50 protein-coding genes, 4 pseudogenes and 2 riboswitches (2 of these 56 running past the window's edge) are annotated in these 57,671 nt (G+C 38.4%); of the genes and pseudogenes, 46 read left to right on the forward strand and 8 right to left on the reverse strand.

What is annotated here, in order from left to right; genetic code table 11:
- Together O2S85_RS03425 and O2S85_RS03430 are read left to right on the forward strand one after the other, a co-directional pair.
- A protein-coding gene (locus O2S85_RS03425; protein WP_269411332.1) for an ABC transporter ATP-binding protein crosses the window boundary here: on the forward strand, positions 1-398 show its 3' portion. Its footprint begins 334 nt before the window's first position; 398 of the gene's 732 nt are visible here — the last part of the coding sequence; its start codon lies beyond the left edge, outside the window; the stop codon is at positions 396-398.
- Positions 395-1,162, forward strand: coding sequence for an ABC transporter permease (locus O2S85_RS03430; protein ID WP_269411333.1), 768 nt, complete (start codon positions 395-397; stop codon positions 1,160-1,162). The genes O2S85_RS03425 and O2S85_RS03430 overlap by 4 nt, the downstream gene beginning before the upstream one ends.
- 213 nt (positions 1,163-1,375) lie before the next feature.
- Here the strand turns inward: O2S85_RS03430 and O2S85_RS03435 are convergent, their stop codons facing one another.
- The 3 genes from O2S85_RS03435 to O2S85_RS03445 all read right to left on the reverse strand — a co-directional run bounded on the left by O2S85_RS03435 (position 1,376) and on the right by O2S85_RS03445 (position 3,774).
- The gene (locus O2S85_RS03435; protein ID WP_269411334.1) at positions 1,376-2,677 is read right to left on the reverse strand and encodes a nucleobase:cation symporter-2 family protein; all 1,302 of its coding nucleotides are present in this window, start codon (positions 2,675-2,677) and stop codon (positions 1,376-1,378) included.
- Positions 2,677-3,261, reverse strand: coding sequence for a xanthine phosphoribosyltransferase (locus O2S85_RS03440; RefSeq protein WP_269411335.1), 585 nt, complete (start codon positions 3,259-3,261; stop codon positions 2,677-2,679). The genes O2S85_RS03435 and O2S85_RS03440 overlap by 1 nt, the downstream gene beginning before the upstream one ends.
- A gap of 136 nt (positions 3,262-3,397) precedes the next feature.
- Positions 3,398-3,499: riboswitch (purine riboswitch) on the reverse strand.
- A 65-nt stretch (positions 3,500-3,564) separates the two neighbouring features.
- Positions 3,565-3,774, reverse strand: a complete 210-nt coding sequence (locus O2S85_RS03445) for an H-type small acid-soluble spore protein (RefSeq protein WP_269411336.1) — start codon at positions 3,772-3,774, stop codon at positions 3,565-3,567.
- 15 nt (positions 3,775-3,789) lie between these two features.
- Between O2S85_RS03445 and O2S85_RS03450 the strand changes: the two genes are divergently transcribed.
- Positions 3,790-4,002, forward strand: a complete 213-nt coding sequence (locus O2S85_RS03450) for a hypothetical protein (RefSeq protein ID WP_269411337.1) — start codon at positions 3,790-3,792, stop codon at positions 4,000-4,002.
- A gap of 56 nt (positions 4,003-4,058) precedes the next feature.
- Here the strand turns inward: O2S85_RS03450 and O2S85_RS03455 are convergent, their stop codons facing one another.
- Together O2S85_RS03455 and O2S85_RS03460 are read right to left on the reverse strand one after the other, a co-directional pair.
- Positions 4,059-4,544 carry a hypothetical protein gene (locus tag O2S85_RS03455; RefSeq protein WP_269411338.1) on the reverse strand — a complete coding sequence of 162 codons (486 nt, stop codon included), beginning with the start codon at positions 4,542-4,544 and terminating at the stop codon, positions 4,059-4,061.
- A gap of 9 nt (positions 4,545-4,553) precedes the next feature.
- Positions 4,554-5,606 carry a DUF3231 family protein gene (locus tag O2S85_RS03460; protein ID WP_269411339.1) on the reverse strand — a complete coding sequence of 351 codons (1,053 nt, stop codon included), beginning with the start codon at positions 5,604-5,606 and terminating at the stop codon, positions 4,554-4,556.
- A 235-nt stretch (positions 5,607-5,841) separates the two neighbouring features.
- On the opposite strand from O2S85_RS03460, the gene O2S85_RS03465 reads away from it, so the two are divergent.
- The 4 genes from O2S85_RS03465 to O2S85_RS03480 are packed head-to-tail and all read left to right on the forward strand — an operon-like array spanning position 5,842 to position 9,882.
- Entirely contained in the window at positions 5,842-7,437 is a 1,596-nt protein-coding gene (locus O2S85_RS03465; protein ID WP_269411340.1) for a spore germination protein, read from the forward strand.
- The gene (locus tag O2S85_RS03470; protein ID WP_269411341.1) at positions 7,434-8,540 is read left to right on the forward strand and encodes a GerAB/ArcD/ProY family transporter; all 1,107 of its coding nucleotides are present in this window, start codon (positions 7,434-7,436) and stop codon (positions 8,538-8,540) included. Before O2S85_RS03465 ends, O2S85_RS03470 begins: the two co-directional genes overlap by 4 nt.
- Positions 8,537-9,703: a Ger(x)C family spore germination protein gene (locus O2S85_RS03475; RefSeq protein ID WP_269411342.1), complete on the forward strand. Its 1,167-nt coding sequence runs from the start codon at positions 8,537-8,539 to the stop codon at positions 9,701-9,703. The genes O2S85_RS03470 and O2S85_RS03475 overlap by 4 nt, the downstream gene beginning before the upstream one ends.
- A gap of 14 nt (positions 9,704-9,717) precedes the next feature.
- Positions 9,718-9,882, forward strand: a complete 165-nt coding sequence (locus O2S85_RS03480; RefSeq protein WP_269411343.1) for a hypothetical protein — start codon at positions 9,718-9,720, stop codon at positions 9,880-9,882.
- Positions 9,883-10,232: 350 nt separating this feature from the next.
- On the opposite strand, the gene O2S85_RS03485 is transcribed toward O2S85_RS03480, so the two are convergent.
- Positions 10,233-10,619 carry a DUF2255 family protein gene (locus O2S85_RS03485; protein ID WP_269411344.1) on the reverse strand — a complete coding sequence of 129 codons (387 nt, stop codon included), beginning with the start codon at positions 10,617-10,619 and terminating at the stop codon, positions 10,233-10,235.
- Positions 10,620-10,737: 118 nt separating this feature from the next.
- Positions 10,738-11,634, reverse strand: coding sequence for a LysR family transcriptional regulator (locus O2S85_RS03490; RefSeq protein ID WP_269412459.1), 897 nt, complete (start codon positions 11,632-11,634; stop codon positions 10,738-10,740).
- A gap of 129 nt (positions 11,635-11,763) precedes the next feature.
- Here O2S85_RS03490 and O2S85_RS03495 point away from each other — a divergent pair.
- The 14 genes and pseudogenes from O2S85_RS03495 (at position 11,764) to O2S85_RS03560 (ending at position 30,541) form a co-directional block, all read left to right on the forward strand.
- Positions 11,764-12,921 (forward strand): annotated as a pseudogene (locus O2S85_RS03495) (MFS transporter).
- A gap of 404 nt (positions 12,922-13,325) precedes the next feature.
- Complete coding sequence (locus O2S85_RS03500) at positions 13,326-14,072, forward strand: SDR family oxidoreductase (RefSeq protein ID WP_269411345.1); 747 nt, start codon at positions 13,326-13,328, stop codon at positions 14,070-14,072.
- 103 nt (positions 14,073-14,175) lie between these two features.
- On the forward strand, positions 14,176-15,024 hold the full coding sequence (locus tag O2S85_RS03505) for an aldo/keto reductase (protein ID WP_269411346.1): 849 nt from the start codon (positions 14,176-14,178) through the stop codon (positions 15,022-15,024).
- 167 nt (positions 15,025-15,191) lie between these two features.
- Positions 15,192-15,758, forward strand: a complete 567-nt coding sequence (locus O2S85_RS03510; RefSeq protein WP_269411347.1) for a CvpA family protein — start codon at positions 15,192-15,194, stop codon at positions 15,756-15,758.
- Positions 15,759-15,956: 198 nt separating this feature from the next.
- Complete coding sequence (locus tag O2S85_RS03515; protein WP_269411348.1) at positions 15,957-17,093, forward strand: CAP domain-containing protein; 1,137 nt, start codon at positions 15,957-15,959, stop codon at positions 17,091-17,093.
- A 283-nt stretch (positions 17,094-17,376) separates the two neighbouring features.
- Complete coding sequence (locus tag O2S85_RS03520) at positions 17,377-17,976, forward strand: M15 family metallopeptidase (RefSeq protein ID WP_269411349.1); 600 nt, start codon at positions 17,377-17,379, stop codon at positions 17,974-17,976.
- A gap of 218 nt (positions 17,977-18,194) precedes the next feature.
- The gene (locus O2S85_RS03525; RefSeq protein ID WP_269411350.1) at positions 18,195-19,160 is read left to right on the forward strand and encodes an AAA family ATPase; all 966 of its coding nucleotides are present in this window, start codon (positions 18,195-18,197) and stop codon (positions 19,158-19,160) included.
- Positions 19,157-20,422: a DUF58 domain-containing protein gene (locus O2S85_RS03530; RefSeq protein ID WP_269411351.1), complete on the forward strand. Its 1,266-nt coding sequence runs from the start codon at positions 19,157-19,159 to the stop codon at positions 20,420-20,422. The genes O2S85_RS03525 and O2S85_RS03530 overlap by 4 nt, the downstream gene beginning before the upstream one ends.
- Positions 20,419-22,635 (forward strand): DUF4129 domain-containing transglutaminase family protein, encoded by a 2,217-nt coding sequence (locus O2S85_RS03535; RefSeq protein ID WP_269411352.1) that lies wholly within the window; start codon positions 20,419-20,421, stop codon positions 22,633-22,635. The genes O2S85_RS03530 and O2S85_RS03535 overlap by 4 nt, the downstream gene beginning before the upstream one ends.
- 44 nt (positions 22,636-22,679) lie before the next feature.
- Positions 22,680-22,781: riboswitch (purine riboswitch) on the forward strand.
- Between the two features lie 122 nt (positions 22,782-22,903).
- Positions 22,904-24,439 (forward strand): glutamine-hydrolyzing GMP synthase, encoded by a 1,536-nt coding sequence (gene guaA / locus O2S85_RS03540; RefSeq protein ID WP_269411353.1) that lies wholly within the window; start codon positions 22,904-22,906, stop codon positions 24,437-24,439.
- A 680-nt stretch (positions 24,440-25,119) separates the two neighbouring features.
- On the forward strand, positions 25,120-26,394 hold the full coding sequence (gene ltrA, locus O2S85_RS03545) for a group II intron reverse transcriptase/maturase (RefSeq protein WP_269411354.1): 1,275 nt from the start codon (positions 25,120-25,122) through the stop codon (positions 26,392-26,394).
- Positions 26,395-26,992: 598 nt separating this feature from the next.
- On the forward strand, positions 26,993-27,361 hold the full coding sequence (locus tag O2S85_RS03550) for an ArsR/SmtB family transcription factor (protein ID WP_269412460.1): 369 nt from the start codon (positions 26,993-26,995) through the stop codon (positions 27,359-27,361).
- Positions 27,354-29,477, forward strand: a complete 2,124-nt coding sequence (locus tag O2S85_RS03555; RefSeq protein WP_269411355.1) for a heavy metal translocating P-type ATPase — start codon at positions 27,354-27,356, stop codon at positions 29,475-29,477. The genes O2S85_RS03550 and O2S85_RS03555 overlap by 8 nt, the downstream gene beginning before the upstream one ends.
- On the forward strand, positions 29,474-30,541 hold the full coding sequence (locus O2S85_RS03560; protein ID WP_269411356.1) for a flavin-containing monooxygenase: 1,068 nt from the start codon (positions 29,474-29,476) through the stop codon (positions 30,539-30,541). Before O2S85_RS03555 ends, O2S85_RS03560 begins: the two co-directional genes overlap by 4 nt.
- 279 nt (positions 30,542-30,820) lie before the next feature.
- On the opposite strand, the gene O2S85_RS03565 is transcribed toward O2S85_RS03560, so the two are convergent.
- Positions 30,821-31,774 carry an arsenic resistance protein gene (locus O2S85_RS03565; protein ID WP_269411357.1) on the reverse strand — a complete coding sequence of 318 codons (954 nt, stop codon included), beginning with the start codon at positions 31,772-31,774 and terminating at the stop codon, positions 30,821-30,823.
- A 123-nt stretch (positions 31,775-31,897) separates the two neighbouring features.
- On the opposite strand from O2S85_RS03565, the gene O2S85_RS03570 reads away from it, so the two are divergent.
- The 25 genes and pseudogenes from O2S85_RS03570 to O2S85_RS03690 all read left to right on the forward strand — a co-directional run.
- Positions 31,898-32,455: an Ada metal-binding domain-containing protein gene (locus O2S85_RS03570; RefSeq protein WP_269411358.1), complete on the forward strand. Its 558-nt coding sequence runs from the start codon at positions 31,898-31,900 to the stop codon at positions 32,453-32,455.
- A gap of 169 nt (positions 32,456-32,624) precedes the next feature.
- Positions 32,625-32,828, forward strand: a complete 204-nt coding sequence (locus O2S85_RS03575) for a hypothetical protein (RefSeq protein WP_269411359.1) — start codon at positions 32,625-32,627, stop codon at positions 32,826-32,828.
- 107 nt (positions 32,829-32,935) lie between these two features.
- The gene (locus tag O2S85_RS03580; protein ID WP_269411360.1) at positions 32,936-33,250 is read left to right on the forward strand and encodes a YdcP family protein; all 315 of its coding nucleotides are present in this window, start codon (positions 32,936-32,938) and stop codon (positions 33,248-33,250) included.
- 13 nt (positions 33,251-33,263) lie between these two features.
- Positions 33,264-33,644, forward strand: coding sequence for a YdcP family protein (locus O2S85_RS03585; RefSeq protein ID WP_269411361.1), 381 nt, complete (start codon positions 33,264-33,266; stop codon positions 33,642-33,644).
- 2 nt (positions 33,645-33,646) lie between these two features.
- Positions 33,647-34,987 (forward strand): FtsK/SpoIIIE domain-containing protein, encoded by a 1,341-nt coding sequence (locus tag O2S85_RS03590; RefSeq protein WP_269411362.1) that lies wholly within the window; start codon positions 33,647-33,649, stop codon positions 34,985-34,987.
- A 227-nt stretch (positions 34,988-35,214) separates the two neighbouring features.
- Positions 35,215-36,417, forward strand: a complete 1,203-nt coding sequence (gene mobT, locus O2S85_RS03595) for a MobT family relaxase (protein WP_269411363.1) — start codon at positions 35,215-35,217, stop codon at positions 36,415-36,417.
- 22 nt (positions 36,418-36,439) lie between these two features.
- On the forward strand, positions 36,440-36,661 hold the full coding sequence (locus O2S85_RS03600; RefSeq protein WP_077604243.1) for a hypothetical protein: 222 nt from the start codon (positions 36,440-36,442) through the stop codon (positions 36,659-36,661).
- A 151-nt stretch (positions 36,662-36,812) separates the two neighbouring features.
- On the forward strand, positions 36,813-37,076 hold the full coding sequence (locus tag O2S85_RS03605) for a hypothetical protein (protein WP_269411364.1): 264 nt from the start codon (positions 36,813-36,815) through the stop codon (positions 37,074-37,076).
- Positions 37,077-37,177: 101 nt separating this feature from the next.
- Positions 37,178-37,677, forward strand: a pseudogene (locus tag O2S85_RS03610) (antirestriction protein ArdA).
- 63 nt (positions 37,678-37,740) lie between these two features.
- Positions 37,741-38,133, forward strand: a complete 393-nt coding sequence (locus O2S85_RS03615; protein WP_269411365.1) for a conjugal transfer protein — start codon at positions 37,741-37,743, stop codon at positions 38,131-38,133.
- A pseudogene (gene tcpF, locus O2S85_RS18885) lies at positions 38,117-40,228 on the forward strand (conjugal transfer ATPase TcpF); the annotation flags it as partial. The gene O2S85_RS03615 and the pseudogene tcpF, both read left to right, overlap by 17 nt.
- A 688-nt stretch (positions 40,229-40,916) precedes the next feature.
- Positions 40,917-42,854: a group II intron reverse transcriptase/maturase gene (gene ltrA, locus O2S85_RS03625; protein ID WP_269411366.1), complete on the forward strand. Its 1,938-nt coding sequence runs from the start codon at positions 40,917-40,919 to the stop codon at positions 42,852-42,854.
- A gap of 126 nt (positions 42,855-42,980) precedes the next feature.
- Positions 42,981-43,346: pseudogene (locus O2S85_RS03630) on the forward strand (ATP-binding protein); the annotation flags it as partial.
- Positions 43,346-45,526 carry a CD3337/EF1877 family mobilome membrane protein gene (locus O2S85_RS03635; RefSeq protein ID WP_439649449.1) on the forward strand — a complete coding sequence of 727 codons (2,181 nt, stop codon included), beginning with the start codon at positions 43,346-43,348 and terminating at the stop codon, positions 45,524-45,526. The pseudogene O2S85_RS03630 and the gene O2S85_RS03635, both read left to right, overlap by 1 nt.
- On the forward strand, positions 45,523-46,563 hold the full coding sequence (locus O2S85_RS03640) for a bifunctional lytic transglycosylase/C40 family peptidase (RefSeq protein WP_439649427.1): 1,041 nt from the start codon (positions 45,523-45,525) through the stop codon (positions 46,561-46,563). The genes O2S85_RS03635 and O2S85_RS03640 overlap by 4 nt, the downstream gene beginning before the upstream one ends.
- Before the next feature lie 16 nt (positions 46,564-46,579).
- Positions 46,580-47,491 (forward strand): conjugal transfer protein, encoded by a 912-nt coding sequence (locus O2S85_RS03645; RefSeq protein WP_269411367.1) that lies wholly within the window; start codon positions 46,580-46,582, stop codon positions 47,489-47,491.
- Between the two features lie 349 nt (positions 47,492-47,840).
- Positions 47,841-49,064 carry an ABC-three component system protein gene (locus tag O2S85_RS03650; RefSeq protein ID WP_269411368.1) on the forward strand — a complete coding sequence of 408 codons (1,224 nt, stop codon included), beginning with the start codon at positions 47,841-47,843 and terminating at the stop codon, positions 49,062-49,064.
- Complete coding sequence (locus O2S85_RS03655) at positions 49,061-49,549, forward strand: three component ABC system middle component (RefSeq protein WP_269411369.1); 489 nt, start codon at positions 49,061-49,063, stop codon at positions 49,547-49,549. Before O2S85_RS03650 ends, O2S85_RS03655 begins: the two co-directional genes overlap by 4 nt.
- The gene (locus O2S85_RS03660; protein ID WP_269411370.1) at positions 49,546-51,507 is read left to right on the forward strand and encodes a DUF3732 domain-containing protein; all 1,962 of its coding nucleotides are present in this window, start codon (positions 49,546-49,548) and stop codon (positions 51,505-51,507) included. Before O2S85_RS03655 ends, O2S85_RS03660 begins: the two co-directional genes overlap by 4 nt.
- Positions 51,508-51,781: 274 nt before the next feature.
- Positions 51,782-52,138: an IS66 family insertion sequence element accessory protein TnpB gene (gene tnpB, locus O2S85_RS03665; RefSeq protein ID WP_042528993.1), complete on the forward strand. Its 357-nt coding sequence runs from the start codon at positions 51,782-51,784 to the stop codon at positions 52,136-52,138.
- Positions 52,139-52,235: 97 nt separating this feature from the next.
- Complete coding sequence (gene tnpC, locus O2S85_RS03670) at positions 52,236-53,792, forward strand: IS66 family transposase (protein WP_080872501.1); 1,557 nt, start codon at positions 52,236-52,238, stop codon at positions 53,790-53,792.
- 54 nt (positions 53,793-53,846) lie between these two features.
- Entirely contained in the window at positions 53,847-55,145 is a 1,299-nt protein-coding gene (locus O2S85_RS03675; RefSeq protein WP_269411371.1) for a hypothetical protein, read from the forward strand.
- Positions 55,114-55,818 (forward strand): hypothetical protein, encoded by a 705-nt coding sequence (locus O2S85_RS03680; RefSeq protein ID WP_269411372.1) that lies wholly within the window; start codon positions 55,114-55,116, stop codon positions 55,816-55,818. Before O2S85_RS03675 ends, O2S85_RS03680 begins: the two co-directional genes overlap by 32 nt.
- A gap of 80 nt (positions 55,819-55,898) precedes the next feature.
- Complete coding sequence (locus tag O2S85_RS03685; RefSeq protein ID WP_269411063.1) at positions 55,899-57,068, forward strand: IS256 family transposase; 1,170 nt, start codon at positions 55,899-55,901, stop codon at positions 57,066-57,068.
- Between the two features lie 174 nt (positions 57,069-57,242).
- A protein-coding gene (locus O2S85_RS03690; RefSeq protein WP_269412464.1) for an SIR2 family NAD-dependent protein deacylase crosses the window boundary here: on the forward strand, positions 57,243-57,671 show its 5' portion. Its footprint extends 51 nt past the window's final position; only the first 429 of its 480 coding nucleotides appear in the window; the start codon lies at positions 57,243-57,245; the stop codon falls past the right edge of the window.

Consider the following 57,671-nt stretch of genomic DNA (forward strand, 5'->3'; position numbering starts at 1 on the left):
ATTTGACTGATGAAGAAGCCGAAAAAATGCTTCACACAGTCGGATTAGACGAGAGCCTTTTATCACGAAATATAAAAGATCTCTCAGGTGGCCAGCGGCAAAAACTATCCGTTGCCCGTACACTGGTCAATCAGCCTGACATTTTATTACTGGATGAAATTACATCCTCCCTGGATCGCGTTTCCAAGGAGGCAATGGAGGAACTGATTGTGAAAATTAATCGTGAACATGGGACAACCATTATTTGGATCAGTCATAACCTGGAGCAAGCAGAAACTATCGGTGATTATTCATGGGTTATGATGGATGGTGAAGTATTGGAAACAGGAGAGAGCGGTTTTCTTCACAATCCCCAAAATGAGCGGGTGGAAGATTTCGTGAAGGGGGTAAACAGATGAGCTATTTGACATTATCCATGGCTCTTATTTTTGTTTTCATCCCCATCGTATTATCCAAAGTATTTAAATTGGGGCTGGAAAAAGATACAGTAATTGCTACCGTCCGATCCATTATTCAATTACTTATTGTTGGCTATCTCCTGCAGTTTGTTTTTGATTCAGAGCATCGCATTTATATTATTTTGATGATTATTCTCATGATTGTCGCTGCAACGCAAAATGCACGCAAAAAAGGAACATTTATTAAAGGGATTACCTGGAAGTTAGTTGTTACGTTTACCGCTGTGGAAATATTGACCCAGGCCATTTTACTTGGGTTTCAGATTACACCAGCAACTGCCCAGTATATCATTCCAATTAGCGGGATGATGATCGGCAATTCTATGGTACTCTCCATTCTCTTTCTTAATCGGTTCATCTCTGAAGTTGATGCGAACTACGATCAGACAGAATTGATTCTATCGCTTGGCGGAACACCGAAACAGGCCATTCACAGACAACTCGTCGCTGCCATTAGAGCGAGCACGATTCCAACCATTGAAAGCCAGAAAACGATTGGCCTCGTTCAATTGCCAGGAATGATGAGTGGTCAAATTATTGCTGGTGCTGATCCAGTACAAGCGGTGCAATTTCAACTGCTGGTCCTTTTCTTACTTTTGACGGCTGCGGTTGTATCCAGTATTATGCTGGGTTATTTATCGTATCCAGCGTTGTTTAACCAGCGGATGCAATTGATTCTGAAGCCACAAGAACAAACAGAATAGCAAGTTGGTTTTTAGGCCAGGGTGAGATCGGCATCGCTGATATAATGTCCAAAATCGCTGATAGGAGGGCCGGAATCGCTGATAATGTCCAAAACCGCTGATAGGAGGGCTGGAATCGCTGATATAATGTCCAAAACCGCTGATAGGAGAGCTGGAATCGCTGATATAATGCCAAAAACCGCTACAACATCACGTAGCGGTTTTTCCCATATTTTAAGCTTCCTGTTCATACAATACAGGAGTTTCTGCTTTTTTGTTTTGTGACCGGGATGGAAGCATGTTGAATACGATATTCAGAATGATTGCTGTGAAACTGCCGGCAACAATGCCATTGCTTGTTAAAATTTGTACGCTTGCTGGCAAGTGGGCAAATAAATCAGGTGCTACTGTTACCCCAAGGCCCATTCCGACCGAACATGCAATAATCATCGGGTTTCCTTGTGATTGTGAGATGGTGTCGCCAAGCATTTTAATCCCTTGGGAAACAATCATTCCAAACATGGCAATCATCGCCCCGCCTAGAACCGGGTCAGGAATAATGGTTGCCAGCGCTGCAACTTTTGGCAGAAAACCGAGCGCCACCAGCATTAATCCAGTAAGCACAATAACACGGCGTGAACGCACACCTGACATTTGCATTAAGCCAACGTTTTGGGAAAAAGTAGTATAAGGAAAGGCATTGAAGATTCCGCCAATCACCGATGCAAGTCCTTCTGCCCGGTATCCTTTTGCCAAATCTTTTTCCTGCAAATCTTTTTCACAAATATCACTTAAGGCAAAATAGACACCGGTGGATTCAACAAGCGAAACAATTGCAACCAGCGTCATCGTAAGGATAGCGGGCCATTCAAATGTTGGCAAGCCAAAATGAAACGGTTCTACCATACGAAAAACCGAAGCATCTGCCACTGCAGAAAAATCGACCTTTCCCATGATCATTGCAACGATTGTGCCGGCAATTAAACCAAGCAAAATGGAAATAGAACGAATAAAACCAGTCGAAAAACGATAGATAAGAACGATCAAAAGAAGTGTTCCAAAAGCAAGCCCAATATTGGATAAGGAACCAAAGTCACTCGCTCCGTCACCGCCACCCATATTGGTTACCGCAACAGGGATGAGCGTAATACCGATGACGGTTACCACCGAACCAGTGACAACCGGTGGAAAAAAGCGGACAAGTTTGCCGAAGAATCCGCTGATTAGTATAATGATAAGACCTGAAGCGATTACGGATCCATATACAGCTGCTACGCCAAACTCACCACCAATGGCAATGATGGGACCGACTGCGGTAAATGTACAGCCGAGCACGACAGGCAGCCCAATTCCGGTAAACCGATTGCTAAAAATCTGCAGGAAGGTGGCAACTCCACACATTAAAATATCAATAGAAACGAGGTACGTTAAGTCTTCTCCCTGAAATCCGAGGGCACCGCCAATGACTAGTGGTACAACAACAGCACCAGCGTACATCGCTAATAAGTGTTGAATCCCCAACATCGTATTTTTCATTACGCACGAACCCCCTCGAAAAATTCGACATGACCATTTTTCAGGGAGGAGATGTTGGCTAATGATTCGACACGAACACCACGATCGCGCAGCAATTTGCCACCTGACTGAAAACCTTTTTCGATAACAATACCAATTCCGGCAAGTGATGCGCCAGTTTGTTCCACGAGATCTATTAACCCGAGAGCAGCTTGACCATTCGCCAGGAAATCATCAATAATCAGCACGATATCGTTGTTATGAATAAATTCTTTTGAAATGGAAATATCATTTGTTTCGTTCTTTGTGTATGAGTATACCTTTGCTGTGTATAGGTTATCGGATAAGGTAAGTGATTTTCGTTTTCGGGCAAAAATGACAGGTGCATCCAACACGAGACCAGCCATCGTTGCCGGGGCTATACCTGATGATTCAATGGAAAGAATTTTGGTAATTCCCGTATCATGGAACCGTTTAGCAAATTCCTCCCCGATTTCCTTCATCAGCTGTGGGTCGATTTGGTGGTTTAAAAATGAATCAACCTTTAACACATCATCCGATAGCACTTTTCCTTCCTGACGTATTTTATCCTTCAGTCTTTGCATTATTTGCTCTCCCTTCCAAATCATCTTTAATGGTCCCCGGACAAACAAAAAAGCCCAAACGACCGTGCATCCATTCATTATGAGTGGAGCAAAGTCCTTTGAGCTGTAACATCGAAAGGAAAAGAAAGGAAATAACACCTTTCCCATTGCTACTCATAGTCAGTTTGTTATCGGCAAACTGGTAGAAACTTACAGGCCATATTCCTGAGATTATATGAGTGAATGCGTCTTATAAGAATGTCCTCATTATAACATGGAAATGGCAAAATTCAATGGTTTTTTGTCGAAAACCGATTATTTCACCTATAAAGAGCCGGGTTGTTCGTTTCCAAGTTGAACCTCTGTTAAGCCGCTTAATTCAACAGGCTGAGAATGGTGCATTTCATCAAGCGGGAAAACGGTTGCTGTTTCATTGTTTGGGTCAAGTGCTTGTATATAAACGGGAATGCCATGGTAATGAACATTGATCATCGGTAATGATTCCACAATTTCCTGTGCTCGCTGTATATCCATAATGCTCTCCTTTAGATGGCTTATCTCTATTTTTGGCGGAATAGGGATAACTATGTCAGGGAGAACCAGCCATTTTTGTACGCTTTTGCTTATGAATATCAACCAAACCTGCTCCATATCGGCCAAATAATCTCGTATATCAACCAGAATTACAGGATATCGGCCGGAAAAGAAGAATATCAACCAAAAGCACGGAATATCAACCCGGAGCACGCTGATATCGACTGAATCCGTGCATATATCAACCGCAGTCGTGTGGATATCGACCGAAAGCCAGGCAACCGCTACCTTTTGTCTATCTTTCCTCTAAGCAAAATAAATTGAATCAAAAAGCCAACTGCAAGACCAAGCGGGAGAAATAGTATCGGCAGCCACATCGGTCCCGGCAGTATACCAAATAGTCGGAGTCCGGGAGAGAAAATTAAACCTAATGTAACAAAATAAGCGGAAAATACAAAAGGCATAAAGGAATAGGATCTTTTTCCCCCGCCGGCATCACGAAATGCATCCCACATCGCAAAGAAATAAAGACAAGGATAAAACATGAGCCACAGGTAGTTTGTTTGCTCGACTGCCTCCAGTGTTTTCCCATTAAAACTTAGAACAATAATCGTGTTAAAATTTCCATTGACGTTAATGATAAACTCCAAAATGACAAAAAATATACCTTTGATGTAGTGTTTATTCAATAATTGGCCAAATCCGGGTAAAGCGATACTCCATAGCAGCATTTCTAATTTTTTATTTCGGGACTCATGGCTCGTTTGCATAGCCAAGGCCTATTGTGCCAAATCTTTGCGATCTGCTGCCATCGGTGGTTGTTCCATCCAGCCATGTTCGATCAGGATATTGGCCCCTTTGTTGGAGTACTTGCCGACTTCAGCCATATGTTGTGCATACATTGCACCTAGATCATGCCTTGGGCTAAGTGACATCGATGTACCGTATTGTCCCAGACCGGAGGCAATTAATGTTGTTATCAAACACATCATCAACTTGTCGGAAAAAGGGGCAACCGTTGAATTGGTTACTTCGGAAGTTAAGATGCATGCACCATCGGGAATATAATCTTTATTTAAAATTTTAGTGAACGCCTTGAGCTGTTTCGCGGCAATATCACGTCCTTTTTCAAAATACTGACGAACCTCTTTAGACTTGGCTACTTGCGCAAATCCGGCAATAAGTGCCTGTCCAAGCGCATTACGTCGTGTATTTAATACCAGTGCGGTAATTTCGACACCTAATAATGGCCGTTTTTCACCAAACCAGCCGGTCAAAAAGCTATCATTCGTAACAAATTCAACTTCTCTTGCTTTAGGAATTTTGGGGTAACTAATGTAGAATCCTTTTTCTTTTGTCAGGTTTATTGTTTTTTTAAACAAATGCTTTGCTGTATCAACACAGGTTGCATAAAAATGAATGATATCATCACGTTCTGACTGGGTCATAGCCAATCCCATAATGGCGATGTCAAAGTTGCCAATATTTAACATCAGGTCCAGGTAAATCCGGTCAGAAAATAGCCGTGGTGCATCCAAATAAACATCGTTTTCCGTAAAACCTTGTGGAATCGGGTAATCTTCCGCATTGAGGATGTTGGTCACCGTTGTTTGAATTTCCTCTGAAAACGCCAAAAAATCCTCAAGAACATTACGAATGTCCGCATCATCGACATGTTCCAAAAAATAACGCAATCCGCAAATCATCATTGTACTATTTTGATAGGATGTCCAAAGACTGGAAATTTCCGCTGCTGTTAATTCTTCATTTTGTTCATCTGCGTTTGCCATTGTTTCCATTCCCTCACTTCTATTTATCTGAATTGTATGCATGTCAGGCACTCCCCTAATTCTGAATAATGTGTATACCGTGCTTATTGGGTCACCCTGCATCTGTGTTAGCTTCGGGCGCACTGTCTTTGCTCATGCTAGTTCATTTTCTTCGTTTGGTTAGTTTGGCAAATATCGCCGGTTATATACTCGTCTATTTCGCATAAAAACATGAAAAATGGGAAACCAAAGGAGAGTGGTATCTCAAGGGGACTGTCCCCAAAAGGGAGAGATTGCGATGGGTTTTTTCAAACGTAAAAAGCAAGAAAAAAAGAAACAAAAGGATGGCAGCAGGTACGGTGTCGAGTTGGTCAAACAGCTTGATAAGAATACGGAAATCATCAAAACCATGCTGGATCAGCCGAATGACTTGATCGTTCGTACATTCTCCGTTCGAAATACGGAGCATAAATGCGCTGTCATTTGTATCGATGGGCTGGTAAATACTGCTGAAGTACATAACAGTATTATTTTAAGAATTCAGGGTGTAACAGAAAGAAAAGAACTCCCAAGTAATACGAAGGCTCTGTTTGACACCATTTTTCAGGAAATGATCGTATCAAGTGATATGGAAAAAGGACATTCGATGGATGATGTGATTGATGCGATTCTTTATGGGGGTACCGTGTTTTTCCTGGATGGAATCGATGAAGTTCTTATCATGGATACGAAAGGTTGGGAAACCCGATCCATTGAGGAGCCGCAAACAGAACCAGTTATTCGCGGTCCAAGAGAGGGCTTTGTAGAAAATATTCGTACTAATATGGTATTGATCAGGAGATATATTCGCGATCCAAATTTGCGCTTTAAAACGGAAAAGATTGGGAAACGCTCCAAAAAGAATCTGGTCGTCACGTATATTGAGGGTGTGACTCATCCGGATTTGATTAAAGAAGTCAATCGCCGCCTAAAGACCATTGATATGGATGATGCTCCCGAATCTGGGTTTATTGAACAATGGATTGAAGATAGCTATTTATCTCCGTTTCCGCAAATCACTAATACGGAACGACCAGATAAAGTTGCGATCGCATTATTACAAGGGAAAATTGCTATTCTGCTGGATGGAACCCCGCTCGTACTAGTGATGCCGTTTAATATTGGTGATGCCCTGCAGAACCCTGAGGACTATTATGAGCGCTGGGCAGTGGGGACGTTAATTAGGGCACTAAGGTATCTGGCCGCTTTTATTGCAATGTTTGCCCCGGCACTGTATGTTGCGCTTATTTCGTTTCATCAGGGCATGCTTCCATCAAAGCTCGCCTTTTCGATTGCCGCATCAAGGGAAGGGGTACCATTTCCTGCTATTGTAGAGGCATTATTAATGGCAATCACGATGGAGCTATTGCGGGAAGCGGGTGCCCGGTTACCAAAGACCATCGGGGACACGATTGGTATTGTCGGTGGGTTGGTTATTGGTGAAGCCGCGGTACAGGCAGGTATTGTCAGTCCGGTTATGGTTATCGTGGTGGCATTGACGGCAATTGCTTCGTTTTCCATGCCGGAGTATAGTGTGTCGATTGCTTTTCGGATGATTCGCTTTGGATTTATGATTGCGGCAGCGTTTTTTGGCCTGTATGGAATTATTCTTGCGTACATTATGCTCAACATTCATATTGTTAATTTGAAAAGTGTTGGTGTGCCTTTTTCGACTCCTTTTGCACCAAGTTTTCTGTCTGATTGGAAGGATCTTGTATTTCGTGCACCGGTTCAGGTATTAACGAAACGTCCACAATATTTGGACACAAGGAACGTGAAATCCGGCGATAACCATTATAAAGGCGACAAAACGAATAAGAAAGACAAAGGAAATAAAGGAGACAACGGATCATGAAATGGTTTGAATATGGCGATGAAAAAATTAGCCATCGGGAAATCTTGATTGCGATACCATCCATTATGATCGGTGTTGGTGTCTTGTCATTACCGAGAGATTTGGCTGGTGAAACAATTGGCGTAGATGGCTGGATATCGCTATTGATTAGTGGTGGGTTTATTATTCTTATTACCTGGTTAGCTGCCAGGTTAGCCATCCGTTTTCCACATCAATCGTTTGTTTCCTATTCAGCCAAACTTCTTTCCAAACCAGTAGCAGTTGTTGTAACGTTTATTTTTATTGTCATTGCCCTATGGTTGGCCGCTTTGGAGGTACGGGAAATATCGGATATTGCCAAACAGTATCTATTTGACCGTACACCACTTGAGATCCTGTCGCTTACATTTTTGCTTGTAGTCATTTACGCGGTTTCCGGTTCACGGGCAGGAATCTTTCGTCTAAATTTGATGTTCCTGCCGATCATTATTTTTATTGCCTTGGCGGTTATTGTATTGAATATTGGCTGGTTTCGGCTGGATCATTTACTGCCAGTTTTTGAAACAAGCTTTACAGGTTATCGTAAGGGGATTGGTAGCAGCCTGTCCCCTTTAATGGGATTTGGGATGATCCTGTTGTTTTATACGTCACTTGTCGACAGGCCGAAGAAGGTACCACGATCTGCTGTAATTGGGACATGTATCCCTATTGTATTATATATCTTCCTGTACATAACCAGTATTGGTGTGTTTGGCAACTCGGTAACGTCCAATCTGATTTTTCCTGTGATTGAATTGGCCAAAGTAGTAGATATACCGGGTGGGTTCTTTGAACGATTTGAATCGATATTTTTCGTAATTTGGATCATGGCGATTTTTAATACAACGGTAATGGCATTGGATATTGCCGTATTGGCACTTGGCAACATGTTTAAAAATAAATCAAAAATCACCATGGTTTGCATCCTGTCACCAATCGTGTATGTAGTCGCCATGTATCCGGAAGATTTAGTTGGTGTTGCATCCATGGGGAAATATTTAGGCTATGTCTCCATCGGTTTTACAACGTTCATTACGATCTTGCTGACCATTATTGCCAAGCTAAGGAAGGTGAGACAAAAATGAGACGACCTGTAATGGTACTTCCCTTATTTATTGCGTTGACATTGATGCTGGCAGGCTGTTGGGATACCACTGATATTGAAGATCGTGGTTTTATTGTTGGTTCCGGTATTGATTTAGGAGGAACGGAGAACGGCGGAGATGGGATCACCTTGACCCACCAATTTGTGGTACCAGCCGGGATCGGTACACCAACAGATGGCGGGGGTGACACGCAGGCATTTGATAATCTCACATCGTCTGGGGAAAGTATGTTTGATATCTCCCGCCAAATGACCGAAAAAACAAGTAAGAATCCCTTTTACGAACATGAGAAGGTCATTGTTATTTCGGATAAGGTAGCAGAGCAGCCATATTTGTTTGGAAAAGTAATGGATATGTTCCTGCGCAATTCGGAAATGCGCAGAAACATTAAAGTTGTTATCGCCAATGGACAGGCAAGCAAGGTCCTGGACACCAAACCGCAAAGTGAAAAAATACCGATCATTTACCTGGACGACATTCTGGAAAACAGTGTTGCCAATATCACGGAAATCCAGCCTATTGTAAATGGCGATGTGCAGGATAAATTATTAAATAAACTAAGCTATATACTTCCCCTTGTGACCCCCAAAAAGAAAAGTATCGAATCGATGGGTGCTGCTGTTTTTAACGGATACAATAATCAAATGATTGGCGTACTTAACGGTTTGGAGACAGAGGGATTAAACCTGATTACCGGAAATGGGAAGGAAGGGAACATTAAAATTGCGATTCACCAAAAGAACATTGCGTACGAGCTAAAAGATGTCAAAAGCAAGATCAAACTGAATGTTGATGATATAAAACATATGCATGTGCAGGTGAATATCGATACCAGCGGGGACATTTCGGAAACGTTTGGTACACAGAACCTGTTTCAAGGTGGATCATTAAGTGAAATCGAAAAACAGGTATCCCGCGAAATTAAAAGAATTGCCGAACAAACGATTAATACAGCACAAATGGATTTAAAAACAGATGTATTTGATATTGGCAAAATGTTAAAAGAACATCATTATAACCTGTGGCAACAAATCAAAGATGACTGGGATCATGGAGAGAATTACTTCTCGGATGTCACATTCGATGTAAATGTTACGTCAAGAATCAACGCAACAGGTAATGTTAATAAGACGAAGAAATAGGGAGCTGGCATTTCATGTGGACACGTATATTAGAATTATTGCCGGAACCGATTGTGATCTTTTATACCATTGTGGCATTCCTGGTGCCGCTTGTAATTTATAAAATCAATCGAAAACTGCATCGATTTGGTGATCCGCCATGGAAGGAAGATGAAAAAGGGGTGGACGAGGATGCGTAAAGCGGAGGGATAGTTTAATGTCCCTTCGCTTAATAAATAAGACTTGGATTGGGAGAGATTCGCTTTAACTCGGGAGACGGTTTGGCCAGGCCAGGAGGGAATCGCATCAACTCGGGAGACAGCCCGCTTTGGTCGGTAGAGAATCGTAGTAACCTGGGAGACAGCCTCCCCAGGCCGGTAGAGAACTGCACCAACTCGGGAGGCAGCCTGCTCTGGCCAGGAGGAAATCGCATCAACCCGGGAGACAACGCGCCCGGTCGGGGGAAGAGGAAGTAATAAGGTAATAGAAATCGAACCTCTATTATAAAACCACCTAATCAAACTTGGATTAGGTGGTTTTATAAACTGTTTTATTCATTTCGCGGTAAAATTTTTACGGTCGCACTTACGGGTCCTTTTCCCAACATAGGTGAAAGATACATACTGTTACTGTATTTTTCTTTATAGGCCTCGTCTATCTTTGCTGTTAATTCAGGATCGGTATCTACTGGTTGAAAAGTAACATTGTATTCTTCCCCTGCTAATTTTATTTTTCCGGCTTTTTGTTGAACAGCAGATTGATACCATCTGGAATGTTGACCATTATAAGCTCTGACATATAGATTGTTATCTGCAACAACGGACCAAATCCAAGTTGGTGTTCCAGGGGTTTTGCCATCACTGTAAAATGGCGATATATACATATCATCAGCTTGGGAAAAAGCAGCAAGTTGCTCTTGACTCCAGTTGGCTTGCATGTCGTTCACCTCCTTGTGTTTTATGATAATGCTAATACCTAGAGTCCACTCTAAGTCAAGAATAATGATCAAAATTGACTATACTGGATGTTATAAATAAATGTTAGAATTTGAGGGTTTATCCATTTTGATTATATTTTTCAATATTATTTCGAATTTGCTCTAAAAATTTACCCGCTGCATTGGAGAATACTTGATGTTTTTTCCAGATAATATTCAAACCAGCCTCTAATTTGGGATTCAATGGTTTAAAGCAAAGGTTGCTGTTGCCTGATGTATTAATCAGTTTGTCTATGCATAAGGCGTATCCAAGATCTTCTTCCACCATACGTGCGGCGTTATATAGCAAGTTATACGTTCCAGTAATATTTAAATCTTTAACATTTTGTCCAAACCATCCGGATAGCTCATTATCGACAGTTGTTTGACGAGAGATTATTAAAGGCTTATCCATTAGATCCGCTGGTTGAATCGATGGTTTATCCGCCAAAGGACTATCTTTACGCATTAAAACGCCCCAAACATCGGTAGCGGGTAATTGTATGTAATCATATTTTTGTTTATCCATTGGTTCAATAACAATACCAAAATCTAATAACCCACTATCTAACTTGCTGGTAATATCATCTGCATTTCCACTGTACAAATGAAATTGAATACTAGGATAACACGCAAGTAATGCTTTTAATGTTTTGGCAATAAAGTGCATCGCCTCTGTTTCGCCACCACCAATGTATATTTCGCCGCTGATAATTTCTTCGGGCTGGTTAAAATTAGCTTCCGTTTTATCCACTAATTCAACAATTTCTTTCGCTTTTTTTAATAAGAACACACCTTCATTTGTCAAGGTGATTTTTCTGTTTCCTCTGATAAATAAAGGAGTGCCCAATTCCTTTTCAAACTCACTTAATTGTCTAGATAATGATGGCTGTGATACATGGAGATATTTCGCTGCACCCGAGATACTCTGCTGGTTCGCTACCGCAATAAAATAGCGTAACAATCGGATTTCCATCATGAGCTTCCTCTCCTATGCTTAATAGTTATACCAATCTATTTGATATAGGTATTTGTTATCTGGATTGTATCATTTTAGAATGTTATTGAAAAGATAAGCACTTACGAGGAGGTGGAACTATATTTTATGAAAAACTCTAAAGGTTTGCTTATATTTATCCTGGCAGTTGGTGTTTTTGGTATCATCAATACCGAAATGGGTGTCATTGGCATACTCCCTGATTTGGCAAGTCATTTTAATGTCAGTGTCTCGTCAGCTGGTTTATTAGTTAGTCTTTTTGCCCTGGGCATTGCCATTGCTGGACCAACGATGCCATGAGTATTTTCTAGTATCAATCGAAAAAAAGTCATGTTACTGGTACTGGTTATTTTCATTATTAGTAACATTATTTCCGTCTTTACGACCAATTTTACGGTTGCATTAATAGCGCGTGTGATTCCAGCATTCTTCCATCCTGTCTATGTCTCGATGGCTTTATCCGTTGCAGGTGCTTCTGTTAGCGAAAAGGAAGCACCAAAAGCTATCTCCAAAGTATTTATAGGGGTTTCGGCAGGTATGGTTTTAGGTGTTCCAGTCGCAAGCTTCATTGCCGATACAATTTCCCTTCAAGTGGCGATGTCCTTTTTTGCTATCGTCAATATTTTTACATTTATTGCGACTATACTATTTATACCTTCCATGCCGGTGCAGGAAAGACTTTCTTACGGTTCGCAGTTAAAGATTTTAACGCATGGAATGATGTGGCTTTCTATTTTGGCAGTTCTCTTTTTAAATGCAGCCATTTTCGGCGTATATAGTTATCTTGCTGAATATTTGGATGTAGTAACAAATATGTCGGCAAATATAATTAGTGCTATGTTGCTTGTTTATGGTCTGGCCAATATTGTCGGGAATGTGATAGCTGGCAGACTGCTTACAGACCACCCTATCCATTCGGTAACCGTCTTCCCAATTGCGTTAACTGCTGTTTATCTGATCTTTTTCTTCGTGGCAGAACTGACGGTGCCTACTGCGATTATTATTTTGGTTTGGGGGATACTGGCGGGGATTGGTGCAAATATCAATCAATATTGGGTGATGTCCGCCGCTCCTAAGGCACCCGATTTTTCAAATGGGTTATTCCTGACTTCTGTTAACTTGGGTACCACGATTGGATCAGGTGTAGCTGGAGTTATCATCGCGCAATTTGGAACGAAATACATTTTATTCGTAGGTGTACTTTCGTTAGTGGTCAGTTTTATCTGTATTATACTTCGAAATTCATTGTATAAAACTACTGCATAATTGTTCCATTGTTTTAGGACTTACATTAGACATGAAGAATAGTTTCTTTTTAATAACATTAAAGCATGATAATCACTTGACCTAGAGTTAACTTCATGGGGTAACATGATTCCCAGAAGAAAAAGGGGTGATGTGATTGAAAAAATCTTATCAGGATATCTAATCGGTATTCTTTTCCTTATTGGTTGTTCGAGGAAATCCACAGGAAAAGGACGATAGGTTATACAGAATGCCGCTCGCTGATGCTAATTAAATCGAGGGAAAAATAAGTTGTTACTGAAATAGATTGAATAGTACTCTCAAAAATATGACTAAAGAAACAACAAATAATTTTAAAGCCTTGCCTTGGAGTTGACTTCAAGGTGTAAGGTATAACTATCAAAAGATAAAGGAGAGATCATATTATGGCAATCAAAGACAAAGTAGTAATTATTACAGGTGCTTCGTCAGGAATTGGTGAGGCTACCGCAAAATTATTGGCATCAAAAGGTGCGAAAATGGTATTGGGTGCTCGTCGTGAAGATAAATTACAAAAATTGACGGAAGCTATCTCAAAAGACGGAGGTGAGGCCATTTACCAAGTAACCGATGTTACAAAAGTAGAAGATAATCAGAAATTAGTTGAATTAGCAAAAGCGGAATTTGGCAAAGTGGATGTCATCTTTTTAAATGCTGGTTTAATGCCGAACTCGCCATTGTCCGAACTAAAGAGCGATGAATGGAATCAAATGGTTGATGTAAACTTGAAAGGTGTTTTAAATGGCCTTGAAGCAGTTCTTCCAGAATTTAAACAACAAAAATCTGGTCATGTGATTACAACTTCTTCTGTAGCTGGACTCAAGGCTTATCCTGGTGGTGCCGTTTACGGTGCAACGAAATGGGCTGTTCGCGATTTAATGGAGGTCCTGCGTATGGAATCCGCGCAAGAAGGGACAAATATCAGAACAGCAACCATTTATCCAGCTGCAATTAAATCGGAGTTACTTGAAACAATCACGGATGAACAAACCGCAAAAAGTGCAAATGCAATGTATAATCAATATCAAATTGGCCCAGACCGCGTTGCCAATGTTGTCGCATTTGCAATCGATCAGCCGGAAGATACCAATGTTAATGAATTTACGATTGGACCGACAGCACAACCTTGGTGATGTAGAAATTTTTCCTGAATATAAAAGAAACCACAGACCATCTGATGAGCAGGTGGTTTGTGATAAATAACTTCTTGTACTGAACATGAAGGAGTTGATGGAAATGAAAAAAGTAAAGATTGCAGGAAGAGAAGTTTTTCCCATAGGCTTGGGGACTTTGAATATGGGAGATAAAACAGATAAATTTGCTCAAGAAGTTGAAGCGATAAGAGCCGGCTTGGACCACGGTGTTCAAGTGATTGATACAGCGGAAATGTATGGTAATGGAAACGCTGAAAGTTTGGTAGGGCATGCTATTGAACCTTTTGAACGAGAAAATTTATTCCTTGTCTCAAAAGTTCTTCCCAATAATGCTTCAAAAAAACAGATACCCATCAGTTTAGATCATTCCTTAAAACGGTTGAAGACAGATTATGTAGATCTCTATTTGCTTCATTGGGAAAGCAGTATTCCAATGGAAGAAACAATAGAAGCACTGGAACAAGCTAAAATGCAAGGGAAGATTAAATCCTGGGGTGTTTCTAATTTTGATGTGAACGATATGACGAAACTATTAAAGCTGTCTAATGGTCGCCACTGTGCCACGAATCAAGTCCGTTATAACCTGGGGGATCGAGGAATTGATTACGATTTAGTTCCCATGATGAAAGAAAATAGCATGCCGTTAATGGCGTACGCCCCTGTAGCAAGAGGAGACCGCTTAGGTGCTGATTTAACGAAACAAAACGTGTTACAAGATATCTCGAAAAAGTATCATGCAGATGTTTTTCAAATTTTATTGGCATGGTGCATTCGAAATGGACAGACCATTGCGATTCCGCAGTCCAGTAATAAGAAACATGTTATCAATAACGTAAAAGCTGCAGATATCCAGCTTACCGAGCAGGACCTGGCGAAAATAGATTCTGTTTATCCGGAACCAACTAATAGCGAGCCATTAGCCTTGTGGTAGTAAACCAATGATGAAGGAGCTGACAAAATATAACAGCATAACAACCGGTTGACTAGGAGTTAACTCCAAGTGTAAGCTAGCATTAGCCGATCTGTCACTTGAGTTAATACTAGAAAAAATGTCGTTACGGAATGCATTACACTTCATCGTACTGATTGGATTATGGAGTGCGGTACAAAAAGATTGACGACAACATGCGAAGGGGAGAAAATGAAACGATGCTAACGTTGATTATTTTACTTATTTTGGTCGGTGGCTTCTTTATCGGATTGAGAAGAGGCCTGGTTAATCAGATCGTTCATTTAACCAGTCTTATTGTTTCACTGGTCGTTGCCTATTTATTTTTTAATGATATTGCTCCGCATTTAAGATGGATTCCTTACCCCGGTTCTGCCGACAGCCAATGGGACTTTTTCTCGAATACTTTAAGCGTGGAAGATATTTATTACCAAGCTATTGCTTTCGCGATCTTGTTCTTTGGTACAAATCTCTTATGGCGCACACTTGGTTCCATACTCGATTTTCTGGCAGATTTACCTTTGTTAAGGATAGTGAATCGTTGGCTAGGCGGAGCGTTTGGATTCATGAAAGTATATTTGATCGTTTTTCTACTTTTATACTTAGTTGCTTTTGTTCCAATTGTTTCTGTACAACATGCAGTTACAAATTCGGCATTGGCACAGACGATGGTTCAGCACACGCCGATCCTTTCTGAAAAAATAGAAGAACTGTAAGCTGCCGAGAAGGTAATCCGGGAGCCAGCTCATTCCGGCCGGGAGGGATCCGCTCCAACTTGGGGGAGATTCCAAGTTGGAGCTGGTAAATAAAATGAAACAAATCACAAGGGATTCCCTAACCAGATTGTATCTCAATACATTTTTAATTGTAAATACCTTCCATGAAAAATCAGAATTATACTGGAGCGTGTAATTGTGAAACGGCTGATTCTACTATTATTGATTGTGTTTATCTGTTATGTTTCAAAACCATTATGGGAAGAGCCAGTTCAACAACTCGTTCCTTCTTCATCTATAGGAGATTCCTTCCGTTCTACAGTCGATTTTGTAAAAGATAAGGCAAATAACAATTTTTCCTTGAATAACTTAAATCAGCAATTAAATTCTCTGTTTCAATCGCATGATAATCCGCCGTCAGAATCAAGAGATGCGAACGTTGAAACACCAGAATTAACAGCTCCTAAAGATGACACATTTTCAATCCATAATATTGAATTAGGTGAATCAAGGGATGAAGTTGAGCAGGAAACCGGGGAGCCGCAAAGGACTTCGAAAAATGAATATGGTGTTAGCTGGGAAGCCTATCATCATAACTACCAAAATTTCATCATGGTTGCTTATGATAAAAAAGATATCGTTCGCGGCCTCTTTACCAATCAAGATTTAATTGCCTCTTCAACCGGAATAGAATTGGGAAGCTCAAAACAAGCTGTTCGGGATCAGTTAGGTACTCCCGAATCAACCATGAGAAAAGGTTTGGTCAACTACCAGATTAATGGTAATGGAGAATATGATGTATTCCGCCTCGATAACAACTATGTCACAGTTTTTTATGATGAACATGAAAACAATACGGTTACAGCCATTCAGATGATCGATGAAGGACTGGAACAAAATAAAGATAATATTTATACCGAATCCAGCCAGCAGCTAAAAGAAGGATTTGAATATCAGTTGTTTGATTTAACCAACGCTACAAGAGTAAAGCACAATCTGCCCATTTTAACGTGGGATAATGACGTGAGAGAAACAGCCCGGAAGCATAGCCGGGATATGGCGGAAAATCAATATTTCGACCATACAAATTTACAGGGCCAATCCCCGTTTGATCGTATGAAGGAAGACGATATTCAATTTAATATGGCTGGTGAAAACCTGGCGTACGGTCAGTTCAGTAGCATCTTTGCCCATGAAGGGTTGATGAATTCCTTAGGACACAGGGAAAACATCCTTAAGGAAAACTATCAATATTTAGGAGTCGGAGTGGCATTTAATAATAAGTCACAGCCTTACTATACTGAAAACTATTATAGTGATTCACTGTCTCTATAAAAGTTCAATAAAAATTTAGTCGGGAGAATTTTGACCCAACTCGGTAGGCAGCGCACCCTGGACGGTAGAGAATCACATCAACTCGGGAGACAGCATACGCATGACGGGAGAGTTCGCCCAAACCCGGAAACCAAGCATTCCATGAATTGAACAAAACTGCCCCTAGTGATTGAAAACTATCGATACGCCTGTTAGATTATACTGCTTGACATTGATTTTGTAAGCTCAAGCATTAGAAAAATAAGTAAAAGATGCTGTTTTTTATTTAAGAGGAGAATAGCACATGAAACGCATAAGAAATATACTCCTCCCATGGATGATTATCACCCTGTTTCTAGTTATTCTATTTATCGCCTATAACAAAATGGATGATGGATATCTAGGCTCGGGAAATAGATATGAAGATTTAGGAGAAGATGCGCCGATTCCGAGCGAACTACATCCAAAAGTTGAAAAAAACAAAAATATATTGTTGGAACAAGCGGCTGATATAAATATAGATGTAGTTATCACGGAAGAAACCCGCCCAATTGAAGAGCAAAATGAATTATATGCACAGGGACGGTCAACAAGCGGTGATATTGTTACAAATGCAAGGGGTGGTGAATCCTATCACAACTATGGACTGGCCATTGATTATGCCTTGAGGAAAGATAATGGTGAGATCACCTGGGATACACAATATGACGGCAATAACAACGGAAAATCTGATTGGTTGGAAGTTGCTGAGCTTGCAAAAGATCTGGGATTTGAATGGGGCGGTGATTGGAAAAGGTTTCCTGATTATCCCCACCTGCAAATGGATTTTGGTCTAAGCATTAGCCAGCTTCAAAATGGAAAAAGGCCAGCTCATAATAAAAATACGGAAGAAGCGCTTGAATAGACAATCTTATTCACGGCGCTTTTTGCTTTCACTTCACATTCTGACCAAACTATATTTTAATTCCGACGTATAAAAAAATAATAACAGTCAATACTGGATTTTAAATTATTATAATACTCCAAAACTACCTTTACTTGTACTTTTACTTCAATATCCATTTCTAGTATAGTTAGGGTGGAGTACTGTCGGATCCATTCTGTTGTTGGGAAGGAGCAACCATGATGCAGGAAACAATGATGTATAATGAAAAAATTGAAAAGGTATTATCCAATATTAATAGAGTCATGATTGGCAAGGATCAGGAGGTAATATTAAGCTTGGTTGCCTTGCTTGCCGGCGGACACGTATTGCTGGAAGATGTCCCTGGTGTGGGTAAGACGATGCTTGTCAGAGCACTTGCCAAATCATTGGATTGTGATTTTCGCCGGATTCAATTCACGCCCGATTTATTACCGTCTGATGTGACCGGCGTATCAATATATAACCCGAAAGAATTGGAATTTGAATTCAGACCGGGACCAATTCTCGGCAATATTGTGCTCGCAGATGAGATTAACCGGACCTCACCGAAAACGCAGAGCTCCCTATTGGAAGCAATGGAAGAAAAGAATGTAACCGTTGATGGAAACACGATACCACTAAAACAACCATTTTTTGTCATGGCGACGCAAAACCCGATTGAATATGAAGGGACATACCCATTACCGGAAGCCCAGCTTGATCGTTTTTTGTTAAAGCTGAAAATGGGCTACCCAACGCCGGAAGAAGAGGTAAGCATGTTAGAAAGGACATCTGCCCTTCATCCGATTGAACAAGTGACAGCCGTTATCACTAAGGAGCAGTTACTGGAGGCACAGGAAGAAGTCAGGGAGGTATATATCGATGAAACTATTCTGCATTATATTGTGAATATGACAACCGCTACGAGGCGGCATCCGGCTATTTATTTGGGAACTAGCCCGCGTGCATCCATCGCCCTGATGAAAGCGGCCAAGGCATATGCCTATATTTCTTCCCGGGACTATTGTATACCTGATGATATAAAATATTTGGCACCATACGTGCTGTCCCATCGGCTTATATTAACAACGGAAGCAAAGTATGATGGATTGACAAATGAACAGGTGATGCAAACGATTATAAACAGTGCGGAGGTACCGATACGAAAGGAATTCAGACCATGAACCGGCTAGCAGGCTTAATGGGCAGGATACTCTTGATTGTTACCCTGTTTGGCGTATTATTTTCCTTCGCGATGTTTCAAGGTGGATTTGTCAGCTGGTTTTTATTTTTCAGCTATCTGCCCATCTTCATTTATCATGTCGGACTACTCTTTTATCCGATTCATCGCTTCCAGGTTACCAGACATTTATCACGTTATATTGTGCGATCCGGTGATAGTATAACCGTCACCATAAGGCTGAAACGATCGATTCCATTTCCGCTCTACTATTGTGTCTGTGAGGAAATCTTTCCATTTTCGTTAAACAAACTGGATAAGCGGGTCGAAAAATATCAATACCTGGATCATCCGGAGAAATTACAAGTGAATCGTTCCATGAAACAAGTCATTTTCCCGGGGCTGAAACGGGCGGTAGAGTTGTCATACCAATTAGATGGTGTGCCAAGGGGCGAACATCATTTCCAAGCCATTCGGGTCAAAACGGGAGATGTGTTTGGGTTTATTCAAAAGACACATATATTCCCGGTGGCCGATCAGCTTGTGGCTCATCCCGTTCAACGTCCGATCGAGATGACCGAACGGATGGACAGTTTTGAACAGGGCCCGGTCTCCTCCAACGTATTGCATATGAATAATACCAACATTGCCGCGGGGATTCGTGAATACGAATCGGGGGACAAATTTTCCTGGATTGACTGGAAACAAACAGCGAAGAAGCATACGATGATGACCAAGGAATTTGAACAGGAAAAGAGTACAGACACCATTGTTATGCTGGATAATGGTTACTACGACGGGATTAATGGATTAGCTTATGAAGCAGCGATTGAACTAAGTCTGTCTCTGATCGGGGTATTGAAACAACAATCATCCAACATCAGCTTTTTCTCCATTGGCAAAGAAACCGTGCCATTTGCCGTTAATCAGAACCCATATGAAACAGACCGTTTGCTGAACCATTTAACACGAATGCAGCCAAATGGAACAAATCCGTTTGCCTTAGAGTTAAGCAAGACCGTCATGAATTTGCCGTATGTCGGTTTGATCATGCTGGTGACTACACGCCTGGACGATATGCAAACAGTGATTAAACACCTGAGACAACGGGCGAAACAGGTGGTTGTGCATTTGATTCGGCCCGAAAAAGAAATCATGGAAGCGGAACGAAAGCAGATCAAGCAATTGCGTTTTCAAGGGGCTATCATTCATGTGATCACGGAAAAACAATTAGTGCGGCAGACAATTGAGGTGAATGCCGGATGAATACGAATGCAAATATAAAGATTCCGTTTTTCTATACCTCGATCCTGTATTTGCTGGGGTTTCTCCTTTTGCTGGAGTGGCTTTATCCTGTTCGGCAAGTGACTGAGATCAGCAATCTGTCTTTTTTTATTGTCTATGCCGTGTTTTGTTTTTTGATTTCAATGTTTCAGATCAAATGGTGGCTGTCGTTTATCCTCAAGGGTGCGGCCATGCTGTTTATCATCCATTTATTGTTTATGCCTTACCCATTCTTTAGCAAGGTTTGGCTGCAACAATTTAATTTGGAAATGGCGACTAATTTTCAATCCATGGTCATGCAAAACTGGTATGACCTGACACCACTATTTCGCAGCCTTTTATTCCTGCTGCTGATTTGGTTAATGAGCTATCTCCTGTATTATTGGTTTGTTGTGATGAAGCGTATTTTTTTGTTTGTCCTCTTGACGGTGGTTTATGTCGCGATTCTGGATACATTTACTGCTTATGAAGCGGATGGATCAGTTATCCGTATCTTTATTATTTCGTTTGCTGCGCTCGGGCTTGCCAATATGATGAAAGTCATTGATCGTGAATCGATTCGCTTTGCCTGGCTTAAAAAAGCACCGGTCTGGATCTTGCCGCTTATTGCAGTCGTGCTGTTCTCCACACTCGTTGGCTACGCTGCACCAAAATTTGATCCGCAATGGCCAGATCCGTTTCCGTTTTTAAGAAATGCTGCGGAAAATGCTGGCTACACCGGTGATGTGGGTGGATTTCACAAAGTTGGCTATGGGGAGGATGATACGCGGCTTGGCGGTTCGTTCATCCAGGATTATACACCGGTTTTTCAGGCGGCGACGAAGCGTGAACATTATTGGCGGATTGAAACGAAGGATGTTTATACCGGTAAAGGTTGGGAAAACTCCAAACCGACGGATTATATTACTCAGCCACATGATCAATTAAGCTTGGATACATTCAGTGACAGCGTGCCAACCGAGCGGCAAAAGGATATTGTGCAGTTTCAAAGCAATACCCATATCGAAAAGTTGCTTTATCCATACGGCATTCGCCAAGTACAAACCAAGTCAGATGCAGAACTATTACTGGATCAGCATTCAGGGACAATTCGCACACAAGCGGACGGCAAAGCGATCTGCCTGGATAAATATACGATTACCTTTGATTATCCATCTTTCGCTCTGGATCAATTACGCAAAGAATCAGCGGGAGATCCCAAGCAAATCAAAGCGCAATATACCCAGCTCCCGGACGGACTGCCAAAGCGCGTCGGTGAACTGGCCAAGGAAATTACAAACGGTAAGGAAAATCGTTATGATCAGGCCAAGGAAATCGAACGTTATTTTGGCCAGCATGGGTTTAGATACCAGACATCCAACATTCCTGTTCCTAAGAGAGATCAGGATTATGTCGATCAATTTTTATTTGATTCACAGGTAGGTTATTGTGATAACTATTCGACATCAATGGTGGTCATGCTCCGAACATTGGGGATCCCGGCCAGGTGGGCAAAAGGATTTACAAGTGGTGAAAAAACCGCTGACCGTATGGATGGTGCTGATGATGCGTATGATGTATATGAGGTAACCAGTGCCAATGCCCATTCATGGGTGGAAGTATATTTTCCGGAATCTGGCTGGGTACCATTTGAACCAACACAAGGATTCTCCAATTTAGCCGATTTCCATGAGAATGTGGAAAATGCCGACGAGGGCAATGACCAAGGAGAAACGGCGGAGACACCAGCTGAACAGGATACCGAACAAAAAGAATCGGAAGCGGAAAAAGATGATCAAGCAGCAACGGATACCAATGAACATACTGATAGGTCGTCTAATTCGCATCTGAATTGGTGGTTACTGGGGATCGCCTCAATGGTAATCATTGTGTTAGCTTTCGTGGTTTACCGATTGCGGTTTCGATTAAAGACAAGGATGGTATCGATGAAATTAAACCGGCAAACTGGTCCACGAACATTTCAGGAAGCCTATCATCATTTGTTGAAATTGCTAAAACGTGATGGAGCGGCATTGAAAACCGGGCAAACCCTACGTGAATATGCACAGCAAATTGATAAGAAGTACGGGACAAACGAGATGCGTGTGCTTACCGATTATTATGAACGCATGTTGTATCGCAATGAATTGGACCAGACAGAAATACAGCAGCTAAATGATTTATGGAAAAATTTAATCAGACGGATAACTGCTTGACCAAGAAGACTGATACCAGTAAAATAAATGAAGTAAAATGTAATTTGAATTGTCAAGTGTGCTTTCGTATATCCTCTGAAATATGGTCGGAAAGTTTCTACCGGGACACCGTAAATGTCCTGACTATGAAGGCGGAATATCTATTGGTTGATAAACGGAACCTGGATTTCTGCCTTTTTGTAGCTAATTCGTTGCAATCGGTGGAAATGCAGGTTTTTTTGTATAAATATAAGCACTTAGTATAATAAGCTATAGTAGGAGTGGCAACATGGATAATAATGAAATGATTTTAGTGCTGGACTTTGGCAGCCAGTACAATCAGCTGATCACAAGGCGAATCAGGGAATTCGGCGTTTATAGTGAACTGCATTCCCATCAATTGACGGCTGAAGAGATTAAACAAATGAATCCGGCGGGCATTATTTTATCCGGCGGCCCGCACAGTGTATATGATGAAAATAGTTTCCGCTGTGATGAGAAAATTTTTGATCTTGATATTCCAATTCTGGGTATTTGCTATGGTATGCAATTAATGACCCTACATTTCGATGGCAAGGTAGAAAAGGCGAAAGACCGGGAATACGGTAAGGCGCTTATTTCGTTAAGCCATGATGCTCTTTTATTCCATGATACACCGACTGAGCAAACGGTGTGGATGAGCCATGGTGATAAAGTGATACAGGTACCGGAATCATTTCAAATCGACGCGACGAGTCCATCCACTCCGATTGCAGCGATGAGTGATCCCAACCGTCAATTGTACGGGGTACAGTTTCATCCGGAAGTCCGTCATACAGAATATGGCAACCAATTACTAAAGCAGTTTGTTTTTGACGCGTGCAAATGTGCTGGGGACTGGACAATCGAAAACTTTATCGAACTGGAAACGGAAAAAATCAAGCAACAGGTTGGGGACCGAAACGTTCTCTGTGCACTAAGTGGCGGGGTTGACTCATCCGTTGTGGCAGCATTGATCCATCAGGCGATCGGCGACCAGCTGACTTGTATATTTGTTGACCATGGATTACTCCGTAAAAATGAAGCGGATGATGTCATGAAAACATTCGCGGATGGTTTTCATATGAACATTATCAAAATTGACGCACGGGAGCGATTTTTGAACAAGTTGGCTGGTGTTAGCGATCCCGAACAAAAGCGGAAAATCATCGGTAATGAATTTATTTACGTGTTTGATGACGAAGCGGCCAAGTTAACCGATATTGATTTCCTGGCGCAGGGAACATTGTACACGGACGTGATTGAAAGTGGAACGGAGACTGCGCAAACGATCAAATCGCACCATAATGTTGGCGGACTTCCGGAAGACATGCAATTTGAATTGATTGAACCATTGAACACCTTGTTTAAAGATGAAGTTCGTGAACTTGGCCTGCAACTTGGTGTTCCGGAGCATATTGTTTGGAGACAACCATTCCCTGGGCCAGGTTTAGGTATCCGGGTACTTGGAGCGATCACTGAACAGAAACTGGAAATTGTTCGTGAATCCGATGCTATTTTAAGAGATGAAATTGCCAAAGCTGGACTGGAAAAAGACATCTGGCAATATTTCACCGTACTGCCGGATATCCGCAGTGTTGGTGTCATGGGAGATGCCCGCACGTATGATTATACGATTGGTATCAGGGCTGTGACATCGATTGATGGTATGACCTCGGACTGGGCACGGATTCCTTGGGATGTCCTAGAAAAGATCTCCACAAGAATCGTCAACGAGGTGGAACATATTAACCGCGTTGTGTATGATGTGACGAGTAAGCCGCCTGCTACGATTGAGTGGGAATAATTCACTAAGGGCATTTGAAGTGAAAACGTTGATTTGACAGCATTTTAGGGACACATAAAATGGGTGAAATGATTAAAAATCAATAGGTTCCCCGCCAAAATCCCGCCAAAGGAATAGGCAGGGAAGTAGAGCTACTGTATAAAAGCAGTGGCTCTTTTTTTTGGTGCGCCAGGCATGGCGACTATCTAGGTGGTGAAAATCCATCGTGGGGGTACACATCAACCAACCACTAGAGAAGCGCAAGGTGTTTATCGTGAGGTAAAGGCTGAAGGAAGCGTGTATCAAAATCTTGGCTCGACGAACAGAAATCTGATACCAAGGCTCTGTAGGCGGACAAGGCTCCCAAACAAGTCAAAATCCAAAAGATGTGCGTAACCCTACAGAGTAGATTAGGCGAGTAAAAGAGGAAAGATAGTTGTCTTACCCTGGGAGGTCTCACGGACAGCTAAGGAGTCCCCTAAAAAGAAAGCTGGTCGAAAAAGGTTTATCGTGAGAAGTCAGCCGACGCCGTAGTAGTGATGAAAAATCATGAAGGGCTGAACAATTTATAGTGTTTCTACGCCATGAATGCACGAAGGATAAACTTCTGAATGTGTTAATGATGAAAGTATGAGCGTATCTCAGAGGATAGTCAAAATAGAAGTGTTCTTCGTCACGTGAAAGGAAAGGAAGAAACGAGTGTGGAACTTTTAGAAAAGATATTAAGTAACCAGAATATGAACGAAGCCTATCTTCGAGTGTACCGAAACAAAGGTGCAGGTGGAGTAGACGGCGTAACTGTAAAGGAACTGAAAGCATACCTGAGGGAACATAAAGAGGAATTAAGAACGCAAATTCGGAAAAGAAAATACAAACCATTGCCAGCAATGCGGGTAGAGATTCCGAAAGAAAATGGAAAGATGCGCAAATTGGGTATTCCTACAGTGGTTGATAGAGTTGTCCAACAGGCAATTAGCCAAGTGCTTAGCCCGATATTTGAAAAGCAATTTAGTGATTACAGCTATGGCTTCAGGCCAAGAAGAAGTTGCGTAATGGCAATCACGCAAGCATTGGAATATATCAATGACGGGTACGGGTGGCTGGTGGATATTGACTTAGAACGATTTTTCGATACGGTTCATCATGATAAGTTGATGCGAATTATCTCGCACACGATAAAAGATGGAGATGTGATTTCTCTGATACGAAAATACCTCGTAAGTGGTGTGATGGTCGATGGAAAGTATGAAGATACAACCATAGGAACACCACAGGGAGGCAACCTTAGTCCACTTTTAAGCAATATTATGTTGAATGAGCTAGATAAAGAACTGGAAGCAAGAGGGCTGCGTTTCGTAAGATACGCAGATGATAGCCTTATCTTTGTGAGAAGTGAAAAGGCAGCAAATCGAGTACTTACTTCCATTACAACATTTATCGAAAGGAAGCTTGGACTAAAGGTAAATGCGGAGAAAAGTAACATAGCACGCCCGACGAAAACCACATTTCTCGGCTTTGGATTCTACTATGACGCAAATAAGAAGAAATTTCAACCGAGACCCAGTAAAGCATCGGTACAAAAATTCCAAAGGAAACTTCGTCGATTGACGAAAAGAAACTGGAGTATCTCCTTAGATGACAGAATCGTTAAATTAAAACAGGTCATTTATGGTTGGGTTAACTATTTTAGGAAAGCCAAAATAAAGAGCGTTTTAGAAGCCATCGATGCGAAGTTACGCTCCAGAATAAGAGTGATTATCTGGAAGCAGTGGAAGAACAACAAAAAGAGAATCAAGTCTCTCGTCCAACTGGGCATACCAAAAGAAGAAGCTAGAGGGCTAACTTACTGCAGAAAAGGTCTCCGATTTATTGGACTATCGAAGGTTGTTCATAGAGCTTTGTCTAATAAAAGGTTAAGGCAAAGAGGGATCCCCTTTGCCTTAGACCGTTATCTAAAAGTACACACTGAAATATAAATTGAACCGCCGTATACGGAACCGTATGTACTGGTGGTGTGAGAGGGGCGAAAAGTTATTTAGCTTTTCCCTCTACTCGATTTTATAAAGTCAATGAAATGGACGAGTAGAAAGCTTTTTAAGTTTTAATACCTTAAAAATTAGAGTTAGTATTAAAATACCTTAACGACCTTAGGTAGAGAATGTTCTCCGCCAGAAGGTCGTTTTTTATTTTAAAAAAAGTGTAAAAATCAGACTATCTGTATAAACACTGGATTTACAAATGCTTTTCAAGGATTAAGTATTACATTTTACCACTAATTTACTACTTTTGGATGAGTCTTGATACGACGATATATCCTAGAAAAATGAAAAACCATAAAAGATACTTCCATTGTGAAAATTGAATATGTAATAGATAGACACTTCAAATAAAGGTGTCTATTTTGTATTTAATAATTTATAAGATAAACGAATGGAAAACATTCTAACATTAGTTTAAAAATCAAAATCCCTTATAAGTATTTCATCCCTTTATTCAAATATATACTTGAATGAAATCTGTAAATAAGATATTATATAATCAAATAAGTATTTGAATGAAGATGGAGTGATTACTTTGGTTAAAAAAGCCATGTGTGAAGTGTATTGTTATGACGAAGAAAAAGTCAATCGTATACAAGAAGAATTACAAAAAGAAGAATTATCTTATGTTTCTCAATTGTTCAAAGTACTTGCAGATGAAAATAGAACAAAAATTTCTTATGCTTTATGTATAGACGATGAGTTATGTGTATGTGACATTGCAAATATCATAGGCTCTTCTGTGGCAACTGCCTCCCACCACTTGCGAACACTGCATAAACAAAAAATTGTGAAGTATCGAAAAGAAGGAAAACTTGCTTTTTATTCATTGGATGATGAACACATTAAGCAATTAATTTCGATTACGTTAATCCATCAGAAAGAAGAGAAAGCAAATGTCTGAATCACTCACAAAAGAAGGAATGAAAACTTATCGTGTGCAAGGGTTTAGTTGTGCGGGGTGTGCAAAAACTTTTGAAAATAATGTAAAGAAATTACAAGGCGTGGAAGATGCCGAAGTTAATTTTGGAGCGTCAAAAGTTTATGTAAAGGGGCAAATAACCATTGAAGAGCTTGAAAAAGCAGGATCATTTGAAAATTTAAAAGTGCGAGATGAGAAAGAACAAAAGGTAGATCATGAACCTTTTTGGAAACAAAAAGAAAATATAAAGGTTTATATTTCAGCCATATTACTTTTGGTTAGCTGGTTTTTAGGAAAACAATTAGGAGAAGAACATTTTCTTCCGACAATCGGGTATGCACTGTCTATTTTAATTGGCGGTTACACGCTTTTTATTAAAGGGCTTAGAAATCTGAGTAGATTACAATTTGATATGAATACGCTTATGACCATTGCGATTATTGGTGCAGCCATTATTGGCGAATGGATGGAAGGTGCGACGGTTGTTATCCTTTTCGCTATTAGTGAAGCATTGGAACGCTATTCCATGGATAAAGCCCGTCAATCAATTGAATCGCTAATGGATATCGCACCAAAAGAAGCATTAATCCGTCGGGGAAATCAAGAAATGAGTATCCATGTAGATGACATTAAAATTGGCGATATTATGATTGTAAAGCCTGGTCAGAAATTAGCAATGGATGGCACAGTTTTGACAGGAACATCCACCTTAAATCAAGCTGCCATTACAGGTGAAAGTGTTCCAGTTACAAAAACAGTAGATGACGAAGTATTTGCTGGAACATTAAATGAAGAAGGTTTACTCGAGGTTAGAGTAACCAAACGAGTGGAAGATACTACACTTTCAAAAATCATCCATCTTGTAGAAGAAGCACAAGCAGAACGTGCACCTTCTCAAGCATTTGTCGATAAATTTGCTAAATATTATACACCCGCAATCGTCATTTTAGCTATGCTAATTGCTGCTATTCCGCCATTAGTTGTTGGTGGAGATTGGAGTACATGGATTTATCAAGGGTTAGCTGTACTTGTAGTTGGTTGCCCTTGTGCTCTAGTTGTTTCTACACCAGTAGCGGTAGTGACTGCCATAGGGAATGCTGCGAAGAATGGTGTGTTAATTAAAGGCGGTGTTTATTTAGAGGAAACAGGAAACCTTAAAGCTATTGCTTTTGATAAAACAGGAACTTTAACAAAAGGGATTCCTGCTGTCACAGATATTGTAACGTATAGCGGAAGTGAAGATGAGTTAATGACGATTACAGCAGCAATTGAAAAAGGCTCACAGCACCCTCTTGCTTCTGCTATTATAAAAAAAGCGGAAGAAAAAGGATTACATTTCAATGACGTGTCTATTGAAGAATTTCAATCCGTTACAGGAAAGGGCGTTAAAGCAAGGATAAATCATGAAATATATTATGTAGGAAGCCCGAGTCTTTTTGAAGAACTGCATAATCAAATAGGAAGTAAACAAAGAGACAAGATTACTGATTTACAAACAGCAGGAAAAACAGTCATGGTTTTAGGAACAGAAACAGAAATCCTTGCATTCATTGCGGTGGCAGATGAAATAAGAGAATCATCCAAAGAAGTTATCAGCCAATTAAATCATCTTGGAGTCGAAACAGTTATGTTGACAGGTGATAATCAACGAACCGCACATGCGATTGGACAACAAGTTGGGGTTGTAGATGTCGAAGCTGATTTATTGCCAGAAGATAAGTTGACCTTCATTAAAGAACTTCGAGAAAAACACCAACAGGTAGCAATGGTTGGTGATGGCGTGAATGACGCTCCAGCACTAGCAGCTTCTACGGTCGGAGTAGCTATGGGTGGTGCAGGAACTGATACAGCACTAGAAACAGCAGATATCGCTCTGATGTCAGATGATTTGAATAAGTTACCGTATACCGTTCAATTAAGTCGAAAAGCATTGGCGATTATCAAACAAAATATTACGTTCTCTCTAGGAATTAAAGCTGTTGCTTTACTGTTAGTTGTACCTGGTTGGTTAACATTATGGATAGCGATATTTGCAGATATGGGGGCGACATTGCTTGTAACATTAAACAGTTTACGATTATTGAGGATTAAGAAATGAAACATTCCATGACATATGACGTCATAATAATTGGCGGCGGGCAAGCTGGTTTAGCTATGGGGTTTTCACTAAAACAGAAAAACATTCCTTTTGTTATTCTTGATGAGAATGAGCAAACTGGCATGTCTTGGCGAAAACGTTATGATTCATTACGTTTATTTACTCCTAGAAGTTACAGTCAATTGCATGGATTTCATTTGAAGGGTGATCCTAAAGGGTTTCCAGATAAAAATGAAATCGCAGATTATTTAGCTGCATTTAAAATAGAGAATGAATTACCCGTCCATCATGAGAAAGTCATCAAACTAACTCAGAATGAGAAGAAACAGTTTTTAGTCACCACTCCAAATAATACGTATAAAGCTAAACAAGTAGTTGTTGCTACTGGTACTTTTCACAATCCGTTTGTTCCAAATGTTCATGATGGAACTGCAAATTTTGAAATTCATGCTTCTAAATATCAGAATCCGTCTCAAATACCTAATGGGAATGTTTTAATCGTAGGTGCTGGTAATACAGGTGTTCAAATTGCGGCAGAATTGAGTAAAACACACCAAGTTACACTATCACAAAGCAAACCAATAAAACGTGTTCCTCAAAATATTGCTGGGCGAAGTCTCTTTTGGTGGTTAGAAACATTCCGAATTGGTCGGGCAAAACCAGATTCTTTTATCGGAAAAATGTTAAGAGAACGAGAACCTTTAATAGGAAATGATTTCAAAACGGTTCAAAATAATGTGGAAATCGTTGGTAGGCTAAGTGAAATTAAAAATGGTAAAGCATACTTTAATAGTGGTATATCTAAACAAGTGCAAAATGTGATATGGGCGACTGGCTATCGAAATGATTATTCATGGATACAAATTGAAGGAGCTTTAAGTAATGACGTAAGACCTTTACACTCTTTTGGTGTTACGAATGTAGCTGGATTGTATTTCATAGGGCTAAGTTGGCAAAGTAAAAGAAGTTCAGCTCTTATTTATGGCGTTAGTAATGACGCTGAATATTTGGCTCAGAATATTCAGCAGTACGAAGTAAAATTGGAAAAACGACAAAATTTATGAGGACAATATACATTTGATAGTGGTCTTTTTAATAAATTTGGAATATGGAAATATATCTATAATCAAATCTAAAACGTCATTTGAACAGCACTCTACTGAAAAATGACGTTTTTAAAGTATGATTATCTGATAAGTATTGAAGTAATTTTATAAGAACTTTATTTATTTTCGTTTCCCCCTTTTTATACTGTTGCATAAATGGAAAGACGAAAAAAATTATAACATTAAAGTAAATAACCTCAAAAGTAGGTTTCTTTAAATTAATTAAAATAGAGATATTTACTTTACTAATTTTCTAATCCTCAATAAACCCTGAGATACTATCGCCAATACAGGTAGTTCGATTAATGGACCGATTATAAGAGCAAGAGCAATTAATGGTTGATCAGGGAAAGCTGTTACTACAATGGCTAAGGCAATAGGTGAATTTCTTGCAATAGTTGTCATATTTAAACTTACTGTATCTTTGTAGCTAAACTTAAATACTTTACCTACCGTCTGAGAAACAATAAAGTTTATGATGAAAAATAGTAAAAGTGGAAGAAGGATTAAAAAGATTACTTCTAAATTATTTATTAAATAAGAGCCTTGCGAGGCAAACATCGCTATGATAGCTAAACACAAAAATACAATTTGTGAGGAAGCAAAAAAAGAAATCAATTTCTTTTCTAAGAATGCTTTCTTCTTATTGAATAAATAACGTGTTACATTAGCTAGTAAAAATGGGACAAATAACACAAGAATGACACTTTCTATTATAGTGGATAAACCAACTGTCTCCATTGTACCTGCAAAAATGAACAAATAAATCGGTAACAACATCACTTGCAAAATTAAGTTAACTGGTAATATCGATGTGGAAAGTGACATATTCCCTTTCGCAATCGATGTAAAGATTAAATACCAGTCTGTACATGGAGTAACAAGGAATAAAATGAAACCAAGCCATAAAGCAGGATGATCGGACAAAAAGATTGCTCCTAATCCCCATGCTAAGATTGGCGTCCATACAAAATTAATTACAGTACTTGTACCTAAGAATTTTACGTTTTTGAAGGCAGCTTTGAGATTTTGTAATGGAATAGTTAAAAACAACCCGTACAGCATGAATAATAAAAATGGAAGAATAAATGTTTCAGCATTGTTTTCAAAGATACTAAACTGCCCTAAAAATAGACCAATCCCTACTGCTATCAAAATAACTACGGATTGAAACTTTTCAATAAGATTCATATAATAACCACCTTCACATAATAGTGGCAGATGTGCACAACTAACCTTTAGTTTTAAATGTACATTATCTTTTAAAATATAGCATTATAGATATTGACTTCGAATTTAGAAGGAGAGATTGAATTGAATGAGGAACAGTGGGAAGCAATCAAAAATAACAATAAAAAATATGATGGTATGTTCTATTATGCCTTAACAACAACAAAAACAGTTTGTCGTCCTTCTTGTACAGCCAGAACTCCTAACCCAAAGCATGTTATTATCTATAATGATTTAGATTCAGCTATTATGGAAGGATTCAGACCTTGTACGAGATGTAAGTCGAATCACCTGGAATGGCAAGGGTATAAAGAAGAAATTACAAAATGCGTACGGAAATATATACAAGAACATTATAAAGAAAAGATTACTTTAACCATGCTAAGTAATGTTTTGCATAAAAATCCATACTATATACAACGTAGTTTCAAAGAAATAAAGGGAAAAACGCCTTTAAATTATGTACATGAACTAAGAATGAAAGAAGCGAAAAGATTACTTTTATTTAAAGAATTATCAATAACAGATATTGCCTTAGAAGTTGGTTATAGTGACAGTACTCAATTTTCTGCAAAGTTTAAAAAATATCATGGATTCTCGCCAAGTTGTTATAGAAATTCATTACTGAAAACACAACAATAAATAAAACAGATCACAAGTGCTTATATAATTATTAACTTTATATACAAATTTAATAGGTTCACTTAGAACGTCACCTAAACAGTTTTAACTGATAGTTGACGTTTTTTTATGAAATTATTTAGAAACAGACAGTTGTTTTGACCAAATTAAATGAAAAGGAGAACGCTGCATGATGTCTATGAATGAACAGGAAATATATGAAAATAAGGTCTTGGAATGGATTGAAGATCATTTTGTTCTGAACGAAGTTGAAATTGAAGACTATCCTTTTTTTCTTCATGGAAAATTGGTACGTGATAAACAAGATAAAACAATGGTTGTGTTTTGGTGTGTGATTTATGGACGAGTAGATTATCGTTTTCAAGACGCATAAGGAGTGATGAATCATGCAGATGTTTAACTCTCGTTCCCCTCCCACTCCCTTTATGTCTAATTATGAACCATGAATCAAAAACTAAAATAAGAAAAGAGGTCTGTATCGTGGAATTAAAATATGTAATCCCGAACATGGAAAAAACATTTGGTAACTTAGAATATGCAGGAGAAGGAAAAGTCGAACAGCGACGAGTTAATGGAAGAATGACAACCCTATCTCGCAGCTATAATCTCTATTCTGATGTTCAGCGGGCAGATGATATTGAGGTCGTTCTCCCACAGGAAGCTGGGGAAAAATTCTTTGAACATGAGGAAAAAGTAAAATTAGTCAATGCTCGTATTACCGCAGAAGGCTATAAAATCGGGGATCGTGGTTTCACAAACTACAAATTACATGCTGACGACATCGTCAAAGCATAAGGAGGATTTACACATGAGATTAGCACAAGGCATTATCTTAGATAAAGAAAAGACATTTGGATTATTAAAGTTTTCGGCATTACGACGTGAGGTCTTTCTACAAAACGAAGATGGAACGGTATCATCCGAAGTCAAAGAACGCACCTATGATTTAAAATCGAAAGAACAGGGACGGATGATTCAAGTCAGTATCCCTGCTTCTATTCCTTTAAAAGAATTTGATTATAATGCAGAGGTGGAAATGGTTAATCCTGTGGCTGATACCGTTGCAAACGCCACTTTTCGTGGTGCAGATGTAGATTGGTTCATAAAGGCAGATGATTTGGTCTTAAAAGGAAAAGCTGCACCTATAGGCGATAAATCCGTAAAGAAGCCAGTTGATAAGGGTAAATAAATATGAAGTTTTTTAAAAGACGAGGGAAACGTATTAAAGAAAAGGACGCTTCCCTCGTTTTTCAATTTGTGTTTATATCGTTAGTTGGTGTATGGCTTCTTTCCTTTCTCCCTTTTCACTTGTCATTTTTATTGACTAGCAAGTGGCAGCTAGAGGTTTTTAAAGCCCATTTTATCAGTATGTATGGATTGGTGACACTGCTTATTAGTCTTGTTTTAACAGCAGCATGTTCCTTTGTCTATTATCGTTATTGTTATAACCATCTCAAACAGATTATTCATCGTCAAAAGCTCTCAAAAATGATACTGGAAAATGGTTGGTATGAAACAAAACAAGTCGCTAAAGAGAGCTTTTTTAAAGACATTTCTTCTGATAAAGCAAAGGAGAAAATCAGTCATTTTCCTAAAATCTATTATCGTTTTCAGAAAGGATTGCTGTATATTCAGACTGAAATTACACTTGGAAAGTTTCAAGAACCACTCTTAAACTTGGAAACAAAATTGGAAAGTGGTTTGTATTGTGAATTGATCTCAAAAGAATTACATGATTCCTATGTGGAGTATGTGCTTTTCTATGACGTGATAGCGAAACGGATTCCCATTACAGAAGTCACTGCACAAGATGGCAGCCTAAAACTTATGGAATCCATGTATTGGGAATACGATAAGCTCCCTCATATGCTAATCGCTGGTGGAACTGGCGGTGGGAAAACGTACTTTATTCTCACTATTATTGAAGCCTTATTAAAAACAAACGCAAAGCTATATATTTTAGATCCAAAAAATGCTGATTTAGCTGATTTGTCTACTGTCATGAAGGATGTATATTACAAAAAAGAAGATATAATGGCGTGTATTAACCAATTTCATGAAGCCATGATGGCTCGAAGCGAAGAAATGAAGCAAATGGAAGGTTATATAACAGGAGAAAATTATGCTTATTTAGGTTTGTCTGCCCATTTTTTAGTATTTGACGAGTATGTAGCGTTTATGGAGCTGCTTACTTCTAAAGAAAACACAGCAGTTTTAAGCAAATTAAAACAGATTGTCATGCTTGGGAGACAAGCAGGCTTTTTTCTAGTCCTAGCCTGTCAACGTCCAGACGCAAAATATCTTGGAGATGGAATAAGGGATCAGTTTAACTTTCGGGTAGCTCTTGGTCGAATGAGTGAGCTTGGGTACGGAATGATGTTTGGAAGCGACGTTCAAAAACAGTTCTTTCTCAAACAAATCAAAGGTCGTGGCTACGTGGATAAAGGAGATAATGTGATTTCTGAATTTTACACTCCCTATGTACCTAAAGGTCATGATTTCCTACAAGAGATAGGTAAACTTGCAAACTAAAGGCTGCCAGACAAGCGGCGTACGAAGTGAAAGCCGCTTGTCTGGCTAAGCCTTGCGTGGCGATAGCCACGCCTTGACCCCCCATTTCTAACAGGGGGGTAGAAAAGCAATTAGAAACAGGCTCAAAAACCTTTGAACACTTGATGGCGCAAGGGTTTGGAATACATGAAGATGATGTCAGCTAATACGCTTTTAGTTGACATCTTTTTTAGTTAGGAGGAATCCTTTTGAAGCAACCAGTCTGGTATCAATTATTAAAAGAAAAAAGATTGGAATATGGCGTATCACAAAATAAACTGGCTACTCATGCCGGGATTACAAGGCAATATATAAGTCAAATGGAGACAGGAAAAGTGAATCCCTCAGAAACGCTGAAAGAAACTTTGTTTGATATTTTGGAACGATTTAACCCGGAGGCTCCACTGGAAATCTTGTTTGATTATGTTCGGATTCGATTTTTATCCACTGACCCAGTTCCAGTGATTGAAGACATTCTACAGTTAAAAATGGAATATATGTTGCATGAAGATTATGCGTTTTACTCCTATATCGAGCAGTACGTCTATGGAGATATTACAGTTATGGTATCTCCCGACGAGGATAAAGGCTGTTTATTGGAATTAAAGGGGAAGGGATGCAGGCAATTTGAAAACTTTTTATTAGCTCAACAACGTACATGGTTTGATTTCTTCATGCATGTATTTCGAGTAGGGGGAGTATTTAAACGTATTGACCTTGCAATAAACGACAAGACAGGCATATTAGATGTTCCGTTTTTAACAAAAAAATGTCACAACGAAGAATGTATCTCGGTTTTTCGTAACTTCAAGAGTTATCGTTCTGGTGAACTTGTCCAGGGAGAAGAAAAACGGGATATGGGAAATACCTTATATATTGGTTCTTTAAAAAGTGATGTTTACTTCTGCATTTATGAGAAGGATTATGAGCAGTTTGTTAAATATGGTGTGTCACTGGAAGATACGGAAGTGAAAAATCGCTTGGAAATTCGTCTTAAAAATGATCGTGCGTACCATGCGATTGTTGATTTAATGATGTATGAAGACGCCGGCAGGACTTCTTTTTCTATTATCAATCGTTATATCCGTTTTGTAGATAAGGATGAGAAGAAGCGGCGGAGCAGTTGGAAAGTTAATGCAGATTGGCAGCGATTTTTAGATTTTGGGGTGAATCGAAAGATTTCTTTAACCACCAAGCCTGAACCTTATACGTTTGATAAGACACTAAGGTGGCTGGCGCATCAAGTCGCACCTACGTGGAAGTTAGCTACCAAACTGGATGAAATCAATCAAACGACGGTTATCAAGGATATGCTTAAACAGGCAAAATTAACTGAACGTCATCAGAAATTGCTTATGCAACAGGCTATTTCCACAGAGGATGTCATACACCCTCCTTCCAAAAAAGAGTGAATGACAGAAAGGAGAAATTTTTATGAATTTCGGCCAAAATTTGTACAATTGGTTTTTAGACAACGCTCAATCATTAGTCTTAATGGCTATCGTAGTGATTGGGATTTATTTGGGATTCAAACGAGAATTTTCAAAACTGATTGGCTTTCTAGTGATTGCTTTAGTAGCGGTCGGATTAGTCTTTAATGCCGCAGGAGTGAAAGATGTATTGTTAAATCTATTCAATCGGATTATTGGGGCTTAATAGGACCCGTTCTTTTATGAAAGATAAGTGTTCCTTCTTATGTTTCGTAAAAAACGGGTGGACCAAGCGCTAGCGCGGTAGAGATTAACAAATCTATATTATATATCAGCAGATAAACGGTTGCTGTTTTTATTTAAGAGGAGTATGTTTCATGAACACAATTGTAGCTGTAGAAAAAAGAGACGAATTAGATGAAGCTTTATTAGAAGTAGGTATGTCCGTTCAAACAGGAGATGAAATTTGCGATAAAGCAATGGAAGAAGCGAATGATAGGAGGGAGGATGATTCACAGGTTATCATCATTAAGTTGGAAGATGATCCGGCAGATTTATCTATTACTGAATTTGAATTATTAAATGATGAAGATAATCCAGAGGTGAAAAAACTTTCCTTTAAAGCGTTTTATTATCTTTAATAATTATATCATTAAAAAGAAAGGTTAAAGCGTGGAGCAGTGACACTTATTGTTTACTGCTTTTTCTATGCGCATTTTTATGAAAAAGGTCGTGATAACAAATGGACATGCAAGTGTATATAGCTAACCTTGGAAAATATAACGAAGGAGAGTTGGTTGGTGCTTGGTTTACGCCACCTATAGATATGGAAAATGTGAAAGAGCGTATTGGCTTAAATGGGGAGTATGAAGAATATGCGGTACACGATTTTGAGTTACCTTTTGAAATAGATGAATACACACCGATTTCAGAAATCAATCGACTGTGTGCCATGGTAGAAGAAATTGAAGGAACGCCATTGTATGAGCTCTTTCAGAAGTGCACGGTTATTGGTTTGGTAGCTTAGAAGAATTACTGGAACATCAAGATGATATTATTTACTATCCTGATTGTGAAGACATGGAAGATGTTGCGAGGTATTTGATAGAAGAAACAGGCGTGCTTGGAGAAGTACCTGCCAATCTACAGAATTATATTGATTACAAAGCTTTTGGACGTGATCTTGAAATTGAAGGCAGTTTTCTAGTCAGCTCGCATGGTGTATTTGAATATCCGCAGTAAAAAGAGCAGCAGCTTGTTCAATCGGACAGGCTGCTTTTCAATGTATGAAAGGATGATTATCTTTTGAAAAAGCTAAAAAGTTATACCCGTATTTGGTCAGTGGAAAAAGTGATCTATGCCATCAATGATTTTCGTTTGCCTTTTCCCGTCACGTTTAATCAAATGACATGGTTTGTTCTTTCTCTTTTGGCAGTCATGTTATTAGGAAATCTCCCGCCTCTTTCTCTGATCGACGGTGCATTATTAAAATATGTTGGTGTCCCTATTGGAATCACGTGGTTTATGAGTAAAAAAAGCTTTGATGGAAAAAAGCCGTACGGATTTCTTAAATCAGTTGTGACCTATTTTATAAGGCCAAAAATGACTTATGCAGGAAAAACCGTAAAACTTCAAAAACAGACAGTTGATGAAGCTGTCACTGCGGTAAGGGGGAAGGCGCATGCGCTATCCGATTAAATATATCGAAAACAACCTTGTTTTTAATCATGACGGAGAATGCTTCGCTTATTATGAGTTATTGCCATATAATTATTCCTTTTTATCGGAGGATGAAAAAATACAGGTCCATGAACATTTCCGTCAATTAGTTGCTCAAAATCAAGATGGGAAAATTCACGCTTTACAAATCAGTACAGAAAATAGTATTCGTTCTGTACAGGAAAAAAGTAAAGAATTAGTGACAGGACGATTAAAGGAGGCAGCTTATGACCGAATCGACGATCAAACGGAGGCTCTTATATCGATGATTGGTGAGCATCAGGTCGATTATCGTTTTTTTATTGGTTTCAAGCTTTTATTAAATGAAGAAGAAGTCAGTATGAAGTCGATGGGAAAATCCGTGATAAATTCTCTTTCCAGTTTCGTTCGTGATGTGAATCATCATCTCATGGGAGATTTTGTTTCTATGCCGCATTCCGAAATCCATCGTTTTTTGAAGATGGAACAGTTATTACAAAATAAAATCTCCAACCGTTTTAACGTTCGACCGTTAAGCAAAGATGACATAGGCTATGTCATTGAACACCTCCATGGACAATTGGGAATTGCATTTGAGGAATATGACTATCCTCTTCCTTCTGAAAAAGGAGAAAAAGAAACATGGATAAAACAGTATGATTTGATTAAGCCAACCCGTTGTTTGATTACAGAAAGTCAACGTTTCATTAAGCTGGAACAGGAAGAGGTAACAACCTATGCTGCTTACTTTACCATTAATTCGATTGTAGGAGATTTGGAGTTTCCTTCTGATGAAATCTTTTACTATCAGCAGCAACAATTTGATTTTCCGATTGATACGTCCATGCATGTGGAAATTATGACAAATAAGAAAGCACTATCAACCGTACGTAATAAGAAAAAAGAATTAAAAGACTTGGACAATCATGCTGCAGAGTCAAATAATGAAACTGGAAATAATGTACTGGAAGCACTGGAACAGGTGAATGAACTAGAAGATGTTCTCGACCAAACGAAGGAATCCATGTATAAGTTGAGCTATGTCATTCGGGTGTCTGCTTCCAATGAAGATGAGTTAAAACAACGTTGTAATGAAGTAAAAGATTTTTATGATGATTTGAATGTCAAACTCGTTCGTCCTTTCGGAGATATGCTGGGATTACATGGCGAATTCATTCCTGCCAGTAAAAGATACATGAATGACTATATACAGTATGTCACCTCTGATTTTCTTGCCGGACTTGGATTTGGTGCAACGCAAATGCTGGGAGAAACAGAAGGTATTTATTTTGGCTACAACTTAGATACGGGAAGGAATGTGTATGTCAATCCAAGTCTTGCCAGCCAAGGGGTAAAAGGCTCAGTTACAAATGCTCTAGCTTCTGCCTTTTTAGGTTCTCTAGGAGGCGGGAAATCATTTTCTAACAATCTGCTTGTCTATTATGCGGTTCTTTTTGGCGGACAAGCTCTCATTGTTGATCCAAAAGCGGAACGAGGTTTGTGGAAAGAAGCTTTACCCGATATTGCAGAAGAAATTAATATCGTTAATCTTACAAGTGATGAACTCAACAAAGGATTACTTGACCCCTACGTCATTATGAAAAATAAGAAGGATTCTGAGAGCTTAGCCATTGATATTTTAACCTTTCTCACAGGTATATCGAGCCGAGATGGTGAAAAATTTCCTGTTTTACGAAAAGCGATTCGGGCGGTCAGCCAGCAGGAAGAACGTGGCTTGCTGCTAGTGATTCATGAACTAAGAAGTGATCCGAACCCTTTAGCTGCCACCATTGCAGACCATATCGAAAGTTTTACCGACTATGATTTTGCACATCTGCTCTTTTCTGACGGAACTGTACAAAACTCTATCAGTCTACAAAAACAGCTGAATATTATTCAAGTAGCTGATTTAGTATTGCCTGACGCTGAAACAAGCTTTGAAGAATATACAACGATGGAGCTCCTAAGTGTTGCCATGCTGATTATCATCTCCACTTTTGCGTTAGATTTTATTCACTCTGACCGAAGCATTTTTAAGATCGTAGACTTGGATGAAGCTTGGTCCTGTGCGAAACGTTCGCAATTGAAAAGATTGCGCACATTCTCGAAGATAGCTGCTTAAAAACAGTTAATCAGAAAGAGAATGGAGAACTCTTAACTTGAGAAGCGGAATGATAGGGTAACGCCTTGAAACACTTCCTCTGATACTCCGACATGCGATAGTTCAGTGCAAGAAGTATTGTATGAAGCTCGGTGAAGTCGGCAAAAGATTACCGTAGTAAATGATTCATCATTTAACGAAATTGTCCTAGAGGTAGGATATGTAATTGATATGCCGGGAGTCATTAAAAACAGAATATGGTGAGAATGTTCCATTAGGAACTGACGAACTGGCGAATGTACGCTCTGAAGGCTAGCATACAGAAATGTATGTACGACAGGCTTGAGGATAAGTAAGAATAGCGACCTATGAAAGTCCTTGATGTGTTATAGGCACATGATAAGTCTGTGGGGTAAAGTCAGCACCTAACCTCTGTACTGATAAAGTTAAGGGAACGTTGAAAACTAAGGACGTGGAGTTTGCACAACCAGTGAAGCGTTGAAAAGGAAATCATAACTTTTCTTAATCCTTAGTGAGAGTAGTGGCACGACCGATGAAGATTCTGTAATGGAATCGGAGGAACAGCCACAAGTCATTTATTTATTGAATAAAACTTAATCACTACTCATGGATTCTAGTAGGACTAAAAAGGTCACGAATCTGACGAGAGGAGTGATAAACCATGAATCAAACTGTTAGAGAAGAAATTGTTCTAAAAGATAATAAATTACGTTATGCAGAATACTACGGAATGACCGAAATTTTCGATGAGTTGTATCAGAAAAGCGCCGAAGGAGTTTCATTTAAAAGCTTAATGAACATCATCACATCAAATGAAAATATACAATTAGCTTATCGAACGATCAAAAGAAATGGTGGTAGTAAAACAAAGGGTATTGATGGAGTTTCCATTAAAGATATTGAAAAACTCCCTTACACTACCTTTCTTACCATCGTACAAAAAAAGGTTCGACGCTATACACTGAGAAAAGTTCGTAGAGTAGAAATTCCTAAAGCAAATGGTCGTAAGAGACCATTAGGTATCCCCTCTATATGGGATAGAATTACTCAACAATGTATTCTGCAAGTAATTGAACCAATTTGCGAAGCTAAATTTCATAAACACAGTTATGGATTTAGACCTCAACGGTCTACAGAAAATGCAATAGCCACGTGTATGTATCGAATGAATCAAAGTCGATTAAATTATGTAGTTGATGTAGATATTAAAGGATTCTTTGATAACGTTCATCATGGAAAACTCATGCGCCAAATATGGACAATGGGTATTCGTGATAAACAATTATTGGTTATCTTACGAAAGATGTTGAAAGCACCTATTGTTCTTCCAAGTGGGGAAACTGAAATTCCAACAAAAGGAACACCTCAAGGCGGAATTCTAAGTCCCTTACTCGCAAATATTAATTTGAATGAGTTTGATTGGTGGATTGCCAATCAATGGGAAGAGCGTACTTGTCGGGAGTTAAAATCTAATTACAATAAAAAAGGCTACTTGGATAAGGGGCATAGTTTTACGAAGTTACGAAATACGACCTCTTTGAAAGAAATGTATATCGTAAGGTATTGCGATGACTTCAAAATATTTTGTCGTACAAAATCAGACGCCCATAAAATATACCATGCAGTCAAACTGTGGTTGAAAGATAGATTGAAACTTCCTATTTCAGAGGAAAAGTCAAAGATAACCGATTTAGAAGCCGAATCTAGCGAATTTCTTGGATTTACATTGCGATTAGTTTCAAAAAGTGGCAAAAAAGTCTGTCACTCACATGTTGCGCCAAAAGCTCTTAAACGCATTAAACATGGGCTTAAGAGACAAGTAAAGCAGATTAAGAAAATGGATAAGCGCAGATATGTTGTACGAGAAATAAAAAAATATAATTCCATGATTATTGGAATACATGAGTACTACAAGCTAGCCACTCATGTAAACCTAGATTTCTCGCCTCTTAATTATCAACTACTAACTACTATGCATAATTTACTTCGACAGCATGGGCTGACCAAAAACGGTGAATACAAAGGTCATGATAAAGGAATCAAGAAGTATTTGAAATCAAAGCAAATGCGCTACTTACTTGGCTACCCTATTTTACCTTTAGGCTATGTTCAAATGAGAAAACCAATGTTAAAGAAACATGCTTATAACAAATATACGCCTGAAGGTAGACTTGCGATTCATCGGAAACAACAATCTGTCCCAGAATGGAAGATTCAGTGGTTACGACAACATCCGGTCATTAACGAACGAGCAAGCATTGAGTTCAATGATAATCGAATTTCATTGTTTGTCGCACAAAAAGGAAGATGTGCTATAACAGGAGTAGAATTTTTCTTAGATGACTTCCACTGTCATCATAAAAAATTGTGGTCAAGTACTCAAAATGATTCCTATCGGAATCTGATACTTGTCACAAAAGAAGTTCATACACTCATTCACGCGACAAAACAAGAAACAATCAAGCGACTCTTGAATCAATTAGCTTTATCAAGTGACCAACTGGAAAAATTAAATAAACTTCGCAAATTAGTTAATAATTATGAACTACCATTAAACATTGAAATGGAAGAAACATATGAACAGTTAACTCTTTTCTAACCAAAATAGATTAAGAAAAATGAATTCAATGAATAAATGATGGAGCGCCGTATGAGGTGAAAGTCTCACGTACGGTGTGGAGCGGGGGAAAACCTGGAGATAATCTCAAAGGGTTACCTATCGCTATTTCTGCAAGTAGCGCAGGGAAAAACACTTTCCAATAAGCTGGTGCGAGCTGGCCGGGCCATGAATGCTGGAGTTTATTTTGTTACCCAAAATGCGGATGATTTAACGGATGAAAAGTTGAAAAATAACATCGGGGTGAAGTTTGCCTTCCGTTCCAGAGACTTGACGGAAATTAAGAAAACTCTTCAATTCTTTGGTGTGGATGCGGAAGACGAAGCAAATCAAAGACGGCTACGTGAATTGGAAAACGGTCAATGTCTTATGCAAGATTTATACGGCCGGGTTGGAACCATTCAAGTCCATCCAGTTTTTGAAGATTTATTTGAAGCCTTTGATACCAGACCGCCTGTTATAGAAAGGCAGTGATAACGTTGAATCTATCTAAAGGCAAAAAAATCATGTTGATGACGGTACTCATTGGTACGGTCCTTTTTTTATTGTTTCTATCTTTACTGACGGTTACTCACGCCGCTGGTTTAGTGGATGATACGGTCTCAGAAGATAATCTTTATTCGCTGTATCCGCTCGATCATTACCAATTAGATTTTTTTGTAGATAGCGGTTGGGATTGGCTGCCATGGAATTGGGATGATGGCATAGGTAAACAGGTCATGTATGGATTGTACACTATTACCAACTTTATTTGGATTATCAATCTCTATTTATCCAATGCCACAGGTTACTTGGTACAGCAGGCTTATTCACTTGATTTCATTTCTGAAACAGCAAATGCTATCGGGAAAAATATGCAGACACTTGCCGGAATTACATCAGAAGGGTTTGGGGAAGAAGGTTTCTATGTCGGTTTTCTGCTTCTCTTTGTATTGATTATCGGAATCTATGTAGCATATACCGGTTTGTTGAAACAGGAAACGACCAAAGCTATGCGGGCTGTCATTAACTTTTTAGTAGTGTTTATTTTGTCTGCTTCTTTTATTGCTTACGCCCCGACTTATGTTATGAAGATTAATGATTTTTCAGCAGATGTAAGCGAGGCAGCACTTGATTTGGGAGCCAAAATGCTTATGCCAAGTTCCAATAGTCAAGGAAAAGATAGTGTCGATATGATTCGGAATAATCTCTTCTCGATTCAGATAGAGCAGCCATGGATGCTGTTGCAATTTGATAACTCGGATAAAGAAGCAATTGGAGAAGAACGTGTAGATACATTGGTTTCTACCAGTCCCGATGAGAACAATGGAAAGAACCGCGAAAATGTTGTGAAAGCAGAAATTGAAAATCACGACAATAAAAATCTGACGATTACGAAGACTACCACTCGTTTAGGGATGGTCTTCTTTTTATTTCTATTTAACATTGGTATATCTATTTTCGTGTTTCTTTTATCCGGTATGATGATTTTCTCGCAACTGCTTTTCATTGTTTTTGCGATTTTTCTTCCTATCAGCTTTTTACTTTCCATGATTCCCAGCTTTGAAAATATGGGGAAACAAGCAATTATGAAACTCTTTAACGTGATTATGCTGAGGGCAGGAATTACGCTGGTGATTACGGTTGCCTTTAGTATTTCATCCATGTTGTATACCCTGACCAGCAGCTATCCATTTTTCTTGATTGCATTTCTACAAATCGTTACATTTGCCGGCATTTACATGAAGCTAGGTGATATTATGAGCATGTTTCGTTTACAAAGCAGCGATAGTCAACAAGTCGGTCGAGGTGTTATGCGACGACCAAAACAAATGGCATACCGCAGCGGTCGTCGCTTGCAACGTTCGATTGGACGGACATTGACAGGTGCAGCAGCTGGGGCGACTGTTGGATCAATGATAGGTAAAGGCAAAGGTTCCTTTTCTCTTAGCAGACCTTTACAACGATTAAAACCAACCAGAAATAACAAGACGGAACGGAGCAATAATGAATCTAAATCTTTCAGCCAGAGAGTCGGGCAAACGACCGGAAAAGTTATAGATACCAAAAATCGTGTACGTGCGAATATCCAACATCGTAAAGCTCAACTTAGGGACTTGCCAACAACTGCAAAGTACGCGGTTGTACAAGGAAAAGAAAATCTTAAGCGACCTGGCAGAGACTTTAAAAAGGGGATGACGCAAGCAAAAGAACGGCGGCTAATACAAAATACCGAACGTATGAACAAACACCGCCAAACGATTGCTGAAAAGCGGCAAGCTTTGGACAAGAAGCAAAAGAATCCAAAATCTTATTCCAGTAATCCGACGATACAGCAAAAACCTGTTTCTTCTTCAATGAAAGAAAAACAGGCGACCAAACAAAAACAAAAAGAAAGAACGATTTCTGAAAATCATAAAAGCAAACAGGCAATGGTACAAAAAGAAGGTATCCAAGCGCTGCGAACTCAAAAGAGACAAGCAACTCAACCGTATAAAGAGTCTATACAAAGTAAGAAACAGAACCGGAAAACAAACTTTGTTCGGATTCCAAAAAAGAATCCAAAATCGCAGGAAAAACAAGTGATGAAACGACCTGTCCTGCCTAGAAAACGAATAAAGCAACATCCGAAACCTCCACGCAGGCGACAAACAATCAGGAGGAATCGCTCATGATATTTTTACGATTAAAGATCATATTGATTATGAGTGGAATAGGATTTTTAGCGTTCTTGGGATTGTTGTCTTTTGTGGCCATTTTTATTTCTGATGAAGCAGGGGACTTTGATGCTCCAATGGATTTAGGTTTATCAGGAGATTTTCAACATGTTTCTTTATCCGAAGATGTGTTAGCTCATCAACAGACCGTAGAGAAGTACGCAAATGAATATAATATCGGTGAGTATGTTCCAATATTACTTGCCATTATTGCTGTAGAGAGTGGCGGCACTGTGGAAGATGTTATGCAAAGCAGTGAGTCGCTCGGATTATCTCCCAATTCCTTAGATACTGAGGCCTCCATTGAACAGGGGACTAAATATCTTGCAGAATTATTACAAGCAGCGGAAAGTAAAGAAGTTGATCAAGAAGCCGCTATTCAAGCCTATAATTACGGCGGTGGTTTTATCGACTATGTAGCTGAAAATGGACAAACTTACAGCTTTGAATTGGCAGAAAGCTTTGCGAAGCAGCAAGCCGGCGGAAGTAAAGTAATGTACAGTAATCCAATTGCAGTAGAAAAGAATGGGGGTTGGCGCTATACCTATGGCAATATGTTCTACTTGGACTTGCTTCAGCCTTACCTGAGTGAATCATCAGAGGTCCCCGCTTTTGGAGATGAAATTTTTCAAGCAGTCATGGAAGAAGCTTTAAAATACGAAGGTTTCCCCTATGTTTTTGGAGGGGATAATCCGAATACTTCCTTTGATTGCAGCGGCTTAACTCGGTGGGTGTATCAAAAAGCAGGAATTAATCTTCCCCGGACCGCACAAGAACAATATGACGCAACAAAATCTGTTCCTTTATCTGAAGCAGAACCCGGGGATCTGGTTTTCTTCCATTCCACTTATAATACGGCTAATTATGTAACGCACGTCGGCATCTATGTGGGAGATAACCAGATGTATCAAGCAGGTGACCCAATTGGATATGCAGATTTAACTTCTTCCTACTGGCAGAACCATTTAATTGGCGCTGGACGAATCAAAAATTAGTGGAGGGAATGAGTAGATGAAACTTCCTTTTAGCAAGAAAGAAAAACAACCAAAGTTAAAGCAAAGAAAAAAAGTAAAAATAAAAACGGTTGGCAAGCGAAAAAAATCAGTTGTTCTCTTATGGATACTGCTTTTAAGCAGTATTGCCTTCGGAATCTATAAAAACTTTACAGCGATTGATCAACATACTATTCATGAAAGAGAAGTCGTTCAAGCCAATATCATAGATACAACTGCTATTGAGAGTTTTACGGAAAACTTTGTGAAAGAATATTACTCTTGGGAAAATGAATCAGAAGCGTTAGAAGAACGAACAGAAAAGCTTGCTGATTACTTGACAGAAGAATTGCAGGCTATAAATATTGATATGATTCGGGAAGATATTCCGACAAGTTCCAGTGTCCAAAACATCAATATTTGGTCGGTATCAGAAGAAACTGAAAATAATTATTCAGTAGTCTACTCGGTGCAACAAAAAATTACAGAAGAAAAGGACAGCTCTTTCACAAACGCAACCTATCGTATTGTGCTTCATCAAGATGAACAAGAAAATCTGGTTATTACCCAAAATCCAACCATGTGGTCCCAGCCCAACAAATCTAATTTTGTACCGGAGCAAGCAGAAAACAATGGAACAGTGGAATCGGCTACTGAACAGGAAGTCACAGCGTTTTTAGAAGCTTTCTTTACTTCTTATCCAACCGCAACGGATCAAGAACTTGCTTATTATGTAAAAGACAATATTTTACCACCCATTGAAAAGAAATATATATTTTCTGAACTTGTTAATTCTGTGTATCAAGAATTGGACGGTCAAATTAAGGTATGGGTAACAGTAAGTTATTTAGATGAGACTACAAAAGCAAAACAGCTTTCACAATATGAGTTCATAATAGAAAAAGATACAAACTGGATGATTGTTGAATAAGAAGAATAAGTGGATATGTGCAAATAAAAAGTAAAAATCATCCTCGCTTGTTTTAAGGTTAAAAAACAGTGGGGATGATGCTATTTAAACAAGTCAAGTATAAGAAATTTTCCCTTTATAAAAAGATATAAAACTCTTACTTTTGTTGAGCAAACATTTTATCTACTTCTTTTATTGTACAAACTCGGATTGTTTCTTAGATTTTATAAAAACAGATACACTTATATTTTAATTTATTAAATCCTATTTTGATAATTTTTCGTATATTAGATATCTTTTCCATATTATTTAATGATAATATAGTAATAGGTAAAATTGCTAAAAATTAATCATTTGGTAGGTGAAATATATGAGTGAACACTCAGCAGAGGCTTCGCTTCTGGGATATTATTTTCAAGGCATGTATGCCTTAGTAAAATTACTAGATGCAAATGATAACGATAAGGTGAGTATAGAGACTGGTGATGATGTATATATTGAAGGAAATATAAAAAAATTATACCAACTAAAGCATAGTCTTAATAGCAAGGGAAAAATAAATGAAAAAAATGATGGTTTATGGAAGACTATTAGAATTTGGGCAGATATGTTAAGAAAAGAAGAAGTAGATGAAGCGACATACTTTATATTTGTAACCACATCTCAAATAGATGATGAATGTTCACTAACTAATCTATCTAATAATGATTCTGATAGAAATTTAGTAGTTGAAAGTCTTCTAGTAGAAGCTAATCGAGTTGCTGAAGCAAGAAAATTAGCAGCAAGTAAAGAAGAAACTTTACCATTTAAAACAAGGTGGCCTGGTTGTGAAGCGTATTTATCTTTAAATGCGGAACAAAGAACAAACCTTATTAGTAAAATTTCTGTACAACCTGACAATTATAATATAAAAGATATACCTAATGAAGTAGCGGAAAGGATTCAAAATACTGTTCCGGTAAATATAAGATTGAAATTAGTTGAACGGTTAATTGAGTGGTGGGATAGAAGAGTGGTTTTAGGTTTATTAAATGAGTTGTCAAGGGATATTAGTAAATATGAATTGATACGACAAATAGTAACATTAATCAATGAATTATCTGATGAAAATTTAACAGATGATTTTGGGGATTTAGCTGAAGAAGCGGATGTATCAGGAGAACTTGGAGGAAATATGGAAATCCAAATTGATTTAGTAAAAGGAGGAGAGCCGAGGAAAAGAAGAGCAGCTACAACAAGGTGGCAAGCAAGAAATCAAAGAGAAAAATGGCTAAAGGACGATTTAATTAATGGAATAGAGTTAAAAAAATTAGATAAAAGATTAGTTACTGTTTGGGATGATTATTTTCAAACAATGAAGTTTGATTTAAAGGGGGAGGAAGAAGGTGTGCTCTCTGAAAATGGACGTTCCTTGCTAGATTGGTCCCATAGAGAGGCTCATAAGGAAATCACCCCAATTCGAAAGGAATGGAGTCAAGCCTACCTTGTGCAAGGTTCTTATCAGCAACTCGCTGAAGACCTGAAGGTTGGCTGGCACCCAGAATTTACTGAAAGAATTAAGAAAACTTCAACTAATAAGGAGGAAGAAAAATGATTTCAACAGATACATATTCTGCTACAAATCCTCCGCTTTGTTCATTAATATTATGGTCTTTTCTTAATGGGTTTGAAGAAGTAAAGAAAGAAGGCTGTGAATTTCCAATATTATTTTTACCTCTTCCTTTAGTCTTATCAAAGCCTATAAGAAATAATTTTGATGGTACCAATACTTCAACTGGATTACTTACTTGGATTTCTAGAAACCCTTCAGCGATAATTGATATTGCTCAAAGAATAGAAGTAACTCAGGATATTACAAGAGAAGCGATTTTATTTGGAACAACTAATAAAATTTTCTATTTTGATGACGAGGGTCTTATTTTTTTTAATAAAAGTGGAATTAAGGTTAGTAAGATATACACTGAAGAACATTTTGAGGAGTCAAGAAAAACTTTAACAGTTGCAAAAAAGCTCGGGAGTTGGTGTGGTCAATTAGAATCTACAAAAACTATATATAACGTGTTAGGAGTGTCCTTATGAAAAGGTGGAATATAAAGAAAATACTACTATACAGCCACAATGAGAAAATGAAAGAATTAGAATTTAATCTAGAAGATGTTACCATTATTACAGGAGAATCAAGGACTGGAAAGTCTGCTATACCAGAGATTATTGATTATGTAATGGGGGCTAGTGAATGTCACATCCCTTCATTTGTAAGAGGTTGTTTAAGCTGGGTAGGAATTTTATGGGTGAAAGGTGATACAGAGTTTTCTATATTTAGAAAAATACCCAAAATAGGATGGAAATCTAGTGGAGATATTTATTTTGAAATCGGTAAAAATATAGAAATACCTGCTAAATCATCAGAACTAAGTAAAACGACTAATGTTGAAGGGGGATTAGCGCAATTTGAAAGGCTTTTAGGTATAGGGGATGCAAGAACGGAGTCCTTTGGAACTAAGCTCGAATCGAAACGAATATCTATTAGAAACACAATCCCATACCTTCTGCAAGATGATGATGTAATCATTAGCAAAAATACTTTATTAAGAGGAACAAACGATGAAAGAAAGCAAAGTGTAATTGAATCATTACCATATTTTTTAGGAATTGTGGATGAGGATACTTTAAGTAAAGAACTCGAGTTCAAGAAAATCACAAGACAAATTAATAGAATTGAGAAGGAAGTTAAAGCTAATGAAGCCATTATTTTTGGAGATTCTAATAAAGCTTTAAATTTAGTGCAAGAAGCTATACAGCTGGGCTTAATAGATAATGAAGAAAATATAGACGAATGGGATAATGATGAACTTCTAAAGAAATTAGCTGCCGTTGCCAATTGGAATATTACAGTAGAAAGTAAAATTAATGAGGATTTATTGCCTAATTTATATACTCAATTAACAAATGAACAAAGTAAAGTTATAGAAATAAAAAATAAGCTAAGAAAAGCTAAACAACAAATATTAGCAGCCGAAGAATTTGATGGGACTGTAAACCAACAAAAAAGGAAGTTAGAAGTAATTAACCTTTTCAAAAAACCCCATGATCCTAATACTTGTCCGCTTTGTCAAAGTGAATTAAATAATCCGTCAAAGCCAGTAAGTACAATTAAAAACCTTATGGTAAAAACTCAAAATGATCTGAGAAGTCTAGAAAAAGATAGGCCTCGGTTGGATAATTATATAAACATTTTAACGCAAGATTTAGAGAGAAAAGAAGTATTAATTAAAAGTATCAAAGACAAAATTGGTGTTTTAGTTAAAGAAAATGAACAAACTGAAAATAATTTAGATTTATTTCAAAGAAGGAATAGAACTATAGGTCGAATAAGTTTATATTTAGAGAGTAAAGAAGCACTTGATTCCAATAATCAAAATAAAAATCAGGATTTTCTCGATAGATTGAATAAAAGATTGGAAGAATTAGAAGAAGAGGTGAATTTCGAAAATAAACTAAACAATTTAGAAAATGTTGAACGAAGAATATCCTCTATTGCAACAAATATAATATTCAATTTACCATTTGAAGAAAGGTATGAGGACTGTCCAGTTTATATAAATTTGAAAAACCTTGATGTAGGTGTTTCATTACCAACACATAGTGAAAGTATGCGTGATGTTGGTTCCGATGAAAATTATTTAAGTTTACACGTATCTTTAATGTTAGCCTTACACCGGCATTTTGCTAGCTTGAATAGACCGGTTCCGGGTGTATTACTATTTGATCAATTGAGCAGACCTTATTTTCCACCTGATGAAGAACCAAATGAGGTAGAAATTGATGATATAAACGAAAACGGAGAGAGAAATTCACTGTTGAAATATTTTGAAGCTTTATTTGATGAAGTTGATAGGAACGAATCTCTACAAATTATTATAATTGAACATGCTTATTTCAAGAATCATGAAAGATATAAAAAATCTGTTAAATATAGATGGAAAAAGAAAGAATCTGGTCTTATACCTGAAGATTGGCCAGAAAAAACGAAGTAAAAAGAGGGCGATATTTTGGAAATAAAAGGTAAGCGGGAAATAATAGACCGCATTCTATTATAACGGAACTACCTCTATACTTGGATTTAACAAGTAACAGGAGGTAGTTTTTTCATGAAGGAAAACCCGATTGTTCCCGTAACGATCCCAGCACCATCTTCCTCTACGCCTGTAAATCCAGTAGCGGAAGTTTCTTGTCATTCTCTACAGCTAACAATCTTTGAAGGTTGTCAGGAATCTTTGGCAGTAGCCTTGATAAAGGAGGTGTGCCGTCATGCTCGTTGACTTCTCCCAGATGAAAAATTGTTATTTAGTCTGTGGCTATACAGATCTTCGCAAAGGCATTGATGGTCTGGCTTCCGTAATCACCAGTCAATTTCAATTAGATATTTTAGATGAATCTGTTTTCTTATTCTGCGGGAGAAGAACGGATCGATTTAAAGCTCTCTGGTTTGATGGAGAAGGTTTTTATTTGCTTTATAAGCGATACGATCAGGGAAAGTTAACTTGGCCGCGTTCGCAAACCGACGTTGAAAAACTGACACCAAAACAAATCGAGTGGCTGTTTGACGGTTTTTCCATCTATCAAAAACAAAAAATTCAACCTGCCAAATTAGGTGTCCTCACTTAATCATGGGGGAGAGAAATTGTTTTTTAAATTTTTTCTTCCCTTTTTGATAAAGTGTGGTACGATAAAAGAAATTATTTGGACACAGGGGGTGAATACGTTGACAGAATTGGAAAAGAAGCTGATGAAACAAATCGAACATTTGACAATTCAAAATGAAAAACAAGCAAAACAAATTGAACAGCTGATTAACCAGCTGACCAATATGAATCGTCGACTATTTGGAACATCATCCGAAAAGAATTCTCAAGGTCAACTCTCCTTCTTCGAAGAAGACAATAATCCCCCTTTTAGCGAGGCAGAGCAACCTGCAGACAAAGCCGTTGAAATAGAGACCATCTCTTATCAGCGAAAAAAATATCAAGGGCAGCGGGCCGATATCACAAGAGACTTGCCTATCGTGGTGGAAGAACACACTCTTCCGTCCGATAGCCAGGTCTGTTCGTGCTGTGCCAGCCCATTAAAACATCTTGGGAAGCGAGAAGCTCGAACGGAGTTAGAGTTTATCCCAGCTCATTTAGTAAAACATGTACATTATGAACATGCTTATGAATGCTTAGCCTGTAAGAAAACCGGTCAGAATCACATTCTCCGACAAAAAGCACCGGAACCAGCCTTAGCTAAAAGTTTAGCTGGACCGAGCGTGTTAGCCTATAATCTCTATCAAAAGCTGGAGATGAGTATTCCTTATCATCGTCAGGAAAAAGAATGGGCAAGATATGGGTTGAAGGTTTCCCGGAGAACGTTGGCAAACTGGGCGATTCGAAGTTCCGAAGAATGGCTGGAGCCATTGTACCAACAAATGAGAGAAAAATTACTTCTAGAACCTGTGCTCTCCGCTGATGAAACGACCTATCAAATTTTACGCCGGGCAGACGAAAAGTCAGCTACAGCCGATGCGAGGATATGGTTATTTCGAACAGCGGAAGCTGCCAAACATCCCATTATTCTCTACCATTCTTCCGAGACACGCCGGTTTGAAGTAGCAGAAACCTTTCTCAAAGGATTTCAAGGACTTCTTCATTGTGATGGATATTCCGTCTATCAAAAATTAGAAGATGTGCAACTTCAAACGTGCTGGGCGCATGTTCGGAGAAAGTTTTTAGAGACCAATGATTCAAATGGACAAGGCGCCGTCGGCGTCCATTACTGTGACCAGCTTTTCAAGCTGGAAAGGCAATGGAAAGATTTATCTCCAGAGGAACGCCTGCAGCAACGCCAGCTGGAAAGCAAGCCGTTACTGAAGGAGTTTTGGGGATGGCTGGACGCTCTCGTTACAATGAAAGGTCCTTTACAAAAAGCTGTGGATTATACACAAAAGTTAAGGGATTCCCTTCAACGCTTTTTAACAGACGGACGCCTTTTCATTAGTAATAATCTCGCAGAACGTTCCATTCGGCCTGTCACCGTCGGACGTAAAAACTGGTATTTTTCAACCAGCGTAGCTGGAGCTCATGCGAATACCATTGGATACAGTGTTATCCAAACAGCTAAAGAAAATGGAATTGATCCGTTTGAATACTTAACCGTTTTATTTACGGAACTTCCCCAGCTTAATATTTTTCAAGACTCGGAACAATGGGAAAACTATTTTCCATGGAGTCCTTATATCCAAGCCAAGGTGAAGCCACTTTCAAAACATATAAAACGAGCATAATAGCCCTAATGGAGCTTCTTTACAAAAAGTTTACTCCTTTCAGGGCTATTTGTCATGGCGTCATATTATTTCCCGCTTACAATAAAAGATGCAATGTATATATTCAACGGTGATAGATTTCTTGATTTCATTGATACAAAAAAATTTAAGAATGACGTTGCTGCTGAATTTGATGTTTCTGAAGAAGTGAATAAACTTGAATTTGCGGATTACTATAGTTCTTTAAAAAAGAGCTATAGTGCTGAAACTATTGATTTTATATTCTTTGAAAATATATTCTATAGTCATTTGAAAAATATATATGTTGATCAAATTTTAGGACATCCTAATCTACAAATCGATTTCTTTAAAGAAAAAGTTAAAAAGTTGATAGATAAAATTAATATTAAAGATACCATACCTGCTGCACTTCACAGCTATATGAGTGAAGACGGATTTTATTTGATGGATTCGTTAAATATATCCTCTATAAACACTACGTTTATTGCAGGGTATGATTATAACACAGAAAAAGGTTCAGTAACATCTGCTAGATTTCTGTTTGTTGAAGTCGTTCCCAAAAAAATACAAGGTGTAGATTATTTTATTGCAGGCATTGAACTTGATTTTACAAAAAATTTAGTTCTAACTATGATAAAAAATATAACAGAATTAAAAAAAGAAAATAATGTAACACCTACAACTACCCACCAGTTACATAAGACCGTAGTTAATAAAGTATTATATACTTTGGGTATATCATTAAAAGAAATAGATGTGAAAGATGATCGGAAGGGTATGTATGATTTTTGTAAGTACCTTGATAATGCGTTATTGGAGGATTTACGTACTGAAGTTAAATCAAGAACAAGTAAGCCAATAAGAGCTTCTGTCGATAAATTAAATAAATCGTTGTTTACCGATGATAAAAGTTTAAATGGAATTGATAAAAGTGATTTAAACAAAAAAATCCAAGCATTATTATTATCATATTATATTGAATATAATATTAAACCGACGGAACTTGTGAAAAAGGCAAAAAAACAAAAGCTTGTTGGATACCCAACAAGAATTAAATTTACATCAAATAAATCAAGTAGAAGTTCGACTCAATCAAGTAACTCTAAACAGCCGGTTTCAGCTTCAGACATGTTTCATAGTCTTTACTTTAGTTTTGAACAAGCTTTAGAGCTTGATAACTGGTCAATATCTTGGTTTACTGATTATTTATTTACAGATGAAGAAAAGACAGATGTAATCCAAACGACTATATATTCTACAAGTAAACAATTTAGAGTAGTATTCCGTCCTACCAGAGCTTTAAATAAGGAGATAATTCATTATGTCATTGACCAAATTAATTCATACCGTTAGTATTAAACTTCAAAAGAGTGAAGAAGAAACATTTGAGCAGTTAAATACACTTGCAGAAGTAGTCAAAGAAGAAATTTTTCCGAAGAATAGATTGACACATTACAATATGGAAATGGAAACACTCCATATAATTCTTACTGAATTGATAAGATCTGATCTTGCATCAAAGTATTTTGCATACGACTGTGAAGCAAAAGACTCAATTGACTATGTTATTACACTAGATGACCAATGTAAATACTGTGGAGAAGTTTTGAAAGATTCAAAAAGACATATTACACGTGAAATGTTCAAACTTAATTCGAATTTTTTACAATTAATCGCTGAATATAGATCTACACAATTAAAGAAATATCTAATGGATGAGTATAGAGATAATTTAGAGAAACTTAAAAATCGAACTCAAAAAATAGTTCCTTTTCTCGGTGCTGGTGTATCAATCCCATTAAACTTACCCAACTGGAAAGACTTGTTACTTGAATTGGATAAAGGTTTAACTGATATTGATAAAAAAAAATATAGAGAAATTATCGAACAAGGTGATTTTTTAAAGGCATTAAGTTTCTTAAAAAAATACTCTACTATGTACAGAAAAGAAGATGTATTGAAACGAGGAATAAAAGATTTAATAACAACCCGGTATCGAAAAGAAAATGATGATGACGTAAAATAGTTTGTGTAAAATATTTGAGATAAAAAAAGAGGTAGGGTACCCTCGAAATTGGACAAAAAATCAAGAAAGGAGACCCTACCATGTCTCAAAGTATAAACCAAGATGACTTTATGAATCAACTAGATGGACTTGTACGCGATTTTGTCAAAGAACAGTTGGAAACCATTATGGAAGAGGAAAGAAAACAATTCTTTGAGGAAGAACATCCGGAGTTAACACAAATAAAAAACGGCTATTATCAACGCAGTCTGGATACCAAGCATGGACATATTGATGATTTGTCTGTTCCCCGGGATCGCGACGGAGCATTTCATACGGAATTATTTGATCCCTATCAGCGTCGTGATCAATGGGTTGGTGAAACTGTAACACGTATGTATCAAAAAGGAGTCAGCACACGTGAAATCGGGCAAATGATTGAACATATGCTGGGTTCATCCTACTCAGCTGCAACGGTGAGCAATATCACAGAAGCAACGTTAGAGAATATAGAAGCATGGCAAAAGCGTCCGCTAAACAAGCGTTACTCCGTGCTCTATCTCGATGGAACCTATTTGAAGTTACGCCGGGATGATGTCGCCAATGAAGTGGTCTATATCGTCATTGGTGTGAATGAGGACGGCTATCGTGAAATTTTAGGATTTTATGTAGGCGGAAAGGAAAGTTCCCTGGGATGGAAAGAAATCTTGAAGGATTTATATGAACGTGGAGCTCAAGAAGTATTGCTTGGCGTGTTTGATGGGCTTCCTGGCTTGGAGACAGCGATGAAAGAAGTGTATCCCAAAGCGGATGTCCAGCGTTGTGTCGTGCATAAAGTTCGCAATGCGTTAAATGCCGTTCGTAAAAAGGATCAGACAGCCGTTGCAGAAGCTTTAAAACCCATTTATGAGGCAAGTACAAAAGCAGAAGCAAAAGAACGATTTCAAGCGTTTAAAGAAGACTGGGAAAGCAAATATTCTAAAGTCGTCAAGACTTGGGAAGAAGATTTGGATGTTCTCCTTACCTTTTTGGATTACCCTTCTTCTATACAGCGTGTCATCTATACGACAAATATCATCGAAAGAACCATGAAAGAAATCAAGAAGCGTACGAAAACGATGAATAGCTTACCAAGTGAACAAGCAACGGAAAAAATCGTGTACCTTCAAGTAACAGATTATAACGAACGATGGGGAGAACGTAAGTTAAGAGGATTCGCAACCGCTTATCAAGCATTACAAGATATGTTTGAAGAACGCTACGGGGAATAGGGAATAAACGAGCTAATTTTCAGGCACCGTCCCCGGGTACCCGGGGACGGTGCCTGAAAACACATCCCAATAGAGAGGATATCCTACAAATTTACACAAACTTATTGACGGTACCAAAATGATAGTACTAATCATAATATCTTAGATATTATTGAGCTTAATTCATCGGTTATTATTACTACTAATTATGATAATGCAGTTTCTGATTATTTAAATGATTATCAAGACCAATATACAATTCCTAAAATCTTAAAGAATTTGGTTGATTTACCAGAAATTTTAAATGAAGATAAACAAGAAGTTATTCATCTTCATGGGAATGTAGAACCTTATACATCAATGATAGTTACAAAAGAGGATTATGATGAATTTTATAAAGAGGAAAAAACAGTGCATTTCCTTAATGGGGTCATGAGTAATAAGACTTTATTATTTATAGGTTTTTCTTTTAAAGACGAGTATTTTAAAAACCTGTATAAAAAAGTATATTCGCAAATTAAGGGGGAACATTTTATTATAGTTCCAAATATCCATTCTTTTGATGCTGACGAATTATTAGAAAATGATTTATTTCCTATCGGTGTTAAAGTTGACGACGTTGAA

It is taken from the genome of Lentibacillus daqui, from assembly GCF_027186265.1.
GTDB lineage: Bacteria > Bacillota > Bacilli > Bacillales > Amphibacillaceae > Lentibacillus_C > Lentibacillus_C daqui.

Coding starts and splice junctions, on each gene's coding strand:
- O2S85_RS03430 (WP_269411333.1), top strand. CDS start 395: ATGAGCTATTTGACATTATCCATGGCTCTTATTTTTGTTTTCATCCCC.
- O2S85_RS03435 (WP_269411334.1), bottom strand. CDS start 2,677: ATGAAAAATACGATGTTGGGGATTCAACACTTATTAGCGATGTACGCT.
- O2S85_RS03440 (WP_269411335.1), bottom strand. CDS start 3,261: ATGCAAAGACTGAAGGATAAAATACGTCAGGAAGGAAAAGTGCTATCG.
- O2S85_RS03445 (WP_269411336.1), bottom strand. CDS start 3,774: ATGGATATACAGCGAGCACAGGAAATTGTGGAATCATTACCGATGATC.
- O2S85_RS03450 (WP_269411337.1), top strand. CDS start 3,790: ATGGCTTATCTCTATTTTTGGCGGAATAGGGATAACTATGTCAGGGAG.
- O2S85_RS03455 (WP_269411338.1), bottom strand. CDS start 4,544: ATGCAAACGAGCCATGAGTCCCGAAATAAAAAATTAGAAATGCTGCTA.
- O2S85_RS03460 (WP_269411339.1), bottom strand. CDS start 5,606: ATGCATACAATTCAGATAAATAGAAGTGAGGGAATGGAAACAATGGCA.
- O2S85_RS03465 (WP_269411340.1), top strand. CDS start 5,842: ATGGGTTTTTTCAAACGTAAAAAGCAAGAAAAAAAGAAACAAAAGGAT.
- O2S85_RS03470 (WP_269411341.1), top strand. CDS start 7,434: ATGAAATGGTTTGAATATGGCGATGAAAAAATTAGCCATCGGGAAATC.
- O2S85_RS03475 (WP_269411342.1), top strand. CDS start 8,537: ATGAGACGACCTGTAATGGTACTTCCCTTATTTATTGCGTTGACATTG.
- O2S85_RS03480 (WP_269411343.1), top strand. CDS start 9,718: ATGTGGACACGTATATTAGAATTATTGCCGGAACCGATTGTGATCTTT.
- O2S85_RS03485 (WP_269411344.1), bottom strand. CDS start 10,619: ATGCAAGCCAACTGGAGTCAAGAGCAACTTGCTGCTTTTTCCCAAGCT.
- O2S85_RS03490 (WP_269412459.1), bottom strand. CDS start 11,634: ATGGAAATCCGATTGTTACGCTATTTTATTGCGGTAGCGAACCAGCAG.
- O2S85_RS03500 (WP_269411345.1), top strand. CDS start 13,326: ATGGCAATCAAAGACAAAGTAGTAATTATTACAGGTGCTTCGTCAGGA.
- O2S85_RS03505 (WP_269411346.1), top strand. CDS start 14,176: ATGAAAAAAGTAAAGATTGCAGGAAGAGAAGTTTTTCCCATAGGCTTG.
- O2S85_RS03520 (WP_269411349.1), top strand. CDS start 17,377: ATGAAACGCATAAGAAATATACTCCTCCCATGGATGATTATCACCCTG.
- O2S85_RS03525 (WP_269411350.1), top strand. CDS start 18,195: ATGATGCAGGAAACAATGATGTATAATGAAAAAATTGAAAAGGTATTA.
- O2S85_RS03530 (WP_269411351.1), top strand. CDS start 19,157: ATGAACCGGCTAGCAGGCTTAATGGGCAGGATACTCTTGATTGTTACC.
- O2S85_RS03535 (WP_269411352.1), top strand. CDS start 20,419: ATGAATACGAATGCAAATATAAAGATTCCGTTTTTCTATACCTCGATC.
- guaA (WP_269411353.1), top strand. CDS start 22,904: ATGGATAATAATGAAATGATTTTAGTGCTGGACTTTGGCAGCCAGTAC.
- O2S85_RS03555 (WP_269411355.1), top strand. CDS start 27,354: ATGTCTGAATCACTCACAAAAGAAGGAATGAAAACTTATCGTGTGCAA.
- O2S85_RS03560 (WP_269411356.1), top strand. CDS start 29,474: ATGAAACATTCCATGACATATGACGTCATAATAATTGGCGGCGGGCAA.
- O2S85_RS03565 (WP_269411357.1), bottom strand. CDS start 31,774: ATGAATCTTATTGAAAAGTTTCAATCCGTAGTTATTTTGATAGCAGTA.
- O2S85_RS03575 (WP_269411359.1), top strand. CDS start 32,625: ATGATGTCTATGAATGAACAGGAAATATATGAAAATAAGGTCTTGGAA.
- O2S85_RS03585 (WP_269411361.1), top strand. CDS start 33,264: ATGAGATTAGCACAAGGCATTATCTTAGATAAAGAAAAGACATTTGGA.
- O2S85_RS03590 (WP_269411362.1), top strand. CDS start 33,647: ATGAAGTTTTTTAAAAGACGAGGGAAACGTATTAAAGAAAAGGACGCT.
- O2S85_RS03600 (WP_077604243.1), top strand. CDS start 36,440: ATGAATTTCGGCCAAAATTTGTACAATTGGTTTTTAGACAACGCTCAA.
- O2S85_RS03605 (WP_269411364.1), top strand. CDS start 36,813: ATGAACACAATTGTAGCTGTAGAAAAAAGAGACGAATTAGATGAAGCT.
- ltrA (WP_269411366.1), top strand. CDS start 40,917: ATGAATCAAACTGTTAGAGAAGAAATTGTTCTAAAAGATAATAAATTA.
- O2S85_RS03640 (WP_439649427.1), top strand. CDS start 45,523: ATGATATTTTTACGATTAAAGATCATATTGATTATGAGTGGAATAGGA.
- O2S85_RS03645 (WP_269411367.1), top strand. CDS start 46,580: ATGAAACTTCCTTTTAGCAAGAAAGAAAAACAACCAAAGTTAAAGCAA.
- O2S85_RS03650 (WP_269411368.1), top strand. CDS start 47,841: ATGAGTGAACACTCAGCAGAGGCTTCGCTTCTGGGATATTATTTTCAA.
- O2S85_RS03655 (WP_269411369.1), top strand. CDS start 49,061: ATGATTTCAACAGATACATATTCTGCTACAAATCCTCCGCTTTGTTCA.
- O2S85_RS03660 (WP_269411370.1), top strand. CDS start 49,546: ATGAAAAGGTGGAATATAAAGAAAATACTACTATACAGCCACAATGAG.
- tnpB (WP_042528993.1), top strand. CDS start 51,782: ATGCTCGTTGACTTCTCCCAGATGAAAAATTGTTATTTAGTCTGTGGC.
- O2S85_RS03675 (WP_269411371.1), top strand. CDS start 53,847: ATGGCGTCATATTATTTCCCGCTTACAATAAAAGATGCAATGTATATA.
- O2S85_RS03680 (WP_269411372.1), top strand. CDS start 55,114: ATGTCATTGACCAAATTAATTCATACCGTTAGTATTAAACTTCAAAAG.
- O2S85_RS03685 (WP_269411063.1), top strand. CDS start 55,899: ATGTCTCAAAGTATAAACCAAGATGACTTTATGAATCAACTAGATGGA.